The 56,607-nt window shown below is 71.5% G+C and carries 48 protein-coding genes and 2 pseudogenes (1 of these 50 only partly in view); 20 read left to right on the top strand and 30 right to left on the bottom strand.

Annotated features, from left to right (window positions below; genetic code table 11):
* A partial coding sequence (locus BMZ47_RS18685) for a transposase (RefSeq protein WP_139220976.1) occupies window positions 1–308 on the top strand: 308 nt, incomplete at its 5' end.
* A gap of 83 nt (window positions 309–391) precedes the next feature.
* On the opposite strand, the gene bchI is transcribed toward BMZ47_RS18685, so the two are convergent.
* From bchI to bchF, 15 genes are all read right to left on the bottom strand, one after another.
* The gene (gene bchI / locus BMZ47_RS18690) at window positions 392–1,408 is read right to left on the bottom strand and encodes a magnesium chelatase ATPase subunit I (protein WP_091863753.1); all 1,017 of its coding nucleotides are present in this window, start codon (window positions 1,406–1,408) and stop codon (window positions 392–394) included.
* 107 nt (window positions 1,409–1,515) lie between these two features.
* Window positions 1,516–2,733 carry a 5-aminolevulinate synthase gene (gene hemA, locus BMZ47_RS18695; protein ID WP_091863754.1) on the bottom strand — a complete coding sequence of 406 codons (1,218 nt, stop codon included), beginning with the start codon at window positions 2,731–2,733 and terminating at the stop codon, window positions 1,516–1,518.
* 110 nt (window positions 2,734–2,843) lie between these two features.
* Window positions 2,844–3,638 (bottom strand): putative photosynthetic complex assembly protein PuhE, encoded by a 795-nt coding sequence (gene puhE, locus BMZ47_RS18700; protein WP_091863755.1) that lies wholly within the window; start codon window positions 3,636–3,638, stop codon window positions 2,844–2,846.
* Window position 3,639: 1 nt separating this feature from the next.
* On the bottom strand, window positions 3,640–4,728 hold the full coding sequence (gene acsF, locus BMZ47_RS18705; protein WP_091863756.1) for a magnesium-protoporphyrin IX monomethyl ester (oxidative) cyclase: 1,089 nt from the start codon (window positions 4,726–4,728) through the stop codon (window positions 3,640–3,642).
* Window positions 4,725–5,021 carry an O2-dependent cyclase accessory protein gene (locus BMZ47_RS18710; protein WP_007560910.1) on the bottom strand — a complete coding sequence of 99 codons (297 nt, stop codon included), beginning with the start codon at window positions 5,019–5,021 and terminating at the stop codon, window positions 4,725–4,727. Before BMZ47_RS18710 ends, acsF begins: the two co-directional genes overlap by 4 nt.
* Entirely contained in the window at window positions 5,021–5,497 is a 477-nt protein-coding gene (gene puhC, locus BMZ47_RS18715) for a photosynthetic complex assembly protein PuhC (protein WP_007560913.1), read from the bottom strand. Before puhC ends, BMZ47_RS18710 begins: the two co-directional genes overlap by 1 nt.
* 11 nt (window positions 5,498–5,508) lie before the next feature.
* Complete coding sequence (gene puhB / locus BMZ47_RS18720; RefSeq protein ID WP_007560914.1) at window positions 5,509–6,165, bottom strand: photosynthetic complex putative assembly protein PuhB; 657 nt, start codon at window positions 6,163–6,165, stop codon at window positions 5,509–5,511.
* Window positions 6,162–6,941, bottom strand: coding sequence for a photosynthetic reaction center subunit H (puhA, locus tag BMZ47_RS18725; protein WP_091863757.1), 780 nt, complete (start codon window positions 6,939–6,941; stop codon window positions 6,162–6,164). Before puhA ends, puhB begins: the two co-directional genes overlap by 4 nt.
* A gap of 18 nt (window positions 6,942–6,959) precedes the next feature.
* Complete coding sequence (locus BMZ47_RS18730) at window positions 6,960–8,387, bottom strand: BCD family MFS transporter (RefSeq protein WP_091863758.1); 1,428 nt, start codon at window positions 8,385–8,387, stop codon at window positions 6,960–6,962.
* A complete protein-coding gene (gene bchM / locus BMZ47_RS18735) occupies window positions 8,384–9,238 on the bottom strand; it encodes a magnesium protoporphyrin IX methyltransferase (protein ID WP_091863759.1) in 855 nt (284 codons plus the stop codon). Before bchM ends, BMZ47_RS18730 begins: the two co-directional genes overlap by 4 nt.
* Window positions 9,238–10,131, bottom strand: a complete 894-nt coding sequence (gene bchL, locus BMZ47_RS18740; protein WP_091863760.1) for a ferredoxin:protochlorophyllide reductase (ATP-dependent) iron-sulfur ATP-binding protein — start codon at window positions 10,129–10,131, stop codon at window positions 9,238–9,240. The genes bchM and bchL overlap by 1 nt, the downstream gene beginning before the upstream one ends.
* Window positions 10,128–13,874, bottom strand: coding sequence for a magnesium chelatase subunit H (locus BMZ47_RS18745; protein WP_244536862.1), 3,747 nt, complete (start codon window positions 13,872–13,874; stop codon window positions 10,128–10,130). Before BMZ47_RS18745 ends, bchL begins: the two co-directional genes overlap by 4 nt.
* A complete protein-coding gene (bchB, locus tag BMZ47_RS18750; protein ID WP_091863761.1) occupies window positions 13,864–15,453 on the bottom strand; it encodes a ferredoxin:protochlorophyllide reductase (ATP-dependent) subunit B in 1,590 nt (529 codons plus the stop codon). The genes BMZ47_RS18745 and bchB overlap by 11 nt, the downstream gene beginning before the upstream one ends.
* 4 nt (window positions 15,454–15,457) lie before the next feature.
* Complete coding sequence (locus BMZ47_RS18755; RefSeq protein ID WP_425285074.1) at window positions 15,458–16,735, bottom strand: ferredoxin:protochlorophyllide reductase (ATP-dependent) subunit N; 1,278 nt, start codon at window positions 16,733–16,735, stop codon at window positions 15,458–15,460.
* The gene (bchF, locus tag BMZ47_RS18760) at window positions 16,732–17,238 is read right to left on the bottom strand and encodes a 2-vinyl bacteriochlorophyllide hydratase (protein WP_091863762.1); all 507 of its coding nucleotides are present in this window, start codon (window positions 17,236–17,238) and stop codon (window positions 16,732–16,734) included. Before bchF ends, BMZ47_RS18755 begins: the two co-directional genes overlap by 4 nt.
* A gap of 324 nt (window positions 17,239–17,562) precedes the next feature.
* On the opposite strand from bchF, the gene BMZ47_RS18765 reads away from it, so the two are divergent.
* From BMZ47_RS18765 to BMZ47_RS18800, 8 genes are all read left to right on the top strand, one after another.
* The gene (locus BMZ47_RS18765) at window positions 17,563–18,474 is read left to right on the top strand and encodes a cobalamin B12-binding domain-containing protein (RefSeq protein WP_091863763.1); all 912 of its coding nucleotides are present in this window, start codon (window positions 17,563–17,565) and stop codon (window positions 18,472–18,474) included.
* A 30-nt stretch (window positions 18,475–18,504) separates the two neighbouring features.
* Window positions 18,505–19,950 carry a transcriptional regulator PpsR gene (gene ppsR / locus BMZ47_RS18770; RefSeq protein WP_091863764.1) on the top strand — a complete coding sequence of 482 codons (1,446 nt, stop codon included), beginning with the start codon at window positions 18,505–18,507 and terminating at the stop codon, window positions 19,948–19,950.
* A 609-nt stretch (window positions 19,951–20,559) separates the two neighbouring features.
* Window positions 20,560–21,444, top strand: coding sequence for a chlorophyll synthase ChlG (gene chlG, locus BMZ47_RS18775; protein ID WP_091863765.1), 885 nt, complete (start codon window positions 20,560–20,562; stop codon window positions 21,442–21,444).
* Window positions 21,445–21,737: 293 nt separating this feature from the next.
* Entirely contained in the window at window positions 21,738–22,976 is a 1,239-nt protein-coding gene (locus BMZ47_RS18780) for a BCD family MFS transporter (RefSeq protein ID WP_425285075.1), read from the top strand.
* Window positions 22,977–22,980: 4 nt separating this feature from the next.
* Window positions 22,981–24,195: a geranylgeranyl diphosphate reductase gene (locus BMZ47_RS18785; RefSeq protein ID WP_091863766.1), complete on the top strand. Its 1,215-nt coding sequence runs from the start codon at window positions 22,981–22,983 to the stop codon at window positions 24,193–24,195.
* Window positions 24,192–24,692 carry a TspO/MBR family protein gene (locus BMZ47_RS18790; RefSeq protein ID WP_091863767.1) on the top strand — a complete coding sequence of 167 codons (501 nt, stop codon included), beginning with the start codon at window positions 24,192–24,194 and terminating at the stop codon, window positions 24,690–24,692. Before BMZ47_RS18785 ends, BMZ47_RS18790 begins: the two co-directional genes overlap by 4 nt.
* Window positions 24,692–25,039, top strand: coding sequence for a hypothetical protein (locus BMZ47_RS18795; protein ID WP_007560945.1), 348 nt, complete (start codon window positions 24,692–24,694; stop codon window positions 25,037–25,039). The genes BMZ47_RS18790 and BMZ47_RS18795 overlap by 1 nt, the downstream gene beginning before the upstream one ends.
* Window positions 25,040–25,061: 22 nt before the next feature.
* A complete protein-coding gene (locus BMZ47_RS18800) occupies window positions 25,062–26,648 on the top strand; it encodes a c-type cytochrome (RefSeq protein ID WP_091863768.1) in 1,587 nt (528 codons plus the stop codon).
* 185 nt (window positions 26,649–26,833) lie between these two features.
* Here BMZ47_RS18800 and BMZ47_RS18805 read toward each other — a convergent pair.
* Window positions 26,834–27,130, bottom strand: a pseudogene (locus BMZ47_RS18805) (GIY-YIG nuclease family protein).
* A 316-nt stretch (window positions 27,131–27,446) separates the two neighbouring features.
* On the opposite strand from BMZ47_RS18805, the gene BMZ47_RS18810 reads away from it, so the two are divergent.
* Window positions 27,447–27,620 carry a YqaE/Pmp3 family membrane protein gene (locus BMZ47_RS18810; protein ID WP_091863769.1) on the top strand — a complete coding sequence of 58 codons (174 nt, stop codon included), beginning with the start codon at window positions 27,447–27,449 and terminating at the stop codon, window positions 27,618–27,620.
* A 9-nt stretch (window positions 27,621–27,629) separates the two neighbouring features.
* Here BMZ47_RS18810 and BMZ47_RS18815 read toward each other — a convergent pair whose 3' ends face one another.
* The 3 genes from BMZ47_RS18815 to BMZ47_RS18825 all read right to left on the bottom strand — a co-directional run bounded on the left by BMZ47_RS18815 (window position 27,630) and on the right by BMZ47_RS18825 (window position 31,954).
* Window positions 27,630–28,784, bottom strand: a complete 1,155-nt coding sequence (locus tag BMZ47_RS18815) for a sensor histidine kinase (RefSeq protein ID WP_091863770.1) — start codon at window positions 28,782–28,784, stop codon at window positions 27,630–27,632.
* 61 nt (window positions 28,785–28,845) lie between these two features.
* Window positions 28,846–30,318, bottom strand: coding sequence for a L,D-transpeptidase family protein (locus tag BMZ47_RS18820; RefSeq protein WP_091863771.1), 1,473 nt, complete (start codon window positions 30,316–30,318; stop codon window positions 28,846–28,848).
* A 460-nt stretch (window positions 30,319–30,778) separates the two neighbouring features.
* Window positions 30,779–31,954, bottom strand: coding sequence for an MFS transporter (locus tag BMZ47_RS18825; RefSeq protein WP_091863772.1), 1,176 nt, complete (start codon window positions 31,952–31,954; stop codon window positions 30,779–30,781).
* 96 nt (window positions 31,955–32,050) lie between these two features.
* Between BMZ47_RS18825 and BMZ47_RS18830 the strand changes: the two genes are divergently transcribed.
* A complete protein-coding gene (locus BMZ47_RS18830; protein ID WP_091863773.1) occupies window positions 32,051–32,953 on the top strand; it encodes a LysR family transcriptional regulator in 903 nt (300 codons plus the stop codon).
* On the opposite strand, the gene BMZ47_RS18835 is transcribed toward BMZ47_RS18830, so the two are convergent.
* Window positions 32,841–34,439, bottom strand: coding sequence for an MFS transporter (locus BMZ47_RS18835; RefSeq protein WP_091863774.1), 1,599 nt, complete (start codon window positions 34,437–34,439; stop codon window positions 32,841–32,843). The two genes, BMZ47_RS18830 and BMZ47_RS18835, sit on opposite strands and share 113 nt — an antisense overlap.
* 107 nt (window positions 34,440–34,546) lie before the next feature.
* On the opposite strand from BMZ47_RS18835, the gene BMZ47_RS18840 reads away from it, so the two are divergent.
* Window positions 34,547–35,485 (top strand): LysR family transcriptional regulator, encoded by a 939-nt coding sequence (locus BMZ47_RS18840; RefSeq protein WP_091863775.1) that lies wholly within the window; start codon window positions 34,547–34,549, stop codon window positions 35,483–35,485.
* Window positions 35,486–35,633: 148 nt separating this feature from the next.
* Here the strand turns inward: BMZ47_RS18840 and BMZ47_RS18845 are convergent, their stop codons facing one another.
* The 4 genes and pseudogenes from BMZ47_RS18845 to BMZ47_RS28120 all read right to left on the bottom strand — a co-directional run bounded on the left by BMZ47_RS18845 (window position 35,634) and on the right by BMZ47_RS28120 (window position 40,008).
* Window positions 35,634–36,365, bottom strand: a complete 732-nt coding sequence (locus tag BMZ47_RS18845) for a DUF1796 family putative cysteine peptidase (protein WP_091863776.1) — start codon at window positions 36,363–36,365, stop codon at window positions 35,634–35,636.
* 115 nt (window positions 36,366–36,480) lie between these two features.
* On the bottom strand, window positions 36,481–37,443 hold the full coding sequence (locus BMZ47_RS18850; RefSeq protein ID WP_007560969.1) for an acetyl-CoA carboxylase carboxyltransferase subunit alpha: 963 nt from the start codon (window positions 37,441–37,443) through the stop codon (window positions 36,481–36,483).
* Window positions 37,444–37,824: 381 nt separating this feature from the next.
* Window positions 37,825–39,032: pseudogene (locus BMZ47_RS18855) on the bottom strand (DUF2252 family protein).
* A 562-nt stretch (window positions 39,033–39,594) separates the two neighbouring features.
* Entirely contained in the window at window positions 39,595–40,008 is a 414-nt protein-coding gene (locus tag BMZ47_RS28120; RefSeq protein ID WP_139221020.1) for a hypothetical protein, read from the bottom strand.
* On the opposite strand from BMZ47_RS28120, the gene BMZ47_RS18860 reads away from it, so the two are divergent.
* Entirely contained in the window at window positions 40,007–47,173 is a 7,167-nt protein-coding gene (locus BMZ47_RS18860) for an autotransporter-associated beta strand repeat-containing protein (RefSeq protein WP_139221021.1), read from the top strand. The genes BMZ47_RS28120 and BMZ47_RS18860 overlap by 2 nt on opposite strands.
* A gap of 6 nt (window positions 47,174–47,179) precedes the next feature.
* On the opposite strand, the gene BMZ47_RS18865 is transcribed toward BMZ47_RS18860, so the two are convergent.
* Together BMZ47_RS18865 and BMZ47_RS18870 are read right to left on the bottom strand one after the other, a co-directional pair.
* Complete coding sequence (locus BMZ47_RS18865) at window positions 47,180–48,553, bottom strand: PleD family two-component system response regulator (protein ID WP_091863778.1); 1,374 nt, start codon at window positions 48,551–48,553, stop codon at window positions 47,180–47,182.
* A gap of 79 nt (window positions 48,554–48,632) precedes the next feature.
* Window positions 48,633–49,004: a response regulator gene (locus BMZ47_RS18870; RefSeq protein ID WP_007560977.1), complete on the bottom strand. Its 372-nt coding sequence runs from the start codon at window positions 49,002–49,004 to the stop codon at window positions 48,633–48,635.
* 80 nt (window positions 49,005–49,084) lie between these two features.
* Between BMZ47_RS18870 and BMZ47_RS18875 the strand changes: the two genes are divergently transcribed.
* Entirely contained in the window at window positions 49,085–49,381 is a 297-nt protein-coding gene (locus BMZ47_RS18875; RefSeq protein ID WP_091863855.1) for a DUF3572 domain-containing protein, read from the top strand.
* A 190-nt stretch (window positions 49,382–49,571) separates the two neighbouring features.
* Here BMZ47_RS18875 and BMZ47_RS18880 read toward each other — a convergent pair whose 3' ends face one another.
* Both BMZ47_RS18880 and BMZ47_RS18885 read right to left on the bottom strand, forming a co-directional pair.
* Complete coding sequence (locus BMZ47_RS18880; RefSeq protein ID WP_091863779.1) at window positions 49,572–50,495, bottom strand: cell envelope integrity EipB family protein; 924 nt, start codon at window positions 50,493–50,495, stop codon at window positions 49,572–49,574.
* 192 nt (window positions 50,496–50,687) lie between these two features.
* Window positions 50,688–52,532, bottom strand: a complete 1,845-nt coding sequence (locus BMZ47_RS18885) for an ABC transporter ATP-binding protein (protein WP_091863780.1) — start codon at window positions 52,530–52,532, stop codon at window positions 50,688–50,690.
* Between the two features lie 125 nt (window positions 52,533–52,657).
* On the opposite strand from BMZ47_RS18885, the gene BMZ47_RS18890 reads away from it, so the two are divergent.
* The 3 genes from BMZ47_RS18890 to BMZ47_RS18900 all read left to right on the top strand — a co-directional run bounded on the left by BMZ47_RS18890 (window position 52,658) and on the right by BMZ47_RS18900 (window position 53,879).
* Entirely contained in the window at window positions 52,658–53,179 is a 522-nt protein-coding gene (locus BMZ47_RS18890) for a ComEA family DNA-binding protein (RefSeq protein ID WP_091863781.1), read from the top strand.
* Window positions 53,180–53,264: 85 nt separating this feature from the next.
* A complete protein-coding gene (locus BMZ47_RS18895; RefSeq protein WP_091863782.1) occupies window positions 53,265–53,459 on the top strand; it encodes a type II toxin-antitoxin system HicA family toxin in 195 nt (64 codons plus the stop codon).
* Between the two features lie 12 nt (window positions 53,460–53,471).
* Complete coding sequence (locus tag BMZ47_RS18900; protein ID WP_244536863.1) at window positions 53,472–53,879, top strand: type II toxin-antitoxin system HicB family antitoxin; 408 nt, start codon at window positions 53,472–53,474, stop codon at window positions 53,877–53,879.
* Window positions 53,880–53,902: 23 nt separating this feature from the next.
* Here BMZ47_RS18900 and trpB read toward each other — a convergent pair whose 3' ends face one another.
* Window positions 53,903–55,144: a tryptophan synthase subunit beta gene (gene trpB, locus BMZ47_RS18905; protein ID WP_091863784.1), complete on the bottom strand. Its 1,242-nt coding sequence runs from the start codon at window positions 55,142–55,144 to the stop codon at window positions 53,903–53,905.
* A gap of 240 nt (window positions 55,145–55,384) precedes the next feature.
* Between trpB and BMZ47_RS18910 the strand changes: the two genes are divergently transcribed.
* Window positions 55,385–55,606, top strand: coding sequence for a peptide-methionine (S)-S-oxide reductase (locus BMZ47_RS18910; protein ID WP_244536864.1), 222 nt, complete (start codon window positions 55,385–55,387; stop codon window positions 55,604–55,606).
* Here the strand turns inward: BMZ47_RS18910 and BMZ47_RS18915 are convergent.
* On the bottom strand, window positions 55,603–55,950 hold the full coding sequence (locus BMZ47_RS18915) for a hypothetical protein (protein WP_244536865.1): 348 nt from the start codon (window positions 55,948–55,950) through the stop codon (window positions 55,603–55,605). The two genes, BMZ47_RS18910 and BMZ47_RS18915, sit on opposite strands and share 4 nt — an antisense overlap.
* Window positions 55,951–56,119: 169 nt before the next feature.
* Between BMZ47_RS18915 and BMZ47_RS18920 the strand changes: the two genes are divergently transcribed.
* Both BMZ47_RS18920 and BMZ47_RS18925 read left to right on the top strand, forming a co-directional pair.
* A complete protein-coding gene (locus BMZ47_RS18920) occupies window positions 56,120–56,425 on the top strand; it encodes a PepSY domain-containing protein (protein ID WP_091863785.1) in 306 nt (101 codons plus the stop codon).
* A gap of 15 nt (window positions 56,426–56,440) precedes the next feature.
* Window positions 56,441–56,607: the 5' portion of a response regulator transcription factor gene (locus BMZ47_RS18925; protein ID WP_091863786.1), read on the top strand. 496 nt of this gene lie beyond the right edge of the window; 167 of the gene's 663 nt are visible here — the first part of the coding sequence; it begins with the start codon at window positions 56,441–56,443; its stop codon lies off the right edge, out of view.

Consider the following 56,607-nt stretch of genomic DNA (forward strand, 5'->3'; position numbering starts at 1 on the left):
CCGAGATCGGCACCCTGTCCAACAAGGCCGTGGCCAAGCTCGCCGGGCTGGCGCCCATCGCCAACGACAGCGGCCGGCGCGCCGGCAAGCGCCCGGTGCGCGGCGGCCGCGCGGGCGTGCGCGGCGTCCTGTTCGTCGTCGCCGAGATCGTGCGCCGGTACGAGCCTGACTTCGCCGACCTCCACCATCGGTTGAGCCAGGCCGGAAAGCCCAAAAAGCTCATCCGCGTCGCGCTCGCCCGCAAGCTGCTCGTGCGCCTCAACGCAAAGGCCCGCGATATCCGACGCGACCTCGCAATCGCCCCTTGACCCGACAGACAGTCGCTCTCCCCCCCTGCTGCGCAGGGTACCCTCCCCCGCAGAGGGGGGAGGGAGCGGTTGCGCACGTCCCGTCACGAAAACACCTCCGCCAGCGCCCGCTCGACCCGGGCGGTCGAGCCGGACTCATCGAGCGGGTTGCGGCGCAGGCGGTGGCGCAGGGCGGCCGGGGCGACCCGGCGGATATGGTCGTCGGTGACCGACTCGGCGCCGTCGAGGGCTGCCAGCGCCCGTGCGGTGCGCATCAGGGTCAGCTCGCCGCGCAGGCCGTCGGTGCCGAGCGCCAGGCAGAGCTGCGCCGCGCGCTCCAGCGCCGAATCCGGCACCGCCAGATGCGGCAGGCGTTCCCGGGCCAGCAGGATCTTCTTTCGGATCCCCGCCTCGTCGCCCGCCCGGGCGGCGCAGAACCCTTCGGGATCGCGCTCATAGGCATCGCGGGCGCGCACCACCGCGATCCGAGTGGCGATGTCCTGCGGGGTCGCGACCTCGCAGGCCAGCCCGAACCGGTCCAACAACTGCGGGCGCAGCTCGCCCTCCTCCGGGTTGCCGGAGCCGACCAGGACGAACTTTGCGGGGTGCCGCAAGCTGAGGCCCTCGCGCTCGACGGTGTTCACCCCGGAGGCCGCGACATCGAGCAGGAGATCCACGAGGTGGTCCTCGAGCAGGTTCACCTCATCGATATACAGGAAGCCGCGATTGGCCCGGGCGAGCAGCCCCGGCTCGAACGCCTTCACGCCGGCGCCCAGCGCCCGCTCCAGGTCCAGCGTTCCGACCACCCGGTCCTCGGTGGCCCCGAGCGGCAGGTCCACCACCGGCACCGGCTTCTTTTCGGACTTTCTCCGCGCGCCCGGCAGGCTCGCGCAGTGCGGGCAGCTCTCCGCCGGGCTGTCGGGGTCGCAATTGTACGGGCAGCCGACCACCGCGCGCATCGGCGGCAGCAGGGCGGCCAGCGCCCGGATCGCCGTGGATTTCCCCGTGCCGCGGTCGCCGAAGACCAGCACGCCGCCGATGGACGGATCTACCGCGGCGATCAGCAGCGCCTGGCGCATCTCGTCCTGCGCGACGATGGCCGAGAAGGGGAAGGTTGGCACGCACTGACCCGATGCTGGGAGGAGGCATCCGATCCACCCTCCTCATCCTGAGGCTCGCTACTACGCGGGCACCTCAGGATGCGGGAGCGGGTGGGAGAAGGGAACCCCTACTCCGCCGCCTTCTGCCGGAGCCCGATCCGCGCCCAGATCGTGGAGAGCGCCCCGACCAGATGGGCGATGTCGGCATCCGTGTGCAGCGGCGACGGGGTGATCCGCAGGCGCTCGGTGCCGCGGGCCACGGTGGGATAGTTGATCGGCTGCACGTAGATGCCGAACTCGTCGAGCAGGGTGTCGGAGATCGCCTTGCACAGCACCGGATCGCAGACCATCACCGGCACGATGTGGCTGTCGTTGGGCAGGACCGGGATGTCGGCGGCCTCCAGGGCGGTCCGGACCTTGGCGCAGCGCTCCTGATGGCGCGCCCGCTCGGTGCCGCTGGCCTTCAGGTGGCGGATCGAGGCCGCGGCGCCCGCCGCCACCGCGGGGGGCAGCGAGGTGGTGAAGATGAAGCCGGAGGCGAAGCTGCGCACGAAGTCGCACAGCTTCTCCGAGGCGGTGATGTAGCCGCCGTGCACGCCGATCGCCTTACCCAGCGTCCCCTCGATCACGTCGAGGCGGTGGGCGACGCCGTCGCGCTGCGAGATGCCGCCGCCGCGGGCGCCGTAGAGGCCGACCGCGTGGACCTCGTCGAGATAGGTGAGCGCCCCATGGGCCTCGGCCACGTCGCAGATTTCTTCGATGGGGGCGATGTCGCCGTCCATCGAGTACACGGATTCGAACGCGACGAGCTTCGGCCGGGCCGGATCGACCAGAGCGAGCTTCCGGTTCAGATCCTCCGGGTCGTTGTGACGGAAGATGTGGCGCTCGGCCCGGGAGAACCGGATGCCCTCGATCATCGAGGCGTGGTTCTCGGAATCGGAGAAGACCGCGCAGTTCGGCAGGCGCGAGGCCAGGGTCCCGAGCGCCGCCCAGTTCGACACGTAGCCGGAGGTGAACAGCAGGGCCGCCTCCTTGCCGTGGAGGTCGGCGAGCTCCTGCTCCAGCAGCACGTGGTAGTGGTTGGTGCCGGAGATGTTGCGGGTGCCCCCGGCCCCGGCGCCGCAGCGGTCGATCGCCTCGTGCATCGCACCCGTCACCGCGGGGTGCTGGCCCATGCCGAGATAATCGTTGGAGCACCAGACCGTGACCGGGCGCGTGCCCGCCGGGTGGTGGTGCGTGGCGTGCGGGAAGTTGCCGGCGTGGCGCTCGAGGTCGGTGAAGACCCGGTAGCGGCCCTCGCGGTGGAGTCCGGCGATCTCGGCTCCGAAGAAGGTCTCGTAGTCCATGTCGCCTCTCCCCGATTGATTCGCGGGTTGCCCCCGCCTGTGAGGTCGGGTTTCGCACGAGACCAGTTCCAAATTGGTGCGCGCGCGAAATCCTTTCGTGATGGCCGGGTCTACCCGTTATCCCCCGGCCGCGCCGCCCGGTCCGGCGCCCGGGCCGGCAGGCTCCAGCGCCACAGCTCGGCCGAGGGCAGCGGCAGCATCAGGAACCAGTGTTCGAGCGTCGCCAGAGCCATCAGGGTCGCCAGGACGGTGAAGCCGACCAGCTCGTGCGCCAGCAGGTCCGGGCCGAGGGCCGCCCGCCCGAGCAGGCCCGCCGCGACGGTCCCGAGGCTCACCGAGACCGGGAACAGCAGGTTCATCGGCTTGCGGGACAGATAGCAGGCCAGGTAGCCGAGATGGTCCGGCAGGAACTCGGCGTGCAGGTTGCGCACCCCGAGGAACAGGTTGAGCCGCGCCGACAGGTTCATCACCACGAGCGCGCCGTAGGTCCAGAGGGCGATGGTGTTGGCCCCGCCCCAGACCAGGGCCAGGATCGCCAGGCCGCCGATCACGATGGCGAATTCGTGCCAGAGACTGGTGGCGAGCGCCGCCAGGAACCGGTCGAGCCCGCGCAGGCCCGGCGCGCAGGCGGCCGGTTTCGGGCCCGACAGGAAGCCCATGTAGTAGCTCATCTCCTGCCAGCCCCAGACCGCCAGGGCCGCCGTGAACGCCGTGTAGGCCCCCGCCGCGCTGGTATCCTGCGCGCTCAAGCGGATCGCCACCAGGGCGCCGGCGAGCAGCAGGGTCGCGCCGGCCATGCTCCACGGATGCGTGCGCCGCGGGGCGTGGTCGAGCAGCAGGATCAGCCCGGTGGAGAACCACCAGAGCACCAGGGCGTAGGCGACCGGTACGGCGTAGGTCGCCATCCTACCAGACCGGCTGGAGGCGGATATCGGCCGGCAGGGCGTTCGCCTTGACCGGCAGGAGGTAGAGCCGGACGAAGGTGGCGGCCGCGCGCAGCACCTGGGCGCCGTGCTTGAGCTTGCCCAGGACGCCGCCCCGGGCCCGGGCCTCGGCGATCGCCCGGGAGCAGGCGAGCAGCCTGTCGAGCCCGGCCCGGAACTTCGGGTTGTCGAGGTCGAGTTCCAGCGGGAAGGTCTGCCGCGAGATTTCCGAGGTGATGCGGAACACCTTGTAATCGTAGTCGGTGGGATCGACCCCGAGCGCCGCGTGGAAGGCCGGGCGGTGATGGTCGCGCACATACATCGTGGCGAAGACCGCCAGCAGGAAGAACCGGATCCAGTAGCGGTTCACGCCGCTCGTCAGCTTCGGGTTGGCGCGCATCAGCAGCGCGAAGGCCTCGCCGTGGCGGAACTCGTCGTTGCACCACAGCTCGAACCACTTGAAGATCGGGTGGATGCGCCGCTCCGGGTGCTTCTCCAGCTCGCGGAAGATGGTGATGTAGCGGGCGTAGCCGATCTTCTCCGAAAGGTACGTCGCGTAGAAGATGAATTTCGGCCGGAAGAACGTGTATTTCTTGGACTTGGTGAGGAAGCCGAGATCCACCCCGATGCCGAAATCCTTCAGCGTGTCGTTGATGAAGCCGGCATGGCGCGCCTCGTCGCGGCTCATGAACCCGAACAGCTCCTTGATGTCCTTGTTCTTCGCGCGCTTGCGCATCTCGGCATAGAGCACGCAGCCGGAGAACTCGGCGGTGATCGACGACACCAGGAAATCCAGGAACTCCTTCCGCAGCTCGGGCTCCATCTGCGACAGGTCGCAGTCGAAATCGGCGTTGCGGGTGAAGTGGCGCTTGTTCGGGTCGGCGCGCAGCTCGGCGATGAGCAGGTCCCAGTCCCGGCGCACCGGCTCGACGTCGGTGCGGTCGAGCTCGTCGAAATCGGTGGTGTAGAAGCGCGGGCTCAGGAACGTCGTTTCCTGGGCGGCCTTGGTCGATTCGTTGACCGGCGTTTTCGGGACCGGCTGGCCGGAGAGCGGCGGGACAGGAGCGTTCACAGCTTCCTCCTCTCGGAAAAACTGACCTCGTAGAGCTCGGTCAGTTCGAGATGGGCGACGAGCTTCGTCCAGGCCCGCTCCAGCAGGCCGGCCCGGGTGACGGTGGCGGTGCGGCGGACGGTGAGCCGCTCGCCGTAGGGCACGGAGGTCGGGGCGTCGTGGACCTGAACCGCGTCGCCGGGCTCGATCTCGAAGCCGGAATCCAGGGTGACGTGCGCGTGCAGGCTCTCGGGCGTCTGCTCGATCTCGATCGTGCAGGGCACGGTGACGGTGCGGCGTGCGAACAGGCCCATCAGCGCGTCTCCGGGCCGGCGGCGGCGAGCAGCCGGGCGAAGGCGCCGGCATTGGTCGGGCCGAAGGCTTCGAGCGGCACCCGGCGGCCGGTGGCGTCGTCGGCGAGCGACAGGCGGCCGTCATCGTAGCGGGTCAAGCTGAACGGCTGTTCCGGCCCGAGGCCGTCGCGCTGGCGGGCCTGGGCGAGGCCCCGCAGGGTCCCGCGCAGGAAACCGTCCTCGCCGGGGCGGATCCAGGCGACGATCTGCCGGTCGGCGGCGTTGCGCAGGGCGATCGAGCCGTCGACCTGGTCCTCGGCGCGGAATTCGAGCCGCGTGACCGGCTTGGCCGCCGGCAGGGCGATCATGCCGATGCCCTCGCTGCGCCCGATCAGGACGGCCAGCATGGCGAAGCCCATCAGCGCCCCGGCGCCGATCATCAGCAGGGCCGGTGCCGGTCCTGCGGCTCGGCCGACGCTCTCCGCCCGCTCGCCCATCGCGCCTCTCCCTATTCGGCCGCGACGAGGCGGCCGGGATTTTCTTGGACCGCCCGCGGACGCGGGACGATCACCGGCCGCACCGTCTGCGACGCCGCGGCATGGGCCTCGACCGCCCGCGCCAGGAGCGCCGCCACCGCGTCCGCATCCGGGACGGAACGCAGCATGGGCTCAGTCCGGGCGATGCGCCAGGGCCGGGCATGCGGCCAGAGCTGAAGGTAGGCGATGCGCAGGCCCGGCCGCAACCGGAGCGGCAGATCCCCGCTCCCATCCGTGAAGGCACGCAACGCCGCACCCTCCACCTGCGCGAAGGGGACGTTGTGGGTCACCGGCAGGGCGATGCCGGTATGCAGCACCACCCGGCGGTCGGTGATCGTGTAGACCGTGGTCCGGTGGCTGAGCCACGCGAACAGCCAGAGCAGCGCGAGCCCGACCGCGCCGACCGCCAGGGTCGGGCCGACCGTGGCGAGCGCCGAGACGGGCGAGCCGGCCGTGAGCCCGAAGGCCAGGGCGCAGGCGGCGAACCAGGCCGCGACCAGGCGGGCGTGATAGACCCGGACCAGCAGCCCCCCGGTGGTCGGGGCCCCCTGCCACAGGATCCGCTCGTTCGCCGGCAGCGGGCCGGGCAACCCGCGCAGGGTGCCCTCGGGGAGGAAATCGCCGCTCATAGCAGGGGCTCCGCCCGGGCCGGGGTGGCGTAGAGCGTGCCGGCGCCGAAATAGGCCATGATCCGCTCCTCCTCCAGGAAGGTGATGCTGTCGGGATCCCGGGTCGCCGGGATGTCGGCGAACTGGGCGGCGAGCAGGGCCTCGGATTTCACCGTCTTGGTGAAGCCGCCGGCCCGGCAGAACGTGGTCGGCATCAGCCGGCGGCCACCTGTGGGCAATTCGACCTCGTAGTAGCGGATCAGCGATTCGCCGCGGTCGACCCAGACGTCGCTGACCACACCCGCCACCGCGTTATCGGTGCCGAACACGGTCATGCCGATCGGGTTCGGGCCGTCCTCATGGATGACGAAGGCCGTGGCGACCCGCAGGGGCACGATCCGGTACTCCTCGTCCCAGGTCTTGTCGTGGACGTCGTGGCGGACCACCCAGGAGCCCGGGCCGACGCCGGCCTGGAGGGAGGCCTCGGTCCGCTCGTAGGGCGCGCCGGGCCAGGGCTCGACCTTGCGGGCCGGGATCCCGGTCTCGATGTCGTCCCGGCCCTGCATCGCCTGCGGCGCGTAGGTGGTCTCGCCGCCCGGCAGGTGGAACGCCTTGGAGCGCGGGATCAGGACCGGGTCCGGCGCCTTGCGGCGGCCGACGATCTCGTTCTCCAGCGGATAGCCCTCGCGCCGGTCCTCGCGGCGCAGCCAGAAGACCAGCCCGGCGAAGAAGATGAAGAAGGCGTAGAGCACGACCTGGGCGACGTCGACGTAACCCGTAATGGCGCCGGTTGGCATGGTTGTCCTCCCCGAGTCTCAGGCCGTCCGTTCGGCAAGGGTGCCGCCGAGGCGATCGCGAATCGCCGCGCGCGCATCCTCCCGAACCAGCGGGCCCAGGGCGATCAGGGCCGCGAACAGGAGGGCGATCTCGATGTGGTAGACGATCAGGTAGCCGATCGCGGGCTCGTTCATGCCCTCGCCGAGGACCCCCGACTGGGCGATGGCGCCGCCGAGGTCGCGCACGATGCCGCTCGCGGCGATGGAGATGCCCGCGGCACTCGCCTGGACGGCGCCCCAGGCGCCGAGCGCCAGCCCGGTATCCTCGGGCCCGGCCCGGTTCATCGAGGCGGTGAGCGTGCCGTGGGCGAACAGCCCGCCGCCGAGCCCGATCAGGCTGACGCCGGCCGCGAACAGGTCGGCGGAGGCGAGCGGCGCCGCGAAGACCACCGCCGAGAAGGCCAGGATGCCGATGCCGACGCCGACGGCCGAGACCCGGAACGGGTCGCCGCCGCGGCCGAGCCAGCGGGCGGCGATCAGCAGGCCGAGCCCGCCGCCGGCGGCGAGCAGAGCGGTCAGGGCCGTGGTCGCCCCAACCGAGAGATGCAGGATCTGGCCGCCATAGGGTTCGAGCAGGATGTCCTGCATCGAGAACCCCGCGGTGCCGAGCCCGATCGCCACGAGGCGCCGGCGCGCGGCGCCCTGCCCGGCATAGTCGCGCCAGGAGGAGCGGAAGTCCCGCGCCGGCGCGGCCTGAGCCCGGTTCGGATCACGGGGCTCCTGCTTCCACAGGGCGACCCCGTTCAGCACGATGGTGACCAGCGCCGCGCCCTGGATCACCTGGATCAGCCGAACGGGCGAGAAGTGGGCCAGGAACAGCCCGAACAGCAGGGCGCTCGCCATCATGCCGAACAGGAGGGCGACGCAGAGCAGCGCCACCACCTTCGGGCGGGCATGCGCCGGGGCGAGATCGGTGGCCAGCGCCAGGCCGACGGTCTGGGTGGTGTGCAGACCGGCCCCGACCAGCAGGAACGCCAGCGCCGCGGCCAAATCCCCGACCCAGAGCGGGCCGGTGGTGTCGCCCGACAGGATCAGCAGGGCGAACGGCATGATCGCCAGGCCGCCGAACTGGAGCAGGGTGCCGAACCAGATATACGGCACCCGCCGCCAGCCCAGCACCGAGCGGTGCGTGTCCGACCGGAACCCGACCAGGGCCCGCAGCGGCGCGAAGATCAGCGGCAGGGCCAGCATCACGGCGACGATCCAGGACGGGACGCCGAGCTCGACGATCATCACCCGGTTGAGCGTGCCGATTAGCAGCACCGCCGCCATGCCGACGGTCACCTGGAACAGGGCCAGCCGCAGCAGCCGCCCCATCGGCAGCTCGACGGTGGCGGCATCCGCAAACGGCAGGATCGCCGGGCCGAGGCGCATGAGGGCGTTTGTCAGGGCGCGGCCGGATCTCATGCGGGGGTCCCCCCCGTCCCATCCTTCCCCCTCATCCTGAGGTGCGGCGCAGCCGCCTCGAAGGAGGGCTCCAGGGATCGCGCGGCCGGCTGGAGGGCTCCTTCGAGGCCTCCGCTGCGCTCCGGCACCTCAGGATGCGGGCTTTGTTGTGAGGCGCGCGTCAGCGCGATCGCGTTCGACAGGTAGAAGCCGCTGTTGACCCGATGGCTCTGCGCCCAGGTGAATCCGGCGAGCGCCGGCTCCGAGGACATCCGCCGGCGCAAGCCGCCCTCGGTCACCGGCACGATGGCCGGCGAGCGGTCGCCGCGGGGGAAAAACTTTCCGGCAGCGTGCATCACAGTAAGCAGGGCCGTGCGCGGCGCCACGGTGAACAGCACCGAGCCGTCGGTGCGGGCGCCCAGCACCGCGAGCGCCCGGACGATGTCGGCGGCGCGATAGTGGATCAGCGAATCCATCGCGACCACGTGGTCGAACCGGCCGAGGCCCGGGTCGAGCATGTCGCCGACGCGGAATGCGATCCGGCCGGGTCCGGGGATCGCCGGCAGCCGGTCCCGGGCGAGGCCGACCAGGGTCGGCGAGACGTCGATGGCGACCACCTCGGCGCCGCGCCGGGCGGCCTCGACGCTGAGCGCCCCGGTGCCGCAGCCGGCATCGAGCAGGCGCAGGCCCGCCATGTCGGCGGGCAGCCAGGAGAGCAGCGTCGCGCGCATCGCGTCGCGGCCGGCCCGCACGGTGGCGCGGATCCGGCTCACCGGCGCGTCGGAGGTCAGGCGCGACCAGGCCTCGACCGCGGTGCGGTCGAAATAGGTGGTCAGTTCACCCCTGCGGGTGTCGTAGCTCGCGCCCGCCATCAATCGAATCCCAAAAATTCGAACAGGTCGCGGTCCTTCATCGGCACGGCCTCGCAGGGCTCCTCGCCGGCCCAGAGCGTCTCGGCGAGCCGCATGTACTCGGCCGTCACCGCGTCGAGCTCGGGAGACGATTCCATCTCGAACAGGGTCGACTTCTTGAGCCGCGAGCGGCGGACCACGTCGAGGTCGGGGAAGTGGGCGAGGCGCTTCAGGCCGACCGCGTCGTTGAACCGATCGATCTCGTCGGTCTTGGCCGAGCGGTTGGCGATGACGCCGCCGAGCCGCACCGGGTAGTTCTTCGCCTTGGCGTGGATCGCCGCCACGATCCGGTTCATCGCGAAGATCGAATCGAAGTCGTTGGCGGTGACGATCAGCGCCCTGTCGGCGTGCTGGAGGGGCGAGGCGAAGCCGCCGCAGACCACGTCCCCCAGCACATCGAACACGACGACGTCGGTATCCTCCAGGAGGTGGTGCTCCTTGAGGAGCTTCACGGTCTGGCCGACCACGTAGCCGCCGCAGCCGGTGCCCGCGGGCGGGCCGCCGGCCTCGACGCACATCACGCCGTTATAGCCCTCGACCACGAAATCCTCGACGCGCAGCTCCTCCGAATGGAAGTTCACCGCCTCGAGGGCGTCGATCACCGTCGGGGCGAGGCGCTTGGTCAGCGTGAAGGTCGAGTCGTGCTTGGGGTCGCAGCCGATCTGCAGCACCCGCTTGCCGAGCTTCGAGAACGCCACCGACAGGTTCGACGAGGTGGTGGACTTGCCGATGCCGCCCTTGCCGTAGACCGCGAACACCTTCGCGGTCTCGATCTTCAGGTCCGGGTCGAGGGCGACCTGGACGCTGCCGTCTTCCTTCCGGGCGATGACCGGATTGCGGATGGCGATGTTCATGCGGCGACTCCTGTGGTGACGCCTTCGAGACGATCTTCCAGTTCCTCCTCGGCCCGGTCGAGGGCGTCCCGCATCGCTGCGTCGGGGGTCCAGAAGCCGCGCTTGTGGGCCTCGATCAGCCGTTGGGCGACCTTGGCGGAGGCGGTGGGGTTGAGGGCGGCCATGCGCTCGCGCATGGCGGGGTCGAGCACGTAGGTCTCGGTGATGCGCTCGTAGATCCAGGGCTGGACCGCGTTGGCGGTGGCCGACCAGCCGACCGTGTTGGTCAGGTGCGACTCGATCTGGCGCACGCCCTCGTAGCCGTGGCTGAGCAGCCCCTCGTACCATTTCGGGTTGAGCATGCGGGTGCGCGTCTCCAGCGCCACCTGCTCTTCGAGGGAGCGCACGCGCCCCTCCCCGCGGGTCTGGTCGCTGATGTAGATCGGCACCGCCTCGCCGCGGGCGCGGGCCACCGCCCGGCCCATGCCGCCGAGTCCGTCGAAGTAATGGTCCACCGAGGTGACGCCGACCTCGACGGAATCGAGGTTCTGGTAGGCCATGTCGACGGAGGCCAGCACCGCCTTCATCAGGTCGCGCTGCGGCGCCGGGCGGCCGTTCCGGCCATACGCGAAACTCTTGCGGCGCGAGAAGGTCTCGCACAGCTCGGCATCGTCGTCCCAGCTCCCCGAATCGACGAGGTGGTTGACGTTGGCCCCGTAGGCGCCCTCGGCGTTGGAGAAGACCCGCAACGCCGCCGTCTCCAGGTCGCAGCCCTGCTCGGCCTGGATCGCCAAAGCGTGCTTGCGCACGAAATTCTTTTCGAGGGGCTCGTCGGCGGTGGCGGCGAGGAAGGACGCTTCCGCCAAGAGCTTGGTCTGGAGCGGGAGCAGGTCCCGAAAGATGCCCGAGAGGGTGACCACCGCGTCGATCCGCGGGCGGCCGAGCGTTTCGAGCGGGATCAGCACCGCACCGCTGAGCCGGCCGTAGCCGTCGAAGCGCGGGGCCGCGCCGATCAGGGCGAGCGCCTGGGCGATCGGGCCGCCCTCGCTCTTGAGGTTGTCGGTGCCCCACAGGACCAGGGCGACGCTCTCGGGGCAGGGTTTTCCGTCCGCGGCGAAGCGCTCGAGGATGCGCTCGACCTGGCGGGCGCCGTCGGCCACCGCAAAGGCCGAGGGCAGGCGGTACGGATCGAAGCCGTGGATGTTGCGCCCGGTCGGCAGGATCGCCGGGTTGCGCAGGAGATCACCGCCGGCCACCGGCGGGATGAAGCGGCCGTCGAGCGCCCGCAGGAGCGCCGGGATCTCGTGGTCGCGCGCCAGGAGGGCGTCGGTCTTGGCCAGCCCCGCGAAGGCGGCGCGGGTCTCGGTATCCGCCGGCAGCCCGGAGGCCGAAAAGGCCGCCTCGGCGCCCTGCCCCGCGACGAGCGCCGCGATGCCGGCGCGATCGGGCTTGAGCCCGTGCGAGGCTTCCGCGAGGGCGAGCAGCAGGTCGATCCGCTCCGCCTCCGGCACGCCTTCGCCGACCACGTGCAGCCCGTGCGGGATCAGGGTCTGCTCCAGCTCCTGCACGGCGGACCAGAGGCTCGCGACCCGGGCGCCGAGGTCGCCGGTCCAGGCCGGCTCGGCGGGGACGAGATCGACGGCGGCGCCCTGCTCCTGGATCAGCCGGGCGAGGGTCTCGCGCTCGGCCGTCGCTTCGAGGTCGAGCCCGCGCCAGCGCTCCATCGAGCTCTTCAGGTCGAGCAGCCCGCGATAGAGCCCGGCGGTGGCCAGGCTCGGGGTCAGGTAGCTCACCAGCGTCGCGGCCGAGCGGCGCTTGGCCAGCGTCCCCTCGGACGGGTTGTTGGCCGCGTAGAGATAGATGTTGGGCAGCGCCCCGATCATGCGCTCCGGCCAGCAGGCCTCGGACAGGCCGGTCTGCTTGCCGGGCATGAACTCGAGCGCCCCGTGGGTGCCGAAATGCAGCACGGCGTCGGCGGCGAAATCCTCGCGCAGGTAGCGGTAGAAGGCCGAGAAGGCGTGGGTCGGCGCGAAGCCGCGCTCGAACAGCAGGCGCATCGGGTCGCCCTCGTAGCCGAAGGCCGGCTGCACCCCGACGAAGGCGTTTCCGAATTGCGCGCCGAGCACGAACAGGTCGGCGCCGTTGGTCTGGTGGCGGCCGGGCGCCGGACCCCACTGGGTCTCGATCTCGGCGAGGTATCGTTCGCGCCGGACATGGTCCTCGGCCCGGATGCGGGCATGGACGTTGGCCTGGGTCCCGTAGCGCTTGGCGTTGCCGTCCAGGATTTTTTCGCGCAGGGCGTCCACGCTCTCCGGGACCTCGACGGCGTAGCCGTCCGCCGCCAGGCCCTTCAGGGTGTTGAGCAGCGAGGCGTAGACCGACAGGAACGCGGCGGTGCCGGTGGCGCCGGCATTCGGCGGGAAGTTGAACAGCACCACGGCGATCTTGCGCGCGGCCTTGGGCGTCCGGCGCAGGGACACGAGGCTCTCGACCCGCTCGGCCAGCCGCGCGACCCGCTCGGGATGGGCGCGCATGTCCCGGGCGTTGTCGCTGCCGGATGCCGCGGAGCGGCCGCCGAACACCATCGGGGCGGTGGCGCCGTCGAGCTCGGGGATCGCGACCATCATGGTCGCCTCGACCGGCGACAGGCCGCGCTCGCCCGCCTCCCATTGCTCGATCGTCTGGAATTCCAGCGCCTGGGCGGCGAGGTAGGGCACGTCGAGCTGCGCCAGCATCGCCTCGGCCGCCGCGGCGTCGTTGTAGGCCGGGCCGCCGACCAGCGAGAAGCCGGTGAGCGAGACCAGGGCGTCGATCCGGGCGCGTCCGTCGCGCATGAAGAAGGCGTCCACGGCCGGGCGGTTGTCGAGGCCGCTGGCGAAGGCCGGCACCACGTCGAGACCCTTGGCCTCGAGGGCGGCGATCACCCCGTCGTAATGGGCGGTGTTGCCGGCCAGCACGTAGCTGCGCATCAGCAGCAGCCCGACCCGGCCGCGCGCCTCCGCCGCGCGCGGCAGGCGGGACGGGTCCTGGCCGATCCGGCCGGCCATGCGCGGGTGGTAGAGGCCGGTCTCGGGATAGTCGAGCGGGGCCGGCGCGGCCGGGCCGTCGCGCCACACGGCGCGCGCGCCGGCGGCGTAGCGATGCACCAGGAAACGGACCAGGGCGGCGACGTTCTCGTCCGAGCCGGCCAGCCAGTATTGCAGCGTCAGGAAGTAGGCGCGCACGTCCTGCGCCGAGCCCGGGATGAAGCGCAGGATCTTCGGCAGCTTGCGCACCAGCGCCATCTGGCGGCCGGCATTGCCCTGCTGGCCGGGCTTGCCGCGCAGCTTCTTCAGGAAGTCCAGGGCGCTGCGCTTGGTGCCGCTCATGTCGAAGCGGCCGAGCTTGGTCGTCTTCACCACCTCGCCCGCCGAGAGGCAGCCGACCATCGCGTCGCAGGCGTCGCGCCGGGCCGCGAGGGTCGGCAGGATCGCCCGGACATGCTCGTCCATGAACAGCATGGCCGAGAGTACGATGTCGGCCTGGGCGATGTCGCTGCGGCAGGCGTCGAGGGCCGCGGGATCGGTGTCCCACTCCGCCGCGGCGTGGAAGCCGAGCACCACGCCGGGCATCTCGGACCGCAGGCGCAGGCGCGCCCGCTCGACCGCGCTCGCGAGGTGGTTGTCGAGGGTGACGATGACGACGCGGATCGGCGGCCGGCGCTGCGAGGCGTCCGCCTTCGACGAGCCGGCCTCCAGGCCGGCGGGGAGCGCTCTAGCGGCCATAATGCGCCTTGGCGTCGTAGAGGGTTTCGAGGGTGATGAGCGGCAGCCGCCGCTCACGGGCGAACTTCTCCGTGTTGCTGCGCGCTTTGCCGCGCACGAAGAACGGGATCTTCTTCAGTTCCCGCTCGGCCTCGGGGGCCCAGGGGGCATCCGTGATCGTGACCGCTTCCTCCAGGAGGATCGGCGCGACTGCCGGGCTTGGGGTCGCCGGGGGTACGGGCGCCGCGACCGGCGGGGCCTCGAACGGCGTGCCGCCGAGATGCGACGGGCCGACGCCGTCGTGGAATTCGGGATCCTCCCGGAACATGCCGAGCAGGTGTTCCTCGAGGCCCATCATCAGCGGATGGACCAGGGTGTCGAACAGGACGTTGGCGCCCTCGAAGCCCATCTGCGGGGCGTAGCGGGCCGGGAAATCCTGGACGTGGATTGGGGCGGAGATCACCGCGCAGGGGATGCCGAGCCGCTTGGCGACGTGGCGCTCCATCTGGGTGCCGAGGACGAGTTCCGGGGCGGCGGCGCGGATCGCGGCCTCGACGTCGAGGTAATCGTCGGTGATCAGGGCCTCGATGCCGTGCTCGGCCGCCTCGGCCCGGACCTCGCGGGCGAATTCGCGGCCGTAGGTCCCGAGGCCCACGACGGTGAAGCCCAGTTCCCGGGCGGCCATCCGGGCGATGCCGATCGCGTGGGTCGCGTCGCCGAACACGAAGACGCGCTTGCCCGTCAGGTAGGTCGAATCGACCGAGCGCGAGTACCAGGGCAGGCGCGAGCCGGGGCCGTCGAGGAGTGGCGCCGGATCGATGCCGGCCAGAGCCGCGACCTCCGCCACGAAGCGGTTCGTGGCGCCGACCCCGAGGGGCACTTCCTTGGTGAAGGGCTGCCCGAAGCTCTTCTTGAGATATTCGGCGGCGCTGCGGGCGGTTTCCGGGTAGAGCACGACGTTGAAGTCGGCATCCTTGAGTCGGCCGAGATCGGCCGGGCCGGCGCCGAGCGGCGCCACCACGTTGACGGCGATCCCGAGCGTGTCGAGCAGCCGGCGGATCTCGATCAGGTCGTCGCGGTGGCGGAAGCCGAGCGCGGTCGGGCCCAGGATGTTGCAGAGCGGGCGCTGCCGCGACTCATCCGGGCTTCGGGGCGAGGCCGGTCCCGCGAGGGCCCGGACCAACCGATAGAAGGTCTCGGACGCGCCCCAGTTCTCCTTCTTCTGGTAGGCCGGCAGCTCCAGCGGAATCACCGGGATCGGCAGATCGAGCGCCTTGGCGAGCCCCCCGGGATCGTCCTGGATCAGCTCGGCGGTGCAGGAGGCGCCGACGATCATCGCCTGCGGCTGGAAGCGCGCGTAGGCGGCGGCGACCGAGGTCTTGAACAGCTCGGCGGTGTCGCGGCCGAGATCCTGCGCCCGGAAGGTCGTGTAGGTGACGGGCGGGCGGGCATCCCGCCGCTCGATCATCGTGAACAGCAGGTCGGCGTAGGTGTCGCCCTGCGGCGCGTGCAGCACGTAGTGCAGCCCGTGCATCGCGGTGGCGACGCGCATCGCGCCGATATGCGGGGGGCCTTCGTAGGTCCAGAGGGTGAGCTGCATCGCCCTACACCTCCAGCAGCGCGCGCCGCCGGAGCGGGCGTGCGAACAATTCGGCGAGGTCGCCGGCCTGCTCGTAGCCCTGGACCGGGGTGAACAGCAGCTCGATCGACCACTTGGTCGAGAGGCCCTCGGCCTCCAGCGGGTTGGCGAGGCCGAGGCCGCAGATCGTCAGGTCCGGCCGCTCCGCCCGGCAGCGATCCATCTGGTCGTCGAGGCTCTGGCCCTCAGTCACCCGGGTGCCCGCCGGCAGCATCTCGATCTCGGCCGCCAGATGCGCCCGGTGCAGGTAGGGCGTCCCGACCTCGACCAGCGCCACGCCGAGCTCGCGGGCGAGGAACCGCGCGAGCGGCACTTCGAGCTGCGAATCGGGGAAGAAGAACACCCGCTTGCCGCCGAGCTTGTCGCGATGCGGCGCGAGCGCGGTCTCGGCCCGGGCGCGCCCGGCCGCGGTCGCCGCCGCGAAGGTCGCGTCATCGATCCCGAAGGCCTCGGCAGCCGCGCGCAGCCAGCCGGTGGTGCCTTCGGCGCCGAGCGGAAACGGCGCGGCGAGCCGGCGCGCGCCGCGCTCGTCCAGCGCCCGGGCGGTGTCGGCCAGGAACGGCTGGGCCAGCAGGTATCGGGTATTGCGCCCGACCGCCGGCATCGCGCCGGCCCGGCGGGCCGGGAGGAACCGGACGTCGGCGATCCCCATCGCGGACAAGATCCGGAGAAACTGGTCCTCGACCACGTCGGCCAGCGCGCCGACGATCAGCAGCGACGGCGCTTCCTCGGCGGGCGCCCGCGGCAGTTCCGGCACCAGGGCGGCCAGGCAGGCATCCTCGCCCTGCGTGAAGGTCGTCTCGATGCCGGAGCCCGAATAGTTCAGCACCCGCACCGGCGCGAGGCGCCCCGACAGGCGCTGGGCCGCCCGGGACAGATCGAGCTTGATCACCTCGGACGGGCAGGAGCCCACGAGGAACAGGAGCTTGATGTCCGGCCGCCGCTCGATCAGCCGGGTGACGACCCGGTCGAGTTCCTCGTTGGCGTCCGCGATCCCGGCCAGGTCGCGCTCGTCGATGATCGCGGTGGCGAAGCGCGGCTCGGCGAAGATCATCACCCCGGCGGCCGACTGGATCAGGTGGGCGCAGGTGCGCGAGCCGACCACCAGGAAGAAGGCGTCCTGGATCTTCCGGTGCAGCCAGACGATGCCGGTGAGCCCGCAGAACACCGCGCGCTGGCCGTGCTCCTGATGAAGGTCGATGCCGCCGCACGCGGCCACCGGGGGCGGGACGGGCGCGTTCACGACAGGGCCTCCGCGAGTTGCGGCTGGCCTGTGCCGGCGCCTTCCAGGCGGGCGGACCGGAGCTTCAGCAGGAACTGCCCGGCATTGACCAGGTAGGTCGCGTAGGCCGCCAGCGCGAGGATCAGCAGGGCCTGAGCGCCGAGGGCGCCGGTGGCGAGGGCGGCGAGGTAAGCGGTGTGGAGGGCCAGCACCAGCATGCTGACCATGTCCTCCCAGTAGAAGGCCGGGGCGAACAGCCAGCGGCCGAACACCGCCTTCTCCCAGATCGAGCCGGTGACCATGATCGCGTAGAGCGCCAGGGTCTTCACGACCACGGATGCTTCGGCGGCGAGCTGGCCCTGTCCCGTGGCGAGCGCCCGCAGCACCAGGGCGAGACTCACCAGGAAGATCGCGAATTGCACCGGGGCCAGCACGCCCTGCACCAGGGTCCAGGGCGAGGCGTCGCGCCGCAGGCGCTCGGCGGCCGTGTAGAGCGGTCGTGCTGGACGGTCCCCGGGACCCATGCATCCGCTCCCCTGCTCTCGGCGTCGTCCTGGGACGTCGTCGTTGGCAGAGGCTAGGGCCGCATCCCCAAAAGTGTCAAGTGCACTTGACGCTTCTTTGAGATGACATGCGGTTTGACATATTTTCTTTGTTCCAAGTCATTGCCAAGATCGGCGGCTCGGGTATCGTTCCGAACGCTGGTTGGGGCTTTCGTAGCTTGGCTGGTTTGATCCGAGGATCGACGACGACGAAGACGTGAGAAGACAGGCGGACAACGCCGTGCTCGACGCGCATGCGGAACCGCCGGTCCATCCGGGCCGGGGCCGCTTCTGGGAGGGATGCCGATGGGAGACTGGAGGCATTTCGGTGAGCGTCTGGATCCTGGGCCGGTCGCCGGCGGCTGCGGCACGATGAGCGACGGGCGGTCGTCCTTCGCGGACGGCCCGCGGGTGCGCCACCAATCCATCCCGCGCCCCGCCGCGGACGACAAGGCGGTGCCGGACGCGCTGGCCCGCCTGGTCGAGGCGGAGATCCTGCCCCGGCTGATGCTGGCCCACCGGCCCGCCGGCCGCCGCGCCCAGGCCGACCGGGCTCCGAGCCCGGACGAGATCGCGGCCTTCAGCGCCCTCTTGCTCACCCCCGGGCCGATCGACCTCGACAGCCAGGTCTCCGCCCTGCGCGAGGGCGGGCTGCCCCTGCCGCGCCTGCTCCTCGACCTGCTCGCCCCGGCGGCGCGCCACCTCGGCGAGCTCTGGGAGGACGATGTCTGCGACTTCCTCGCCGTGACCGAGGCGCTGGGCCGGCTGCAGGCGGTGAGCCGGCGCCTCTGCGCGCAGCTCGAGGACGAGTCGGTGCCGGCCAACGGCCGCAGCGTGCTGCTGCTGCCCTGCCCCGGCGAGACCCATCATTTCGGCCTGTCGATCGTCGCGAGCTTCTTCCGCGAGGCCGGCTGGGACGTGACCACCGCGGTCCCCGGGCCTGGGGTCGATCCCCTGAACCTGCTGCGCACCGAGTGGTTCGACGTGGTCGGGCTGTCGCTGTCCTGCGACGTGTTCCTGCCCGCCCTGACCGTTACCGTGGCGGATGTCCGGCAAGCCTCCAGCAATCCCCAGGTCCGGGTGATCGTCGGCGGTCCGTATTTCGCCCGCTACGGCGGCGAGGCGGGCATCGTCGGCGCCGATGCCTGTGCACCGGACGGGTGCCTGGCGCCGGCCACGGCCGAAGCGTTGCTGGACAGACGCGCCCTGGCCTGCTGAAAGGGTCCAAACTACAACCATCACATTACGGTGACCGTGACGCCCCAGCCTCACCCCACCCCGCAGCCGCCCCCTGCGGCGCTGCTCCAGGTGGCCGGCCACCTCGATGGAGAGGCGGTCGGACGTCTGGTCGCGGCCTCGGCCGACCTGTCCCTCGTGGTCGATGCCGACGGGGTGATCCGGGACGCCACCGCGGCGGCCGATCTGGAAGCGGAGAACATCCCCGGCTGGCTGGGCCGGCGCTGGATCGACACCGTGACGGTCGAGAGCCGGCCCAAGGTGGACGCGCTGCTGCGCGACGCCCAGACCGGCGGCATCACCCGCTGGCGGCAGATCAACCACCCCTCCCCCAGCGGCATCGACCTGCCGATCCGCTACGCCTCGCTCCGCTCCGTGGAGGGCGGGCCGATCCTCATCCTCGGCCGCGACATGCGCGCGGTGGCCGCGCTCCAGCGCCGGCTTACCGATGCCCAGCAGGCCCTGGAGCGCGACTACGACCGCCTGCGCGCCTCAGAGGCCCGCTACCGGCTGCTGTTCCAGATCTCCGGCGAGCCGGTTCTGGTCGTCGATGCCGGCACCCGCCGGGTCGTCGAGGCGAACCCCGCCGCCGCGCGCCTGCTCGGCCGCCCGGCCAAACGGCTCGCCGGCCAGGACGCCGTGGACCTGTTCGAGGCCGGCAGCGCCCGCTCGCTGGAGGCCCAATTCGCCGCCTTGCGGGCGACCGGCCAGGCCGGGGAGGTGCGCGCGACCCTTCCGCACGGGCGCGGCGAGGTGACGGTCTCGGTCTCGCTGTTCCGCGGCGAGGGCGGCCCGAGCGCGCTGATGCGGCTGGTGGCCGATCCGGCCGCCGCCGAGGCGAGCCCCGACCAGGAGGCCCCGACCCGGGCGGTGATCGAGGCGATGCCCGAGGGCTTCGTGGTCACCGATTCCACCCGCCGGGTGCTGATGGCCAACGCCGCCTTCCTGGAACTGGCGCAGCTCGCCACTGAGGGCCAGGCCCGGGGCCGGCCCCTCGACCAGTGGCTCGGCCGCGAGGATACCGAGGCCCAGGCCCTGTTCGCCAGCCTGCTCGATCACGGCTCGGTCCGCCGCTTCGCCACGGTGATCCGGGGGACTTATGGCGGCGTCGAGGATGTCGAGGTCGCGGCCGTCTCGGTGCCGGGCTCCCGGCCGTGCCTCGGCTTCGCGATCCGCTCCGCGCCCCGGCGGATCCCCGAGGGCCGGCTCGCCGGCAGCCGCGACGTGCCGCGCTCGGTGGAGCAGATGGCCGAGCTGGTCGGCCGGGTCTCGATGAAGACCCTGGTCCGCGAGACCACGGACCTGATCGAGAAGCTCTGTATCGAGGCGGCCCTGCGGATCACCCGGGACAACCGCGCCTCCGCGGCCGAGATGCTCGGCCTCAGCCGCCAGGGCCTCTACGCCAAGATGCGCCGCTACGGCGTCGGCGACCTCGACGCCCCCGGCGAAGACGATTGATTCCTGTTGCGGTTCAGGATGCGGGGTCTTCGGCCTGGCTTGGGCCGTGGCGACGATGGGATGGGCGGGATCGCCAGCCCATCCCCTCATCCTTGGGCGCCCGAGCCGTAGCGTAGGCCTCGAAGCAGTCGTCCAGGGATCGCGCGGCCGGCTGGAGGGCTCCTGTGCAGCGGCTGCGCAGCCTATCGGGATGCGGGCGCGATAGGGACGCCCGGGTGGGCCGCTGCAAATCCCACGGTCATTGCGAGCGTAGCGCAGCAACCCAGGGCGACGGGCGGCGCCCGATCGGGGCAGAGCCCGTGGGCCGGATGCCGTCGGCGCATCCGCACCGATCCGGCGCAGACGCGGCCGTGAGGGCGGGATCGCCCGTGCGACTCGTCGAAGAGTTGCTGCGGCAACCCCGGGCAGACTCTTCGAAGGCTAAGTTTAAGAACTTCTACCCTTCGACGAATCGACCATCCCTTGACACGATCGTGTCCGGCCAAAGCCGGTATTGGATTTTGTATTCGTCGGCATGCTGGGGCGCTTTGTTCGCCAAGCCGGATCGACATTTTGCCGCGAAGTGTAAATCCAGCTTGACACGCCCGGTCGCCCCGGTAGCGTGCGGGGATGGCTACCACGCCCGCCCCGAGCGCCGTCGTCGAGCTTCTCAAGCCGATCACTTGGTTCGCGCCGATGTGGGCGTTCGCCTGCGGGGTGATCTCGTCCGGGCAGCCGGCCCACGGGCAATGGCCGGTGATCGCCGCGGGCGTCCTGCTCGCCGGGCCGCTGGTCTGCGCCACCAGCCAGGCGGCCAACGACTGGTTCGACCGGCATGTCGACGCGATCAACGAGCCGGGCCGGCCGATTCCGTCCGGGCGGATCCCGGGGCGCTGGGGCCTCTACCTGGCCCTCGGCTGGACGCTGCTGTCCCTTCTGGTCGCTGCCGCGCTCGGGCCGTGGATCCTGGGAGCCGCCCTGTTCGGGCTGGTGCTCGCCTGGATCTATTCCGCCCCGCCGTTGCGTCTGAAGAAAAACGGGTGGTGGGGGAATGCCGCGGTCGGGCTCTGCTACGAGGGCCTGCCCTGGTTCACCGGCGCCGCCGTGATGGCCGCCGCCCTGCCCGACCGGCGGGTGCTGCTCGTCGCCCTGCTCTATTCCATCGGCGCCCACGGGATCATGACGCTGAACGACTTCAAATCCGTGGAGGGGGACCGGCGGATGGGGCTCCTGTCCCTGCCGGTCCAGATGGGCACCGACCGGGCCGCCCGCTTCGCCTGCTTGGTCATGGCCGTGCCGCAGGTCGTGGTGATCGGCCTGCTGCTCGCCTGGGAGCGCCAGGGCCACGCCGCCCTGGTGGCGGCCCTGCTCGCCGGCCAGGTCGCCCTGATGGCCCGGTTCCTGAAGAGCCCGCGCGAGCGGGCGGCCTGGTATAACGGCACCGGCACGACCCTCTACGTGCTCGGCATGCTGGTCGCCGCCTTCGCGCTGCGGCCGCTGGTGGTAGGGGCGTGATGCGCGAGCCCGGTTCGAGCACGGATAGCGTCGCGGCCTTCCCTCCCCCCTCTGCGGGGGAGGGTACCCTGCGCAGCATCGGGGGAGAGGGGCAGCGCGATGCTGCAAGATCGCACGCCCGTCGCGACCCTTCCAGCAACGTCGCTCCCCTCTCCCGACCCGGCCTGACGGCCGGCCCACCCTCCCCCGCAGAGGGGGGAGGGATAACCGCGGCGGATGCCGCTGGCCTGGGCTGGCCCCAGATCGTCCGCCTCGGCCTGGTCCAGACCGCTTTGGGCAGTGTCGTCGTGCTGATGACCGCCACCCTCAACCGGGTGATGGTGGTGGAGCTGGCCCTCCCCGCCCTGGTGCCGGGGTTCCTGGTCGCCCTGCACTACGCCGCGCAGGTGCTGCGCCCGCGCTGGGGCTACGGCTCGGACCGGAGCGGGACGCGCACGCCCTGGATCGTCGGCGGCATGGCCGCCCTCTGCCTCGGCGGGTTCGGGGCGGCCTGCGGCACGGCGCTCGCCGCCACCGATCTCGCGCTCGGCCTCGCGCTGGCGGCCCTGTCATTCCTGTGCGTCGGGATCGGCGCCGGGGCAGCCGGGACCTCCCTGCTGGTGCTGCTCTCGGGGGGCGTCGCACCGGCCCGGCGGGGGGCGGCCGCCACCATCGTCTGGGTGATGATGATCCTGGGCTTCGCCCTGACGGCGCCGCTCGCCGGCCACTTCCTCGATCCGTTCTCGGGCCTGCGCCTCGTCGCGGTCTCCGGCTCGGTCTCGGCCATCGCCTTCACGGTGGCGGTGCTGGCGCTGGCCGGCGTCGAGCGGCGCCTGCCGGTGCGGGCGCCGGAGCCCGAGGCGGCCAAAAAACCGTTCTTCACGGTGCTGGGCCATGTGCTCGCCGATCCCGTGGCCCGGACCTTCACGATCTTCGTCTTCGTCTCGATGCTGGCCTACAGCGCCCAGGAGCTGATCCTGGAGCCCTATGCCGGCCTGACCTTCGCCATGAGTCCCGGGGCCACCACCAAGCTCGCCGGGCTGCAGCATGGCGGGGTGCTCGCCGGGATGCTGCTGGTCGCCGGCGTGACGCTCGCCGCCCGCGGCACCCCCCTCGCCTCCCTCCGGCTCTGGATCGCGCTCGGCTGTGCCGGCTCGGCCGCCGCCCTGTTCGCCTTGGCCGCCGGCGGCGACCTCCTGCCCCTGCGGCCGGTGGTGTTCGCGCTGGGGGTCGCCAACGGCGCCTACGCGGTCGCCGCCATCGGCTCGATGATGGCGCTCGCCGGCCGCGGCGACGCACGGGAGCGGGGCACCCGCATGGGTGTCTGGGGCGCGGCCCAGGGCATCGCCTTCGGGGCCGGCGGCTTCCTGGGCGCCGCCGCCGTGGATGCGGTGCGGCTCATCACGGCCGAGCCGGTCCAGGCCTACGCCGCCGTCTTCGCCGCGGAGGGAATCCTGTTCCTCGTCGCGGTGGTGCTGGCCCTGCGGCTCGAGCCCGTCCGGGCCCCGGGCCGCGGTTCCGTCCCGCTCAGTCCCATCCTCGGCGCGAGGTGACGCGATGGCTCGGTTGCATGGTGATGCGTCCTACGACGTCGTCGTGGTCGGCGGCGGGCCCGCGGGGGCCACGGCAGCGACCGAGCTGGCCCGGGCCGGGCATGCGGTGCTGCTCCTCGACAAGCCCGGCCGGATCAAGCCCTGCGGCGGCGCGATCCCGCCCCGGCTGATCCGCGACTTCGCGATTCCCGATTCCCTGCTGGTCGCCAAGATCCGCTCCGCCCGGATGGTGGCGCCGAGCGGCAAGGCCGTGGACATGCCGGTGGGCGAGGGCTTCGTCGGCATGGTCGACCGCCAGCATTTCGACCCGTGGCTGCGCGCCCGGGCTCAGCAGGCCGGCGCCGACCTGCGCGAGGCGGCCTTCGACAAGATCACCCGGCCGGATGACAGCCTGCCGCTGGTCCATTTCACCACCGGCAAGGGCGAGGCGCAGGCCCGCCACGTGGTCCGGGCGCGGCTGGTGATCGGCGCCGACGGGGCCTGCTCGCCGGTGGGCCGGGCCGAGGTGCCGGGCCACGACCGGATGAAACAGGTCTTCGCCTATCACGAGATCGTCCGGGTGCCGGCCGCGGACGCGCCCGGCGGCGACGCCGTCGATGGCGCCCGCTGCGACGTCTACTATCAGGGCCGGCACTCGCCGGATTTCTACAGCTGGATCTTCCCGCACGGGGAGACGGCGAGCATCGGCACCGGCAGCGCCAAGAAGGGCTTCTCGCTGCGCTCCTCGATCCGGGCGCTCCGCGTCGCCACCGGCCTCGACGGTGCCGAGACGATCCGCCGGGAGGGCGCGCCCCTGCCGCTCAAGCCGCTCAAGCGCTGGGACAACGGCCGCGACGTGCTGCTGGCGGGCGATGCCGCCGGCGTCGTCGCCCCGGCCTCCGGCGAGGGCATCTACTACGCGATGCTGGGCGGCCAGCTCTCCGCGGAGGCGGCCAAGAGCTTCCTGACCACCGGCGATGTCCGGGCGCTCGCTCTGGCCCGCCGCCGCTTCATGAAGCTGCACGGCCGCGTGTTCTGGATCCTCGGGATGATGCAGTGGGTCTGGTACCGCAGCGACGGCCTGCGCGAGCGGTTCGTGTCGATCTGCCGGGACAAGGACGTCCAGCAGCTCACCTGGGACAGCTACATGAACAAGGAGCTGGTCCGCGCGAAGCCCGCCGCCCACGCGCGGATCTTCTTCAAGGACCTCGCCCACCTGTTCCGCTGGGTCTCCCCGTGAGCTTTTTGGGCTCCGAGGGCTGGGGGCCGCCCGCGGTCGCGGCCGTGGCGGCGATCCTGGTGGCCGTGGCCGGCGGGGTCGCGACCCGGACGGATGCCTGGTACCGGCGCCTGCGCGTCCCGGCCTGGAAGCCGCCGGACTGGGCCTTCGGGCCGGTCTGGACCGTAATCTTCCTGCTCACCACCATCGCGGCCGTGATGGCCTGGAACGGCGATCCCGATCCCATCGCCCGGCTGCTGCTGGTTGCCGCCTACGCGGTGAACGGCGTGCTTAACATCGCCTGGAGCGTGCTGTTCTTCCGGTTCCGCCGGCCCGACTGGGCGCTCGCCGAGGTTGCCGCCCTGTGGCTGTCGATCGCCGTGCTGGTGCTGGTCACCGGCCGGGTCTCCGCCGCGGCGGGGCTGATGAACCTGCCCTACCTCGCCTGGGTCAGCGTCGCCGCCTGCCTGAACCTGCGGATCGTGCGCCTCAACGCGCCGTTCCGGGGGCTCGCCTGATGGACGCCCTGTTCGCCTCGGGCCGGATCGTCGACGCGATCCTGGCGCTGGTCGCCGCCGAGGCGCTGCTGCTGGCCTGGCTGGCGCGGCGCCGGGGCGTGGCCCTGCCGGCGCTGCTGGCCAACCTCGTCTCCGGGGCGGCCCTGATGCTGGCCCTGCGCGCCGCCCTCACCGGAGCCGGCTGGCCCGTGGTCGCAGGCTGGATGCTGGCGGGCCTCCTGGCCCACCTCACCGATCTCGGATTTCGGTTCCGGGCGGGCGCCACGGCGCATCGCCGCACCCCGTTGCAGCCAGGAACAACGCCGCAAAGCGCCGCGTTCTCGGCCAGCACCCTGGAAAACCTATAAAGACGGCTCGGGAGCGGTCGCCATGCAGCGCACGAATGCCCTCTCCTCCGGCCGCGCCGCGGCCCCGATCCTGGCGGGCCTGCTGCTCGCGTTCCCGGCCCTGGCGCAGGACAGTTCCGACCCGGTGGAGCGCGGCAAGTACCTCGTGACCATGGGCGATTGCGCCGCCTGCCACACCGCCCCGGGCGGCAAGTTCCTGGCCGGCAACTACGCGCTCAACATGCCGTTCGGGGTGATCATGACCCCCAACCTCACCCCCGACAAGGAGACCGGGCTCGGCAACTGGAGCTACGAGGATTTTGATCAGGCGTTCCGGCACGGCTACAGCAAGAATGTCGGCTACCTGTACCCGGCCTTCCCGTTCGGCTGGTTCACGAAGGTGACCGACGAGGACACCAAGGCGATCTGGGCCTATCTCCAGTCGGTTCCGGCGGTGAACGAGAAGCGGCAGGAGAGCCAGATCCCGTTCCCGTTCAGCGTCCGCACCGCGCTCGTGACCTGGCGGACGGCCTTCTTCACCGACGAGCGGTTCAAGCCCGATCCGAATGCCAGCGCCGAGGTGAACCGCGGCGCCTATCTCGTGGAGGGGCTCGGCCACTGCGCCATGTGCCACAACGAGAACAAGCTCGTCGGCAATTCGAGCTTCGCCGGCCGGTTCGGCGGCGGCGTGATCGACGGCTGGTACGCCCCCAACATCACCCCGGACGGCCACCAGGGCATCGGCGCCTGGACCGACGAGCAGGTGGTGACCTACCTCAAGACCGGCACCGCCCCGGGCGACCGCCCCGGCGTCGCCGCCGGCCCGATGCGCCAGACCATCATGGAATCCCTCTCCAAGGTGAAGGAGGAGGATTTGAAGGCGATGGTCGCCTACCTGCGCACGGTCCCGGCCAAGCAGACCTACAAGCCCAAGGATCTCGCCGCCTTCGACACCGCCGACGCGCCGGGCGCCTCGACCTACCTGACCTACTGCTCCTCCTGCCACCAGCCCAACGGCAAGGGCATCGAGGGCGCGGTGCCGGCTCTGGCCGGCAACACCTCGGTGATGTCGGACGGGCCCGAGACGGTGCTGCGGGTGATCTATGGCGGGCTGGCCGCCCAGAGCGGCTACGCCCCGATGGTCGCGATCGGCCAGCAGATGACCGATGTCGAGGTCAAGAACGTCACCGACTACATCCGCAATTCCTGGGGCAACAAGGCGCCCCCGGTGACCGGCAGCAAGGCCTCCGAGGCCCGGGCCGCCACCAAGACCATGCTGGCCGGCACCGCCCCCTGCGCCGAGATCGAGCAGGACACGCTGAAGGCCGCCTTCGACAAGGTCGGCGTCGCGGCGACCCTCACCGGCCTGAAGCAGCAGGATTTCGTGCCGACCCTGGTCCGCCTTGTGCCGCAGATCAAGGCGGCCGACACGGGTGCCAACGACGACGACTTGGTCAACGCCCTGACCACCGCCTTCTGCAAGGTCGGCCGCGACGATCCGCAATACGCCAACCCGAGCTGGCCCGCGGTGATCGGCTCCTTCGCCAACGTCGCCTACAGCCAGGTGAAGAACCCGGAGAAGCAGGCGGCGAACGTCCCCACCGCGACCACGCCGCCGGCGAAGAACTGATCGGTGTGAGGATCAACTCGGTCATCCCGGGGCCGCGCAGCGGAGCCCGGGATCCAGAGCCGCCGAGTGATCCGAATCCGTCGGAACGCGGCGGCTGAGAGTCCTACAACCGCGGCGGTTCTGGATTCCGGGCTCGCCTGCGGCGCCCCGGAATGACGGGGAGGATTCGACAAGCGCCGTCGGCGTCAGCCGGTCCAACCGGCGAGCGTACCGTACAGGTCCGACCAATCCGGATTCATCTCCTCGATGAGCCGGATCTTCCAATCCCGGCGCCACTTTTTCAGCGCCTTCTCGCGCTCGATCGCCTCGATGATGCGGTCGTAGGATTCGTACTAGACGAGCCGCGTCACGCCGTAGGTCGCGGTGAAGCTGGGGCTGTGCCGGCTCCGATGCTCGTGGACCCGGCGGGCCAGGTTGTTGGTGACGCCGATATACAGCGTGCCGTGCAGGCGGCTTGCGAGCATGTAGACATGGTAGGCCATGCGCGGCCGGATTCCGATGACGGGTCGATCAGACGAGATCGCCCATTTTCTCGCAAGCCTGAATGACACCCACCCCGTCATTCCGGGGCGCTGCAGGCGAGCCCGGAATCCAGAAACTCCGCGATTGCAGGATCGAGCAGCCGCGCGCCGAACTCTTTCGGACGCCGCGGCGGATCTGGATTCCGGGCTCCGCTGCGCGGCCCCGGAATGACGAAGAGGGTGTGGCACGAGCCGCACGGCACCCCTCCCCCGGGAACGGACAAGGCCGAGCTTCGTTTGAGCCGGAATCCCTCAGGCTCTGAGCCCCGGAGTGCCCGTGTCCAGCCTCGTTCGTATCCTGCTCGCGATCTTCATCCCGCCGGTGGCGGTGCTCGTCACCACCGGGTTCGGCATCCAGTTCCTGCTGAACATCCTGCTCTGGGTGCTGGGCTGGCTGCCCGGCACGGTCCACGCCCTCTGGCTGATGAACCGCGAGCGGCCGCTGCTCTGACGGGCCGCCTCAAGTGGCGGGCGGCAGATCCGGGAAAGTGATCGTCACGCGCACGCCGGCGTCGCCGCGGATGTCGAGCGTGCCGTCGATCTGCTGAACCAGGGACCGGATCAGGCTGAAACCCAGCGACCCCTCGCGCGGGCCAGCCATCCCGACCCCGTCGTCCCGGATCGCCAGCGCGACCCGGCCCGGCCGGTCCCGGCGGAGCCCGACCGCGATCGTGCCGGAGCGGCCGGACGGGAAGGCGTACTTGATCGCGTTGGTGATGAGCTCGGTGAGCGCCAACCCGAGCGGGATCGCCGTGTCGGCGCTGATCGCGATCCCCGGCTCCACGGTCGCGTCCAGGCGGATGCGGTCGTCGCCGTCGGCCATCGCGGTGAGCGCGGTGCACAGGTCGGTGACGTAGCGGCCGGCATCGACCTGCTGGACATGGTCCGACCGGCTCAGCAGATCATGCGCCCGCGCCATGGCGTTGAGCCGCTCCTGGGTCTCGTCGAACAGGGCCGTCACGGCCGGATCGGGGTGGCGTCGTCCCTGGAGGCGCAGCAGGGCCCCGGCGATCGACAGGCTGTTCTTGGCCCGGTGGTTCACCTCGACCAGCAGCATCTCGCGCTCGGCCGCGAGCTTCGTCAGCCGGTCGTTGGCCGCCTCCAGCGTGCGGGTCCGCTCGGCGACGCGCTCCTCCAGCTCGGCGGCCAGCGCCTTCAGCCGCGTCTCGGCGTCGAAGCGCCGGGTGATGTCGAGGTACGAGAGAAAATGGTTGGTGACGCTGCCCTGCCCGTCATCCAGCGGGCTCGCGAACAGCATCGCCCGGTAGCGCGTGCCGTCCTTGCGGTACTGCTCGATCTCCAGGGTCGCGCTGCGGCTCTCGCGGATCGCCGCCTCGTAATCCCGGATCGCCGCGGGGTCGGTCCCGGGCCCGTTCATGAAATGCGGGTCCTGCCCGAGCAATTCCTCGGGATCGTAGCCCGACAGCTCCACCATGGCCTGGTTGGCGAAGATGATCGGGTTGCCCGGCAGGGCCGCATCCGTGACCATCATCGGCATGCGGGTGAGCCGCACCGCGTCGACGAAGATCCCCCCGTGCTCGCGGATCGCCTCGACGTGACGCTCCGCGAGCCGCCGCGCATCCGTCTCGTCGAGGCCCGGCTGGAAGTCGTTCATGGGTGACCGTAGGCCGGGAGCGCGCCCCTGCCAAATCCCGGTCGCCGGCCCCGGCAGCCGATCAGGGCTTGGCCTTGGCCTCCGGCTCGCCCTTGCGCAGGGCGAGCTTTGCGTCGGCCTTGGTCTCGGCCTTCGCCTCGACCTTGGCGGTCTTCACCGGGTGCGGCTTGGCCGCCGCTTTCGGGGCGACCGCCCCAGCGGCCTGCGCCGGCTTGGCCGCGTCCGGCACCACGGCGGCATCCACCGCCGGGGTGGCGGGGGCGGGCTTCTCCTTGTCGAACAGCGAGCCGAGCAGCTTCTGGTAGCTGGCCGGATCGCCGTCGGCATCGGCGACCGCGATCCGGGCCGGCTTCTCGGAGACCGACGCGGTGGTTTCGACCCGGTCGGGCTCGGCCCGGTTGGCCATGAGCGTCGCGACCGCGGGCTTCTGGCCCCGGACGGGCTTGGCGGCGGCCTTGGACGGCGCCGGCTCGGCGGCCGCCATCATGGTCGGTTGGCCCTTCGGTCCGATCTCGATCTCCTGCGGCCCGGCTGCCAGGGTCTCGGGCCGGCTGACATCGCCGAGATTGTGCCGGCCGAACTCCTTGGCGTCGTAGGGCAGCACCGTCTCGGTGCCGCCGAGGCTCGCGAAGGCGCTGGCATTGTTCTGTGGGCGGAACACCGGGTTCTGGCCGCCATCTTGGTAGACGACCCGCACCGCCGGGGTGCCCTTGGCCACGAGCTCGGCGACCTCGCGCTCGTCGCGCTCGCGCTTCTCGGCCACGACCGGGTCGACCTTCGGCTTGCACGAGCCGGCCGCCGCGTCCGAGCCGCCGAACACGTATTTGGTGCCACACTGGCCGACCTTCGGCTCCTCACGCAGGGCCTCGAAATAATCCGAGCCCTCCTTGAGGTTCTGCCAGAACGGCATGTTCGGGTCGTTGCGGAACTTGGCCATGTTCTGGGCCGTCATCCGGAACGGGTAGGACTGGAACTGGAAGCTGCGCTGCCCGCCGATGAACGCCTCGCGCGCCACCGCGTAGATCTCCGCGATGGTGGCGTCGGTCATGGCGAAGCACCCCGCCGACGAGCAGGTGCCGTGGACCATCAGGTACTTGCCGGTGCGGCCGTTGGCGCGGTCGACGGCATTCGGGAAGCCGGTGTCGAACGAGAGGTAGTACGAGGAATTCGGGTTCATCAGCCCCGGGGTGATCGTGTAGAACCCCTCCGGCGCCTGCCGGTCGCCCTCGCGGACCTTCGGGCCCAGCTGGCCGGACCAGCGGCAGATCGGGTAGGTCTTCAGCAGGGCGTAGCGCCCGTCGCTGCCGCGCTTCCAGACCTCCATCTCCGCTTCCTTCTTGTAGGCGCGGATCAGGATCGGGTCGGATTGCTGCATGCCCTTGGTCTGCATCAGGGCCAGCGTCTGGGGCGCGATCGGCGCGATGCTGCGCGCGGTCGGGCCGCTGATCCCGGAGCCGTCCTGGCAGCCGGCCAGAGCAAGGGCCAGCAGGGAAGCGGCCGCCAGCAGTCGCGCAGTCGCGAGACGCGCCGTCATGGGGAACCTCGTCGTCTTCGTGCCCCCGACGGCCTTTTGATAGCCGACATCGGGGGCCACTCCCCAACCCAATAGGCTCGTTAAGCTTGCACCTTTGTTACCGCAAGCGCCCGGGTGCAACACTGCACCGGAGTCTCCGGTGGACGGCGATGCTGCCGGGCCTGCGGGAGAAGGCCTTTTGGGCCGGATCTGCGGCGACGAAAATTCTTTCCCCACGGCTTCGTAGGCTGCTCAGACGCACATCCCTCATCATCGTCGGCGCGATCGTAGCTCTGTTGCGCACCATGCACTGACGGACCGGGTTTCCAAAGGGCTCAGCCCTTTGGCGGGGTCTTGGGGCGGAGCCCCGATGGCATCGAGCTACGCTCGACCCAGGGCTCTGCCCTGGACCCGCAAAAGGTCCCGGACCTTTTGAATCCGGGACCTCCAAGGGTGGCTGCAGGCCCCTGATCCGAAGAGATCATCCGCAGCTCGCCGCCGCGGTGGCGCGTACCCGTCCGTCCCGGCGCAGCCACAGCAGGAAGGCGAGGCCCAGCGCCGCCAGGGCGGCGCCCGCGAGGGGCACGGTCGTGTAGCCGAGCCCGGCATCGATCACGCCGCCGCCCACGGCCGCCCCGATCGCGTTGCCGAGGTTGAACGCGCCGATATTCATCGCCGAGGCGAGGTTGGGCGCTCCGCCGGCCTTCTCCATCACCCGCATCTGCAGGGGCGGCACCAGGGCGAAGCTCGCCACGCCCCAGAGCAGGATCAGCAGCGCCGCGCCGCCCTCCAGGCGCATGCCCCAGGCGAACAGGGCCAACACCACGACCAGCCCCACCAGCGACCCGATGATCGTGCCGTCCACCGAGCGGTCGGCCAGCTTTCCGCCGAGCCAGTTGCCGATTGTCAGGCCGACCCCGAACAGCATCAGCATCGCGGTGATGAACGGCGTCGTCGCGCCGGTCTCGGTCCGCAGGATCGGCACGATGTAGGTGAACACCGTGAACATCGCGCTGGCGCCGACCACCGTGAGTGCCAGGGCGGCGAGCACCGGGCCGCGCCCGAGCACGCGCAACTCGGCCCGCATATCGTCCCGGGCCTCGACCTTCAGCTCCGGCAGCGCGAGGCGCAGGGCCAGCATGGCGACCACGCCGACGCCCGCGATGCCCCAGAACGCCGCCCGCCAGCCGAGCACCTCGCCGATCCAGGCGGCGAGCGGCACGCCCCCGATCGTCGCCACCGTCAGCCCCGAGAACATCGACGCCACCGCGGCGGCCCGGTGCTCCGGCGGCACGATCCCGGCCGCCACCACCGAGCCGATGCCGAAGAAGGCGCCGTGGTTCAGCGCGGTGACCAGCCGGGCGACGACCAGCATGGCGTAGCTGTCGGCGACGGCCGCGAGCAGGTTGCCGAGGGTGAAGATCGCCATCAGCCCGACCAGCAGCCGGCGCCGGGGCACCCGCGCGGCGGCCAGCGTCATCACCGGCGCCCCGACCTGGACGCCGAGCGCGTAGGCGCTGACCACGAGACCGGCCGCGGGAATCGAGGTCTTCAGATCGCCGGCGATGAGCGGCAGCATGCCCATCGGGGTGAATTCCGTGACGCCGATGCCGAAGGCGCCGATCGCCAGGGCCAACAGGGGAGGATTGATCGCCATGAGGGGGCTCCAATTGTTCCGGACCCGCACGTGGCGAATTCGGCGCGCGGGGAGTAGTCCGTCGGCGGGACCGAGATCTGTGCGGGGGTGTCACGAATGCTGCGCGACAAGGCCGATCGCGCCGGGGACATGGCCGTGTTCGTGGCGGTGGCGGAGGCTGGCAGCCTGTCCGGGGCGGCGCGCCGGCTCGGGCTCACACCCTCGGCGGTGAGCCGGGTCGTCGCCCGGATCGAGGCACGGCTCGGCGTGCAGCTCCTGGTCCGGACCACCCGGACCCTGCGCCTCACCGCCGAAGGCGAGACCTACGGGCGTGCGGCGCGGCGCATCCTGGCCGATCTCGACGAGACCGAGACAGCTTTGTCCGACCGGGGCTGCCCGCGCGGGCGGGTCCGGGTCAGCGCCGCCACCGCCCATGGCCGGCTGGTGATCGTGCCGCTGCTCGGGGCGTTCGTGAGCCGCCATCCCGGCATCGTGGTCGAGATCGACCTGAGCGACGAGATCGCCGACGTGCTCGGCGGCCGGGCCGATATCGGCATCCGGTTCGGCCCCCTGGCCGACAGCCCGCTCACCGCCCGGCGGCTGGGCGAGACCGGCCGGACCGTGGTGGCCGCCCCCGCCTATCTCGCCCGGGCCGGGACCCCGCGCCGGCCCGCCGACCTCGCCGACCACAATTGTCTGGACTTCACCTTCCGCCGGAGCGAGCCCGGCTGGCCGTTCCGCGAAGCGGGGCGCGACGTCATCCTGCCGGTGCGCGGTACGATCGCGGCCAATAACGGCGAGACCCTGGTGCAGCTGGCGCTCGGCGGCGTCGGCATCACCCGGGTCGGGACCTTCCACGTCGCCGACGACCTCGCCGCCGGCCGGCTGGTGCCGCTCCTGGAGCCGTTCAATCCCCAGGACCGCGAGGCGATCCACGCGGTGTTCGTGGGCGGACCGGCCATGCCGGCCCGGGTGCGGGTGCTGGTGGATTTTCTGGCGGAGCGGATGCGCGGGGGGTGAGCGGCGCCGCGAGCAGCGCGAGCACCGCCAAGGCGCAGGCGATTGTGAGGGCGGCCAGGGTCCAGGACAGGGTGGTGAAGGCCGCCTGGTAGGCCTGGGTCAGGGTGGCGTCGTCGAGGCCGGGCAGCAGCGCCCGGGCGGCGTCCGGATCCCCCACCGCCAGGCGCTGGCCCGCCTGTGCGCGGGACGCGTCGGGCAGGCCCGGGATCCGGCGCAGCTCCGCCGCGATGCGGCCGGCGAGCGCCGCGCTGACCAGGGCGAGCGCCACGCCCTCCCCGGCGACCCGGACCGTTCCGAAGATGCCCGCCGCCATGCCGGCGCGCTCCCGGGGCACGACGGCGACCGACAAGCCGTCCATCAGGCCCCAGGGCAGGCCGCTGCCCAGGCCGATGAGCAGCATCGGCGCCAGAACCGCGCGGCTGCCGATCGCGATGAAGCCGAGCCAGACCAGGCCGATTGCCGCCACCAGCAGGCCGAGCCCCGAGAGCAGGCCGGGCGGGACGCGCCGGGCCAGGGCGGCGGCCGCCATCGGGACGACCAGCATCGGCGCCGAGAGCGCCAGCATCAGGAACCCGGCCTCCATCTCGCTCCGGCCCTCGATGCCGATGAAGCGCAGGGGCAGGAGCACCAGCAGCACCACGAAGCCCGCGCAGGTCGCGACCGGCAGCATCTGCACGCCGACGAAGCGCCGGTAGCGGAACAGGCGGAGGTCGAGCATCGGCCGGGCGGCGCGGGTCTCGATGATCACGAAGGCTGCGAGGAGCAGCGCGGCGGCCGCGAGCAGTCCGCGCAGCGCCGGGTTGTCCCAGCCGCGGCCCGGCGCCTCGATCACCGCCACCGTCAGGGCGGTGAGCATCGCGGTGAAGCTCACCGTCCCCGGCCAGTCGAGGCTGCGGGCTTGCGGGTCGCGGGTCTCGCGCATCCGCGGCGGCCCGAGCACCAGCGCGGCCGCGCCCACCAGCGCGCCGACCCAAAAGATCGCGCGCCAGCCGGCGCCGGCGATCAGGACGCCGGTGACGATCGGGCCGAAGGCCAGGCCGACGCCGAAGGTGGTCCCGAGCAGGCTGAAGGCCCGGGTGCGGGCATGGCCGTCGAATTCCTGGGCGAGCGCCGCGGTGCCGCCCGCGAGAGCGGCGGCGGCGCCGATTCCCTGCCCGGCCCGGAGCAGGTCGACCACCCAGAGCGCGGGGGCGAATCCCAGGGCCAGGGAAAACCCGGTGACGGTCGCCACGCCCGCCGTGAAGACCAGCCTGCGGCCGTAGCGGTCGGCCAGGGTCCCGGCCGCCATCAGCAGGCTGCCGAAGGTCAGCATGAAGCCGTTGGTGATCCAGGTCAGCGCCTCCGGCGAGCCGCCGAGTTCGCGCCCGATGGACGGCGTCGCCACCGCGCCGGCGGAAAAGCTGAGCGGCAGGATCAGGGCGGCGAGGCAGATCGCGGCCAGGACCAGCGGGTCGCCCGTCGGGGCGGGTTGCGGGGTGTCGGGCATGGACGGGCTCCGGTCGGGACGGGCCGGGACCCTCGCTCGCGGAACCGGCGCCGTTAATCCCGCGCCTGGTCCTTTCATTCCGGATCAGGGCGCTCTAATCGCCCGGCATGAACAGCCTCGGCGACATCGCGGCCTTCGTGCGCAGCGCGGAGCGGTTGAGCTTCGTCGAGGCCGGGCGCGACCTGCGCCTGTCGGCCTCGGCGGTGGGCAAGGCCGTGGCGCGGCTCGAGGCGGAACTCGGGGTACGCCTGTTCCACCGGACCACCCGGCGGGTCTCGCTCACCGAGGAGGGCGCCCTGCTGCAGGCCCGCTGCCGGGCGATCCTCGACGACCTGCGCGAGGCCGAGGCGCTGGTCACGCAGAGCCGGCTGGCGCCGCGCGGCATCCTGCGGATCAGCCTGCCGATCGTCGGCTACCGCTTCCTGCTGCCGGTGCTGCCGGAGTTCCGGGCGCTCTATCCCGAGATCGAGCTCGAGCTCGATTTCAACGATCGCCAGGTCGACCTGGTGGAATCCGGCATGGATGCCGCGATCCGCAGCGGCAGCCTGGTCGATTCGCGCCTTATGGCCCGGCGCCTCGGCCCGTTCCGGTTCGTGCTCTGCGCCGCGCCGGCCTATCTCGACCGAGCCGGCACGCCCCGGCACCCGGCCGAGCTCGCGGGCCACGCCGCCCTGCGCTTCCGCTTCCCAACATCCGGCAAGCTGCAGGACTGGACCCTCGCCGAGCCGCCGCCCGCGGGCCTGCGCACCGCGCTCACCTGCAACAACATGGAGGCCCTGCGCGCCGCCGCGATCGGCGGCCTGGGCATCGGCTGCATGCCGGATTTCCTGGCGGAGTCGGCCCTGCGCGCTGGCAGCCTGATCCGGATCCTCGACCCGTACCTCACCGATCCCGGCCAGTTCTCGATCCTGTGGCCGTCCGGGCGGCACATGTCGGCCCGGCTGCGCGCCTTCGTGGATTTCGTGAGCGCGCGGTTGTTTCAGGCCGAAGAGGCTGGACCCGGTGGCTGCCGCGCCGAAACATTCCCACCCACCCCCTCATCCTGAGGTGCGAACGCAGTGAGCCTCGAAGGCGGGCTCCGGGGATCGCGCCGCTTGGCTGGAGGGCGCCTTCGAGGGCTTCGCTTCGCGACGCCGCCTCAGGATGAGGGGGAGATCTGGCATACAGGGAGCCCGGCCCCGGGGCGATCGCGCCCTACGCGAACAAAACCGGCCGCCGTGCCGCCTCGGTGCGGATGATCTCCACGAGCTGCGCGTCCTCGGCCGGGTCGGCGAGGCGCAGGCCGACTGGGGTCGAGCGGGTCTGGATCGTCAGCCAGCGCAAGGTCGGCCGGAGGTCCGCGGCCTCCACCACCGCCACCCCGGGATGCTCCGGCTGGAGCTGCAGGAAGGTCAGGTGGTTGCGGCTCGCCCGGCGGCCGAGGAGGTCGTCGATCGCTTCGATCGTCTCCCGGGGCGTGTGCAGATGGGTCATCATCCACAACCGGTTCTCGGTGCCGGGCGTGTCCAGGGCCACGCGCAGGCGGCGCACGCCCTCGGTCAGGAAGGCGTAATCCGCCGCGTTCGCCGCCGGGTCATGGTGGTTGAACACGCATTCGAGCCCGTGCCGCTCCCGGTAGAGCCGGTGCCGGCCGCGCCAGATGTCGGGGCCGCGCCGCTCCGCTTCCGGGATGCTCTCGAGCTGGTCCCGGTCGGTGAGCGCGGCGAAATCGTCGTCCAGGCAGTCCCGGACCATGCCGGGCATGGAGAAAATCCAGTCCAGCGGGCCGGACCAATGGCGCAGGTCCAGGGTCTTGAGCACGTGCGCCATCTGGCAGTTGCAGCCGAGCGAGACGTGGTTGTGCCCGCCCGGCTCGCGCGCGTCGCGCCGCCCGAGGAGCCGCCCGAGGGCGCCGAGCAGGCCGCCCGTCGCGCCGGGGGAACTCATACGGTTCGCCCTGGCGGCTGACGCCTCCAGGACGGTCCGCCGCACCTGCGGCGACGCGCATTCGCGCTTGCCGACGGCCGAACGCCTCGAACGTCAAAGGTTTCGGCCGTCGGACTCACAGGGTCCGGCCGATGGCGAGGAATTTCTCGGCGCGGCGGTCGCGGATCTCCACCGGGGTCAGGCCCTCGAACTGGGCGAGCGACTCGGCGATGGCGTCGCCCGCGCCGCGGATCGCCGCCTCGCGGTCGCGATGCGCGCCGCCGGTGGCCTCCGGGATGATGCCGTCGATGACGCCGAGCCGCAGCAGGTCCTGGGCGGTGATCTTCATGGCGGTGGCGGCCTCGTGAGCCCGGCCCTGGTCGCGCCACAGGATCGAGGCGGCGCCCTCCGGCGAGATCACCCCGTAGATCGCGTGCTCGAGCATCAGCACCCGGTTGGCGGTGGCGAGCGCGATGGCGCCGCCCGAGCCGCCCTCCCCGATCACCACGGCGACGTTGGGCACGCCCAGCGCCAGGCACGCCTCGGTGGAGCGGGCGATGGCCTCGGCCTGGCCGCGCTCCTCGGCCTCGATGCCCGGATAGGCGCCGGCCGTGTCCACAAAGGCGATCACCGGCAGGCCGAACCGGTCGGCAGTCTCCATCAGCCGGACCGCTTTGCGGTAGCCCTCGGGCCGGGCCATCCCGAAATTGTGGCGCAGCCGCGCCTCGGTGGTGGCGCCCTTCTCCTGGCCGAGCACCAGGACCGGGCGCCCGCGGAAGCGGCCGAAGCCGCCCAGGATCGCCTCGTCCTCGCCGAAGCTGCGGTCGCCGGCGAGCGGCGTGAACTCGGTGATCAGCCCGGCGCAGTAATCCACGAAATGCGGGCGCTGCGGGTGGCGGGCCACCTGGGTCTTCTGCCAGGGCGTGAGGCTCGCGTAGATCTCGGCCAGGGCCTGGCCGGCCTTGGCCTCCAGCCGGCCGACCTCTTCGGAGATCGAGACGGCGCCGTCGCGCTCGCCGACCGCCCGCAATTCCTCGAGCTTGGCCTCCAGCTCGGCAACCGGCTTCTCGAAGTCGAGGTAGGTGCGCGTCACCGCCATCGTGTCACAGGTCTTCCCGGGTTCGCCGCTCCGGAAGCGGCGGGCGCGAGGTGTTGGCGATGGCGGGTGTGGTGTCAACCGGCGCCGGGTTCGAGCAGCTTTGCACGCGCCTCCCGGGGCGGGATTTTTCGGCGGCGCGGTTGTGGTGGCGGGAGGTTCGTCAGGTCGAGGCGCGCACGGTCTCGTGAGGTGCGCGGGTCGTCTCCGCACGGGCTCATGCAGCGCGCGACAGGCCCCCTCTCCCGCACGGGAGAGGGGACCCGCGCCTCTTCCCGAAATGGTTAAACCCGCCCGCTCGCGATGGGCGACCTGCGACCAGCACCATCCGTCATAGCGACCGGCCAGCGTTCAACGCGGCCAGCCCACCCAATCCCAAAAAAATCAGGCCGCCAGCTCTTCCCGGGCGATGCGGCGGCAATGCTCCAAGTAGCCGCGCTGGTGCGCGCCCATCAGGTCGGTCACCGCGGACCAGAGCCAGCCGGGGGTGTCGGGGCCCTGGCCGGGGGCGCGCACGGTGTCGCTCCAGGCCTGGCGGTCGGATGCCGACATCTGGCGGCCGTGGGCGCGGCCCAGGATGGCGGCGAGATGGCCGGAGACCCGCACCGCCTCCCCCCGGGAGAATTTTGCTCGGCGTCGATCTTGAGATCCTGCGGCATCAGCTCGCGAACCGTGACCGGGGTGCCCTGGAAATGCGTGGCGACCATCCGGTCGCCGAGATTCGGCGACAGGGCGCGGGCGCCGGCCACGACCCGGGCGGCCGGGTCGCCGGGCATGTCGGCCCTCGGGGCGGCCGGGGCGAGGAACGGTACCGCCTCCTTGACGTCGAGGAGGGCGAGATGCGGGCGGTCGCCGCCCACGATCTCCATCAGGCCGGCGTAGCGCAGGCGGCCGAGCGAGCTGCACCCCTTGATCCAGTAGGCGGCATCGAGCAGCCGGATCCCCGCCCCGGCCTCGGCGCCGCCGAGCGCCAGGACCAGCCGGTGCACCTCCGGGTCGCGGCTCAGCGCCTCGAACGCCTCCTGCTCGGCGGCGTCGAGGTCGAAGAACCGGTCGCCGCGCGGCAGGCGGGCATCCTTGCCCTTGAGCCGCTCCCGGGACAGGTGGCGCCAGCGTCGGCCGAGCGCCCGGCGGCGCGTGGTGGCGACGATCTCGGATTCGGCGACGCCCCGCTCGGCCAGTTCGGGATCGAGGATCCCGTCGGCGTAGCCCACCGCCATGGCATCCATCATTCGGGCGGTGACGATGCCCGGCAGGGTCGCGTTGAGCGCGGCGGTGACGAGCGACAGGGCCAGCCGGACGAGGTCGAAGGCCGGGTTCGACACCAGGGTCTGGTCGAGGTCGCGGATCTGGATGTCGATCCGCCCGTCGGGGCCGGCGACGGCGCCGAGATTGCCGAGATGCGCGTCGCCGCAGATCCAGACCGGCGGCCCCTCCGGCAGGGTGCCGGCCGGCATGGCGGCAATGAGGTCGTAGAACTGCGCGGTGCTGCCCCGGACATAGGCGTGCGGCGAGGAAGCGATCTTGCACAGGCGGCGCTGTTCCAGCTCGCTCGCCTCGCGCCCGGACCGGGCCGGCACCTGCATATCCATCCGCGTCGTCCGATCCTCTGCTGCACCCGATCCGAACCGGGTCGGATCGATGTTGGGTGCGAGGTTAGATTTTCATCCTTAAGCGCGGGTGAGCATTTTGCCGCATCTCGCGGGCGGGGCGTTTCCGCCGGGGGCGCCGCTCCCTGTGGGATCCGGGAGCGCCCTCCGCCGCGACAGACCGATCTGCGTGCGGCGCGGGACGGTCGCGGTTGAGGGCCGTGATCGTCGCGATGCGTCGGGGCGGATCATCCCCGGCCCGTGCCGGGTCGGCGGCCGACAGGGCTATGGTGGCATTATTCCGGCTAAGATGATCGATAATGTAAAAACAATGCGTCTGATATATTTCCCAGAGTATGCGGGATAAAAAATCTCAAATCAAAGACATTCATATTCGTATTGCAAATGTAGGCCTGAAATTTTGTCTTGAATGTGTCGCATGTTGCGCTTAGGTCGCGGCGGAAACAGGAATCTGTCGCGTGAAGCACCGTAATGTCCGCGTCGGCATCGCCGCGTTGGCCGTATTTTCCGTCGAGCTCCGTGCGGTTCCGGTCGGCGCGAGCGATTATACGGTGCCGGCGGATTCGACGAGCAAGTCGGCGATAACGGTGTCTGGACGTGATACCGTGACCGTCGGCGCCGGCGGCGCGCTCTCCGTTAAAGATGAGGCGGCGATAGACTGGAACGGTGCGTCCACGGATGTGAAGATCACCAATTCCGGCACAATCAAGTCAAAGGGGGGCCGGGCGATCGACGCCTCGGGCGACGCCAACAACCGCAGCTTGACTCTGGAGAACAAGAAGGACGCGATCGTCAAATCCGACAGCGATGCGTTCCGCATCAATGTCAACCCGACCGGCGGCACCGTAAGGGTGAACAACGCGGGAACCATCCGGTCGACGACGAAGCGGGCGCTGGATTTCGAGGCAGCCGCCAGCGGCAGCGCCACGATCACGATCACCAACACCGCCACCGGCATGATCAAGTCCGACGGCGACGACGCGATCCGGCCCGGCCAGGGGGCGACGATCAACAATTCCGGCACGATCCGGACGGATGGTCTGGCCGCCGACAAGGCGGACGGCATCGATTTCAAGGGTGCCACCTTCGGGACGGTGAACAACACCGACAGCGGCACGATCTCCGGCGCGCGCCACGGCGTCACCCTGGGCGGCAACAACGGCGCCGGCTCCGTGACGGTGACCAACGCGGCGGGTGCTACCATCACCGGCCGCAGCGGCTCGGGCGTCGGTTCGGATGCCGGTGGTACGGTCACGAATTACGGTACGATCGAGGGGGCCTATTCCGGCTCGGGCGACGGTGACGGCGACGGCGTCGATATCGACTACGCCGGCACGATCACCAATTACGGCACGATCAAGGGCACCGGCGCCGGCGGCTACGACAAGGGCGGCCGGGCCAATAACAGCGAAGGCATCTCGCTCGGCGGCGGCACCATCACCAATTCCGGCACGATCTCCGGCGCCAAGTACGGCATCGTGGTCAACAACGACTCGAATCCCGACAACAGCCGCAGCGGCGTCGCCGCGACCACGATCACCAACGAGGTCGGCGGCACGATCGAGGGCAAAGACGGCTACGCGATCCGGCTGGAGAATAAGCTCGGCACCGCGGCCGACAACGACACGATCGTCAACAAGGGCACGATCATCGGCAACGGCACGATCCCGGATCCGACCGCGGTGGTGACCCTTCAGAGCGGCAGCGTGGACGGCGGCTCGGTCGGGACGCTGGACGGGGTGCGCTACACAGGCACCGGCTCGGCCCGCTTCATCCGCGGCGACGGTGCCGCAATCCAGATGGGCGAGGGTGACGACGTCCTGACCAATTACGGCACGATCACCGGCAACACCCGCCGGGCGATCAGCCTGGAGGGTGGCAACGACACGCTCAACCTCTTCACCGGCTCGACCATCACCGGCCGGATCGACGGCGGCGCCGGCGCCGACACCCTCAACCTCGGCAAGGCCGTCACGGGGACCGGCGCCGGCACGCTGGCGAACGTGATCCATTTCGAGGTGCTGAACGTCAAGGGCGGCACCTGGAAGCTTTTGGACGATCAAGCCTACGCGAACGGCGCGACGATCGCAGCCGGGGCGACGCTCCAGGTCGGCGACGGCGCCACCGCGGGATCGCTGGCGGCCGATGTCGCCAATGCCGGGGCGCTGATCTTCAACCGGACCGACACGTCGAGCTATGCCGGGGCGATCTCCGGGAGCGGCAGCCTGACCAAGGCGGGCACCGGAACCCTGACCCTAACGGGCGCCAGCACCTATACGGGCGCCACCACGATCTCGGAGGGCACGCTCACGATCCAGAGCGCCACGGCGCTGGGCGCGGCGGACGGCACGGCGGCCACCGGCACCACGGTCGCCTCCGGCGCGACCCTGGCGCTGAAGGGCGGCATTGCGGTGGGCAACGAGGCGCTGTCGCTCACCGGATATGGCCTGAACGCCTGCGGTGCCCTGTGCAACGTCTCCGGGATCAACAGTTATGCCGGGACGATCACCCTGACCGGCACCACGAGGATCGGCGCGGATGCCGGCAGGCTCACCCTGTCGGGCCCGATCGCGGGCGCTCCTGGGGCCGGCGTCGAGCTGGACCTGGGCGGTGCGGGTGACGGCATCGTCGCGGGCGACATCGGGAATGTCGGCACCGTCATCAAGGTCGGAGCCGGCACCTGGACGCTGACCGGAAAGAGCAGCCTCAGTGACCTCCTGTACGCATTCGGCGGAGCCCTGCGGCTGGAGGGGGGCGGCACGGTCGCGAGCGACAGGGGCATCGTCGGCGGCGACACCGCCACGACGGCTTCCGCGACGGTGACGGGCTCTGGCTCGACGTGGACGAATCGGAGCACGCTCGTCGTCGGTGACATCAACGGCACCGGCATCCTCACCGTGGCGGCGGGTGGCGCCGTGTCGATCGGGACGAACGGTGCCGGTACGATGACGCTGGCGAAAGGCAGCCGCTCGACCGGTATGCTCAATATCGGCGCCGCCGCGGGCGAGACGGCGGTCGCCGCCGGCACGGTGACGGCGGGCGAGGTGGCGTTCGGCGCCGGCACCGGCACGATCACGTTCAACCATACCGGCAACCCGGATGGCTCGGCCGTCACCTTCGCACCGAAGATCACCGGCGTCGGCAGCCTCAACCACCTCGCCGGCACCACGATCCTGTCAGGCGCCAGCACCTATTCCGGCACCACCACGATCGCGGGCGGCACGCTCCGCGTAGCCAACGCCACGGCGCTCGGCGCGGCGGACGGCACGGCCGCCAACGGCACGACGGTCGCCTCGGGCGCGACCCTGGCGCTGCAGGGCGGGATCGCGGTGGGCAACGAAGCCCTGTCGCTCGCCGGCACGGGCGTGGGCGATGGCGGCGCCCTGCGCAACGTGTCGGGCGACAACAGCTATGCCGGGGCGATCACGCTAACGGACAACAGCCGCATCGCCGCGGATGCCGACAGGTTGACCCTCTCGGGCAGCCTCGCCGCTTCCGGCGGCGGCTGGGTGCTGACACTGGGCGGTGTCGGCGACGGGCGTATCACCGGCACCATCGGCAACACGATTGGTTCGCTCCTCAAGGACGGGACGGGCACCTGGACCGTGACGGGACAGGCCACGCTCGCGAACGAGGTGCAGTCGAGCGGCGGCACGCTGACCATCGCCGAGGGCGGACGCCTGTCCAACAGCGACGGCTTCGTCGGTCACGATACCGGCTCGTCCGGGACGATGACGGTGACTGGGACGGGCTCGACCTGGACCAATAGAGCCGGCCTCGTAGTCGGCTTCGGCGGCACGGGCACGCTCGCCATCCAGGGCGGCGGCCAAGTGTCGAACAGGAACGGCACCATCGGCTACTTCGCCACGTCGTCCGGGACGGTGACGGTGACTGGGACGGGCTCGACCTGGACCAATAAGAACAGCCTCTCTGTCGGCCACGGCGGCACGGGCACGCTCGCTGTCCAGGCCGGTGGCCAAGTGTCGGACACCTCTGGCGTCCTCGGCAACTTCACCGGCTCATCCGGGACGGCGACGGTGTCGGGGACGGGCTCGGCCTGGACTAACAGCAGCAACCTCTATGTCGGCAACAGCGGCACAGGCACGCTCGCCATCCAGGGCGGGGGCCGGGTATCGGCCAATCACAGCGTCCTCGCCGCCGATCCCCACTCATTCGGGACGGCGACAGTGTCGGGGACAGGCTCGACCTGGACCAACAGCGGTGACCTCTATGTCGGCGCCGTCGGCACGGGCACGCTCGTCGTCCAGGCGGGCGGTCAGGTGTCGAACGGGTACGGCTATCTCGGCTACTTCTCAGGCTCATCCGGGGCGGCGACGGTGGCGGGGGCGGGCTCGACCTGGACCAACACCGGCGTTCTCTCTGTCGGCCACGGCGGCACGGGCACGCTCACGGTGGCGGATGGCGGCCTCGTATCGGCCGGCGCCAATGGCACGGGCACCGTGTCGGTTGCCTCCCTGAGCGGCTCGACCGGCACGCTCGCCATCGGCGCGGTCGCGGGCCGGAAGGCGGTCGCCGCCGGCACTGTGCAGGCGAGCAAGGTGGCGTTCGGCGCCGGCACCGGCACGATCACGTTCAATCATACCGGCAACCCGGACGGAACGGCCGTCGCCTTCGTGCCGACGATCACCGGAACCGGCACGGTCAGCCATCTCGCTGGCACCACGATCTTGACCGGTGCCAACAGCTATACCGGCGCCACCACGGTCTCGGGCGGCAGGCTCAGCGCCGCCAATGCCACGGCGCTCGGCGCCTCTGCCGCCAAGGTCACGGCCGGCGGCACGCTCGACGTCAACGGTGTCACGATCGCCAACGTCCTGATCCTGGCCGGCTCCGGTGCGGGCGGCGCGGGGGCGCTCACCGGCACCGGCGCCGCCGGGGTCTCGGGCGCGATCACGCTGGCCGCCGATGCCGCCCTCGGCGGAAGCGGCACGCTGACGCTGTCCGGCGGCATCGGCGATGGCGGCCACGGCTATGGCCTGACCAAGCTCGGCACCGGCACCGCGATCCTGACCGGCACCAGCACCTATACCGGCGCCACGACCCTCCAGGACGGCACCCTGCGGGCCGGGGCGGCCGGGGCGTTCGCGCCGGTCTCGGCGGTGACGGTGGCCTCCGGCGCGACCCTCGATCTGGCGGGATTTAACCAGGGCATCGGCTCGCTGGCGGGCACCGGCCGCGTCAGCCTCGGCGCAGGCACGCTGACGGCCGGGGCCGACAACAGCTCCACCGCCTTCTCGGGCACGATCACGGGCAGCGGCGGCCTGGCCAAGGCCGGGACCGGAACCCTGACCCTCTCGGGCCTCAACACCTATACCGGTCCCACCACGATCGCGGGCGGCACCCTGGCCTTGACCGGGGCCGGCTCGGTGGCGGCCTCCAGCGGCGTCGCCCTGGCCGGCGGGGCGACCTTCGACATCGGCGGCCTGACCGCCGGCACCGCGATCGCCAGCCTGACCGACACCGCCCCCGGCCAGGCCGGCACCGTGGCGCTCGGCGCCAACACCCTCACCCTCACCCGCGCGGCGGGCAGCTACGGGGGCGCCATCCTGGGCACCGGCGGCCTGACCCTGGCCGGCGGCACCCAGATTCTCGCGGGCCACGCCCGCCATACCGGCGCCACCACCCTGGAGAGCGGCACCCTGCGGGCCGGGGCGGCCAGGGCGTTCGCGCCGGCCTCGGCGGTGACGGTGGCCTCCGGCGCGACCCTCGACCTGGCGGGATTTGACCAGGGCATCGGCTCGCTGGCGGGCGCCGGCCGCGTCAGCCTCGGCGCGGGCACGCTGACGGCCGGGGCCGACAACAGCTCCACCGCCTTCTCGGGCACGATCGCGGGCAGCGGCGGCCTGGCCAAGGCCGGAACCGGAACCCTGACCCTCTCGGGCAGCAACAGCTACAGCGGCGGCACCGCGCTCCTCGGCGGGACGCTGGCGGTCGCCGCCGACGCCAGTCTCGGCGCGTCGGCGGGCGGCCTGCGCTTCGATGGCGGCACCCTGGTGACGACCGCCAGCCTCGCCATGGCCCGGCCGGTGACGCTGGCCGGCGACGCCCGCCTGCGCCCCGCCTCGGGGACGAGCCTGACCCTGAACGGGTCGGTCACCGGGCCGGGCGGCCTCGTCCAGGACGGGGAAGGCACCACGATCCTCGCCGGCCGCAACACCTATGCGGGCGCCACCACGGTGGCGGGCGGGACGCTGCAGATCGACGGGGTGCTGAGCGCCTCGGAGGTGACGGTCCGGCACGGGGGCACGCTGGCGGGTTCAAGCAAGATCGGCGACCCGCTGATCGAGGCCGGTGGCCGGTTGGCGCCGGGCAGCGCCGCGGCGATCGGCACGCTGTCGATCCACGGGCCGCTGACCTTCGCGGCGGGCTCGTTCTACACGGTCAAGCTGACGCCCGCCGCCAACGACCGCACCGACGTGACCGGTCCGGTGGCGCTCCAGGGCGGGACCGTCCAGGTTTTGGCCGGCGCCGGGACTTACACGCCAGCGCTGCGCTACACGCTGCTGACCGCCACGGACGGGGTGACGGGCCGGTTCTCCGCGCTGCAGACGACCAGCAACCTCGCCTTCCTGACGCCCTCCTTGAACTACGATGCGCACAGCGTGTCGCTGGGCTTCGCGCAGACGGCGCCGATAACCAGCGTGGTCACAACGCCGAACCAGACCGGGCCGGCGGCGGCGCTGAACGGCGTCGGGCCGACCGTGACCTCGACCGCCCAGCCCTCGGCGACGGCCCAGAGCGCCTCGACCGCCCAGCCCTCGGCGACTGCCCAGAGCGCCTCGACCGCCCAGCCCTCGGCGACGGCCCAGAGCGCCTCGGCCAGCCCAGCCGCGCCGACGGTGACGCAGGCGAGCACGGTGCATACCAGCGTGGCGGTCGACGGGACCACCACCACGACGATCAGCAACAGCGGCGGCACCACTGTGGTCGTCGCCTCCCCGGCCGCCCAGGTGGCAACCGCGGTGCTGAACCAGACCGCCCCGGGCGCGGCCCAGGCCCTCACCGCGATCTCCGGCGAGGCCCATGCCGCCGATATCGGCGTCGTGGCGCAGAGTGCCGCGATCGTCGAGGCGACGCTGCTCGATCACCTGCGTTTCGGCATGGCGCCCCTCGGTGAGGCGGCGGGCCTGTGGTCGGAGACGGGCCTCGCCGGCCGGATCCCCGCCGGCACCACCGTCCCGGCGGCCTACGCGGCCGCTCTGCCCGGCGAGCCGGCGATCGGCCTCGTTCCGGTCGCGCCGGCGCGGGCGAACTACGCGCTCTGGGGCCAGGCCCTGGGGGCGTTCGGCAGCACGCGCGGCAACGGCAACGCCGCCCGCCTGACCCGGGATATGGGCGGGTTCGTGCTGGGGGCCGAGACCGGGTTCGGCGCGCTGAGCCTGCCGGGCCTGACCGATCTGCGGGTAGGCGTGGCGGCGGGCTACAGCGTCGCCGGGTTCGACATTCCGGCACGGCGGTCGAGCGGCCAGGTGGAGAGCGCGTTCGGGGCGATCTATGGAAGGGCGTCCCTGGGCGCAGTGGAGCTACGGGGCGGTGCCGTCTACGGCAGCGAGGCGTTCGACACCCGGCGCCAGGTGCAGTTCCCCGGCTTCTCGCAGGCGGTGACCGGGAAGGCGGGCGGCGACACGCTGCAGGCCTTCGGCGAGGCGGGGTACCGGATCGCCTACGGTCCGGGGGTGCTGGAGCCCTTCGTGGGCGGCACGACGCTGCATGTCCGGCGCGACGGGTTCGCGGAGCGCGGCGGTGCGGCGGCGCTGCGGGTCTCCGGGCACCATGACGCCGTGCAGACGGCGACCGCGGGCGTCCAGGGTGAGATCGGTCTGGCGGATCTTCTGGGCCTGGACGTCCCGGTTCTGGCGCGCGGCCTCGTGGGCTACAGGCGGGCGTTCGGGGACGTGGTGCCGCGGGCGCTGGTGGCGTTCGCGGGCGGCCGGGCGTTCCAGACCGCGGGGGTGCCGCTGGCGCGGGACGCGGTCGTGGCTTCGGCGGGGATCGAGGCGCGGGTTGCGACGGGTCTGACGCTGGGGCTCGCCTATACCGGTCAGGTGGGCGAACGCGCCCAGGACCATGCCATGCGGGGCAGCCTGAACCTGCGCTGGTAAACCCCCTCAGGCTGCCTGCTGCTCGACCCGGTTCCGCCCCGCGGCCTTGGCCCGGTAGAGGGCGATGTCGGCGCGCTTGAGCATGTCGCCCGGGCCGCCATCCTCCGGGTGGCGGATCGCGACGCCGATCGAGACCGTCACGGGGATCGTGCGGGTCGCGCGCTGCACCGAGAACGGCAGCGCCTCGACCTTCTCGCGGATGCGCTCGGCGATGGCCCGGGCCTCGGCCAGGCCCGCCTCCGGCAGGATCACCACGATCTCCTCGCCACCGTAGCGGGCGACGATGTCCACCGGCCGCGTGTCCTGGCGGACCCGCTCGGCGAAGGTGCGCAGCACCTCGTCGCCGGCCTCGTGGCCGTAGCTGTCGTTGATCGCCTTGAACCGGTCGATGTCGAGGATCAGGGCGGCGAGGCCCACGCGCCGGGCGGCCTCGTCGGCGAACAGCGCGCCGAGATGGTTGTCGAGGTAGCGCCGATTGTGCAGGCCGGTGAGCGCGTCGGTGACGGCGAGCTGGAGGGAGGCCTGCATGGCGCCCCGCAGGGCGTCCGTGAAGCGCTTGCGCTTCACCTGGGTGCGGACCCGGGCCATCAGCTCGTTGCGGTCGACCGGGCGCATCAGGAAATCGTGGACGCCGAAATCGAGACCGCGCACCACGCGGGCGCGGTCGTGCTCCTCGGCCACCATGATCAGCGGCATCGCCCGGGTGGCGTCCTGCGAGCGAAGCTGGCTGCACAGGCGCAGGCCGTCGAACCCGGCGAGGTCGAGGCTCACCAGGGCGAGGTCGAACCCGCCCTCGGTGGCCAGGCGCAAAGCCGCCTGCGGATCGGGCTCGATCGTCACCGCGTGATGCTGGCGCAGGGCACCGGCCATGCGCTCGGCCGAGCCGGGCCGGTCCTCGATCAGCAGGATCCTGGCGTCGAGGCCGGTCTCGGCGGTGGCCAGCGCCAGGGGGTCGCCGATGCCGAAGTCGCGCGAGGCCAGCGCCCGCTGGCGCAGCTCGTCGGTGACCGCTTTGAGGCGCACGAGGCTGCGCACCCGGCTGAACAGGGCGGTGTCGTCCACCGGCTTGGTGAGAAAATCGTCGGCGCCAGCATCGAGGCCGCGCAGGCGGTCGGAGGGCTGGTCCAGCGCCGTGACCATCACCACCGGGATGTGGGCGGTGACGGGGTTGTTCTTCAGGTAGCGGCAGACCTCGAACCCGTCCATGCCGGGCATCATCACGTCGAGCAGGACGAGGTCGCACAGGCCCTTCTCGCAGATCGCGATCGCGTCCGGCCCGTTCATGGCGGCGATCGTGTCGAAATATTCGAGCCCGAGCTTCGTCTCGAGAAGCTTCACGTTCGGGAACAGGTCGTCGACGATCAGGACGCGGGCCGACATGGTTCCTCGCTGACGCGCGGTTGCGCGGTTCCGCCCGGGGCGGTCGGCCGTTCGCCGTTATCGGCGCGCCGCTCCGGCGTCACCGAGGCTCAAGATACGCGCGAACCGTTGCCAAAAACTTCGCGACGGAGATCGGCTTCGACAGATAGGCCTCGCAGCCGCCCTCGCGGATCCGCTCCTCGTCGCCCTTCATGGCGAAGGCCGTGATGGCGATGACCGGAATGCTCTTGAGGTCGTCGTCCTCCTTGAGCCATTTGGTCACCTCGAGGCCGGAGACCTCGGGGAGCTGGATGTCCATGAGGATCAGGTCGGGGTGGTGCGCGCGGGCCAGCTCGATCGCCTCGATGCCGTGGGCGGTCTTCAGGGTCGCGTAGCCGTTCGCCTCCAAGAGGTCGTTGAACAGCTTCATGTTCAGTTCGTTGTCCTCGACGATCAGCACCGTCTTTTTCATGATCCGATGTCCCGGTGCGCGCCGATCATGATTAGCGGGCCGTGAAGCCCCTTGATGACCTTTGTAGCGATCACATGTTGATGAATGGCAAACCTCTTCAAGGGGCCGAATCTGCGGAACGGCTCGCCCTCGACGTTCTGCTGTGGATCGTGGCGGAGGATGACCGCCTCCTGCCCTTCCTGGCGGCGAGCGGCCTGAGCCCCGAGACCCTGCGGGAAAGCGCCCAGCAACCGGCCTTCCTGGCGGGCGTCCTCGACCATGTGATGGGGGACGAGGGCGTGCTGATGGCCTGCGCCGGGGCGCTGGAGATCAAGCCCGAACGGATCGCCTCGGCTTGGCGCATCCTGTCGCCGCAGCCGGAGGATGACTGGGCCTGAGGCGGCGGTTTGCCGCGTCTCAGGTTGAGCCGCGGACGTCTCGTCACCCATCTTGTCTTTCCGGGGCCGCATAGCGGAGCCCGGAATCCAGAACCTCGGACGGTCCTCGGTTTTGCACCGTCGGCGGATCTGGATTCCGGGCTCGCCTACGGCGCCCCGGAATGACGGGATGGTTCTGCAGGCTTCAGCTTCACGGCGTGCAGCCCTTCTCGCCCTCCTTGGCGGAGGCTTTTCCCGCCTGGGTGTCGATGTCGAGGGCGGTCATGTCGCCCAGGATGGCGAATTCGCCGTAATCGAGCTTGAGGGCGCCGCTGACGCCGTTCTCGTAGAGGTCGAAGCCGAGGGTGTAGATCGGCGTCCGCTCGCCCACCCCCGGCGTGTAGTAGCTCAGCCGCACCGGCCAGTGCGGCATGCCGGCGAGCGGGCCGTCGCGCAGGGGCTTGTCGCGGGCGGTATCCGCGGCCGGGCCGGCTCCGGCATGGCCAATCACCGCGAAGGTGTCGTAGATCTTCTTGCCGTCGTCGGAGCCGTCGAACACCTTGGCCGAGAGGGTCGACTGGCCGGCGCGGGCCGCCGCGATCAGGTGGCGCATGTGCTCGCTCGGGAACAGGACCGGCCCCTCCACGGTGAACGGCTTGGCCGCGCCCTTGAGCTTCACCGTGACCGATTCCCCCTGCCCCTGCTCCGAGGCGGTGCCGTCCACCGGGGCGGCCGGCTGGTTGTTGGTGAGCGTCGTGGTCTTGAACCGGAACTCGCGGCCCTTGCCGCCCTCGAAGGTGGTGCTGCGCATGTCCGACAGGCGCGGACCGGTCTCGCCCGAGGAGAGCTCGGTCACCTGCCGGGTCAGCATGGTGTAGCCGCGGCAGGCATCGCCCCGGAAATCGATGACGATGCGGCCGCGGGCGCTCTCCACCGAGCGGGTGCCGCCGCCCTCGGCCAGCGACAGGTCGTAGACCGCCCGGTGGTTGGCCAGAACGATCTCCTTGGCTTCCTGGCCAGGTGCGGGGGCCTCGGTCTTGGCCTCGGGGGCCGGCGGCTCGGATACAGCCGGCGCGGCGTGTGCCCCCCAGGCGGAGACGAGCAGGCCGGCCGTCAGGAGATGCGAGAGGCGCATGGATAATCCCGGTTCAAGGTCCGCCAGATAGCAGGCGACGCGAAAGGGGCAATCCTCGGGCATCGGGGCGGCCCGCGATATGGGGTTCCCAAAAGGCTGAGCCCTTTGGCGGGGCACCGGGGCGGAGGCCCGATGGACCAGGGCGCCGCCCTGGACCCGCGAAAGCTCCCGGACCTTTCGAAACCGTGACGCTCACCGGTAGCCTTGCGCCTGCAGGGTGAACAGCTCGGCGTAGCGGCCGCCCTGCCCCATCAGGGCGGCGTGGCTGCCCTCCTCGAGCAGCCGGCCGCCCTCCAGGACCAGGATCCGGTCGGCCATGCGCACCGTCGAGAAGCGGTGCGAGATCAGCACCGTCGTGCGGCCCGCCGACAGCTCCCGGAACCGGGCGAACACGTCGTGCTCGGCCTGCGCGTCGAGCGCCGCGGTCGGCTCGTCGAGGATCAGGATCTCGGCCTCGCGCATATAGGCTCGGGACAGGGCGACCTTCTGCCACTCGCCCCCGGACAAGTCGACGCCGCCGGCGAAGCGCTTGCCCAGCGGCTGGGCGTAGCCCTCCGGCAGGCGCTCGATCACCGGGGCGGCGAGCCCCCGGGCGGCAGCCGCCGCGATCCGATCCCGGTCGTCGGCGGCCGCGATCCGGCCGACCGCGACGTTCTCGCCGGCGGTGAGGTCGAACCGGACGAAATCCTGGAAGATCGCCGCGACCCGGGCCCGGAGGTCGTCGAGGTCGTAGGCGGCGAGCGGCCGCCCGTCGAGGAGCACCCGGCCCTCGTGCGGGTCGTAGAGCCGAGTCATCAGCTTGACGATCGTGGTCTTGCCGGCGCCGTTGCCGCCGACGAGCGCCACGGTCTCCCCGGCCCGCACCGCGAAGGACAGGCCGCGCAGGGCCCAGGTCTCGGTTCCGGGATAGCGGTAGCCGACATCCTCGAACACCAGCCCCGCGCGGATCGGGCTCGGCACCGGCACGGGCTGCGCGGGCGAGCGGATCTCCGGCCGGATCGCGAAGAACGAGAAGAAATCGTCGAGATACTGCGCCTGCCCGCTGATCTGGGTGAGCCCCAGCAGCAGCCCCTCGATGCCGCCGCGCAGGCGCTGGAACGCGCCGGCCAGGAAGGCGAGGTCGCCGATCGAGAAGGCGCCGGCCACGGTCCGCCAGACGATCACCGCGTAGGCCGCGTAATAGGCCAGGGTGCCAAGGCTCGCGAAGGCGAAACCCCAGCGCGCCCGGGCGGTGGCGAGCGCCCGGTTCTCGGCGAGCAGGTTCTGCGCCAGCGCCCCGTAGAGCGCGGTGATGTAGCCCGAGAGGCCGAAGAGCTTGACCTCCTTGGCGGTCTCGACGCTGGCGCCGAGGTAGCGCAGGTAATCGATCCGCCGCCGCTCCGGGCTGCGGATCCAGGCCAGGCGATAGCCGGCCTTGGTGAAGTGCCACTCGTTGAGGAGCGCCGGCACCAGGGCGGCGGCGATCAGCACTACGAGCCAGGGCGTGAAGGCCGCCACCCCGGCGGTGAGCGAGGCCAGCGTCACCAGGGCCTGGAACTGCCCGAAGACGGTGCCGATCAGCCCGGTGCGGCCGCTGACCTGCCGGCGCGCCCGCTCCAGCCGGTCCTGCTGGGCGCTGTCCTCGAACTGGGCGAGGTCCAGGGAGGCGGCATGGGTCATCAGCCGCAGGGAGGCGGCGTTGGCGTAGAGGTCGCCGATCAGGGTCTCGGTCAGGCTCGCGAGCCGGCCGGTGAGGTCGGAGAGCAGGGCCAGCCCGAGCTCGGCCGCCACCAGCCAGACGAGCCGGGCCCGGCCGGGATCGGCGAGCCAGTCCGAAAGCCCCGCCGCCGGCGCCGGGCGGGCATGCTCGGCCACGATGCCGTCGAGGATCAGCTTGGCGAGGTAGAGCGACAGGATCGGCAGGCAGGCCGTCACGAGGCGCAAGCCCAGGCTCGCCGCGAGCAGGCGCGGGCTCGCCGCGGCGATCTCGCGGAACAGGGCCGGCAGGTAGCGCAGCGCCCCCAGGCGCTCGCCGAGGCGGGGGATCCGAACGCTCACCGGCGGCCGACCCGGGTGGATTGCCTGTCGACGGCCGGGCTCGGGTGGCCTTCGTCCGATTGGCCGACGGGTAGAGAGCGCATTATCTGAGGCCTGAAGAGTGTAATTTCATCGTCGAGTGACGCGTGCTGAGCGGCCCTGCAATCCTGCGTATTTCAGTCTTACTGATCTTGGCCGGCATCCTGGCGGCGCTGGTGCAGTTCCTGCTGCCGAACCCGCCGCCCGCGCCGATCCCGGCCCCCGTGGCCGAGGCGCCGGCCGAGACCGTCCCGGCGGCGGAGCCGAGCGCGCGCCCGCGGACCCCGGAGCCCGCCCCCAGGCCCGCCGCGCCGCCCCCGGAGCCGGTGCCCGCGCGTCCCGCCCAGATGCCGTCCGACGCCCTCGCCTTCCCGAACGAGCCCGTGCCGGTCCAGCAAGGCCAGGCCGAGATCGACCGGGCCGAGGAGTCCGCCGGCCCCCGGGCCCTGGCCCTCCTCGACCTCAACACCGCCTCGGCCGCCGACCTCAACAAGCTCCGGGGCGGCGGCGCGATCGGCCGGGCGATCATCGCCAAGCGCCCCTACGCCTCCGTGGACCAGCTCCTGTCGAAGCGCGTCCTCAGCCGGGCGGTCTACGACAAGATCAAGGATCAGGTGACGGTGCGGTGATCGTTCCAGGGCTGGCTTACCTGCAAACCCGCTGGCTATTCCAGCCGCGATGCGCCAATAAATACACATCGCGGCGGGACCTGCTATGCCCAGGGTCGAGACGGATCGCAGATCCATTGTGGATCGGTTGACGGCCGAGGGCTGGGCCCGCGAAGGCGGTACGAAGCATGAAAAGTTCTCGCACCCGAGCCGACCCGGCATCAAAATCATGGTGCCCCGACACCGGGTGCTGACGCCCGGCGTTGCCCGCAGCATCGCGAGCGCCGCGGGCTGGATCTGAGGAGGGATGCAGATGTCCCGCTACACCGTACTGATCGATGGCGAGGCCGGCGCCTACGGGGTCGCGATTCCCGATTGCCCCGGCTGCACCGCGATGGGCGCGACCATCGATGAGGCTATGGTCAACGCGACGGCGGCCCTCAGTGAGTGGATGAGCGATCGGATCGCCGCCGGTTTGGCGCCGCCGGTACCCCGGGCGCCGGAGGTTCTGAGGGCCGACCCGACCCTGGCCGAGGCCCTGACCGAGGCCACGCTCGGCGTCGTTCCGTTGCTGCTCGATTCCGGCCGGCCCGTGCGCGTCAACGTCTCGCTGGATGCCGCGGTGCTGGCGCAGATCGATACCGCCGCCCGGGCGCGGGGCCTCACCCGCTCGGCCTTCCTGGTTTCCGCGGCGCGGGACAAGATCCAGGCCGAGGGCTGAGGGGCCCCGCGGAGCCTTGCCGCTCAGAGCTTCGTCCCAAAAATCTCCGCCACCTGCGGGATGTCCTTGTCGCCCCGGCCCGACATGTTGAGCACCATCAGGTGATCGGCCGGGCGCTGGGGGGCGATGTCCAGCACCTTGGACAGGGCGTGGGCCGGCTCCAGGGCCGGGATGATGCCCTCCAGCATCGAGCAGAGCTTGAACGCCTCCAGGGTCTCGGAATCGGTGGCCGAGAGATACTTCACGCGGCCCATCTCGTGCAGCCAGGCGTGCTCGGGGCCGATGCCGGGATAGTCGAGGCCGGCCGAGATCGAGTGCGCGTCGGAGATCTGCCCGTCCGCGTCCATCAGCAGGTAGGTGCGGTTGCCGTGCAGCACCCCGGGCTTGCCGCCGGTGAGCGAGGCGGCGTGCAGGCCGGAGCCCACGCCGTGGCCGGCGGCCTCGACCCCGAAGATCTCGACCTCGCGGTCGTCCAGGAACGGGTGGAACAGCCCCATGGCGTTGGAGCCGCCGCCGATGCAGGCGATCAGCGAATCCGGCAGGCGGCCCTCCTGCGCGATCATCTGCTCCCGGGTCTCGCGCCCGATCACCGACTGGAAGTCGCGGACCATGGCCGGGTACGGGTGCGGGCCGGCCACGGTGCCGATGCAGTAGAACGTGTCGGCGACGTTGGTGACCCAGTCGCGCAGGGCCTCGTTCATCGCGTCCTTGAGGGTCTTGGTGCCGGATTCCACCGGGATCACCTCGGCGCCGAGCATCTTCATCCGGAAGACGTTGGGCGCCTGCCGGGCGACGTCGACCGCGCCCATATAGACCACGCATTTCAGGCCGAACCGGGCGCACAGCGTCGCGGTGGCGACGCCGTGCTGGCCGGCGCCGGTCTCGGCGATGATCCGCGGCTTGCCCATGCGGCGGGCCAGCAGGATCTGGCCGAGCACGTTGTTCACCTTGTGGGAGCCGGTATGGTTCAGCTCCTCGCGCTTGAAATAGACCTTGGCGCCCTGCCCGGCCGGCGCCTGGGCGCGCAGGTACTCGGTGAGGCGCTCGGCGTAGTAGAGCGGGCTCGGCCGGCCGATATAGTGGGTGCCGTAGCTCGCCATGTCGGCCGCGAAGGCCGGATCGGCCTTGGCCGCCTCGTAGGCCGCCTCCAGCTCGAGGATCAGCGGCATCAGCGTCTCGGCGACGAACCGGCCGCCGAAGATGCCGAAGCGGCCGCGCTCGTCGGGGCCGGTGCGGAAGGAATTCGGTTCGGGGGCGATGGTCACGGGGCAAGTCCTTCCGGACGCGAAGAGCGATCTGTTGCCGGGTGCCTAGACCCATGCGGGCGCCGCCGCAATGCGTCCTGGGGACCCGTTACCCCGGCACCCCGGAGAACGAACTCGCGGTCAGGTCTTGTGGATCGCCCAGCAGGACAATCATGGCTCACCGCGCCACGCTTCGCCCACTGCTCGCCGCCGCCATCGGGCTCGGCCAAGCTCCTTCCGCGTCTGCCGGCAGTTGCGAAAGTGGCGCCGGCAGCCCGCGTGGCCGTGGTCGCGGGCGGCTGCTCCTGGGACGTGAAGGGTGTGCTCCAGCACGTCGGCGGGGTGACCGGCGCGGGCTCGGTCTATGCCGGGGGGACGGCTGTCGACGCGGATGACAAGACCGTCAGCCTCGGCGGCACCGACCATGCCGAGGCGGTGGCGGTCACCTCAGATCCGGCTTCGATCCGCCGCGGCCGGCCCTAGGCCCGATCGGCGGCCGCGCAGGCCGGCTCCGCGCGATCGCGCACCGCCAGGCCGCACGGATAGGGCCGGTCCTGGGCGTCCGAGCAGGTCTGGTCGGCATCGGGCGCCGCGAAGCCGTAGAGGCTGACGCGGTGTGGGCCGACCATCACGGTCCCGCCGTCGAGCACCCGGGCCGGGCCGCGCAGGGGCTCGGCCGCCCTGGCGGGGGCGTGCCAGGCGAGGCCGCTCACCAGGAACGCCGCCAGCAGCGGCAGGCGCGAGCGCCGGGTGGAGTCGTCGGGGCAGAGCACGATGCCGGCGAGACCGGCGGCACAGGCGAGGAGGGCGCCGAGGATCAGGGACATGGAGGCATCTCCGCAAGAGGACGGCCCGCCTTCTGACCGGATCCGGCCCCGCGACCCTGACGGCGCCTGTCAGCCTCCCGTCAGGCTGGGGGCGTCATGCCGTGCGGGCGCGGGATGATTTCGCGCGCTCGGACCCCACTTGCGCCGCCATGGTCGAGCTCGTCTCCGCATGATCCAGCCCCCGTCGCGCCGCGCCGCGCTCCTGCTGCTCGCCGGCGCGGCCTGGCCGGCGCGCGCCTCGGAGGATGCCGACCGCGCCCGCCGCGCCCTGGAGAAAGGCGAGATCCGCCCCCTCGACGAGGTCCTGCGGGCCGCCCGCGCGGCGGTGCCGGGGGACGTGGTGGCGGTCGATCTGAAGCGCAACGACGGGCAGTGGCTGTACAAGCTGCGCATCCTCGGCGCCGACGGGAAGCGCCGCTCCGTCAAGGTCGATGCCGGCTCGCTCAAGATCCTGGACGAGGACGACGATGATTGAGCCCGGGAGCCGGCCGTGCGCGTCCTAGTGGTCGAGGACGAGCCGCGCATCGCCGCGGACGTGAAAGCCGGGCTGGAACAGGCCGGCTACGTCGCCGACGTGGTCGCGGACGGCGAGGCCGCGTGGTTCCGCGCCGAGACCGAGCCCTACGACGCGATGGTGCTCGATCTCGGCCTGCCGCG

Source organism: Methylobacterium brachiatum (genome assembly GCF_900113845.1).
GTDB classification, from domain to species: domain Bacteria; phylum Pseudomonadota; class Alphaproteobacteria; order Rhizobiales; family Beijerinckiaceae; genus Methylobacterium; species Methylobacterium brachiatum.

What these genes read in the sequence shown, in the direction of transcription:
- bchM (WP_091863759.1), bottom strand. Translation starts at nt 9,238, where the DNA reads ATGGCGGGCGCGAGCTACGACACCCGCAGGGGTGAACTGACCACCTAT.
- BMZ47_RS18795 (WP_007560945.1), top strand. Translation starts at nt 24,692, where the DNA reads ATGGACGCCCTGTTCGCCTCGGGCCGGATCGTCGACGCGATCCTGGCG.
- BMZ47_RS18870 (WP_007560977.1), bottom strand. Translation starts at nt 49,004, where the DNA reads ATGAAAAAGACGGTGCTGATCGTCGAGGACAACGAACTGAACATGAAG.
- BMZ47_RS18820 (WP_091863771.1), bottom strand. Translation starts at nt 30,318, where the DNA reads ATGACGGCGCGTCTCGCGACTGCGCGACTGCTGGCGGCCGCTTCCCTG.
- BMZ47_RS18840 (WP_091863775.1), top strand. Translation starts at nt 34,547, where the DNA reads ATGAACAGCCTCGGCGACATCGCGGCCTTCGTGCGCAGCGCGGAGCGG.
- BMZ47_RS18815 (WP_091863770.1), bottom strand. Translation starts at nt 28,784, where the DNA reads ATGAACGACTTCCAGCCGGGCCTCGACGAGACGGATGCGCGGCGGCTC.
- hemA (WP_091863754.1), bottom strand. Translation starts at nt 2,733, where the DNA reads ATGGACTACGAGACCTTCTTCGGAGCCGAGATCGCCGGACTCCACCGC.
- bchF (WP_091863762.1), bottom strand. Translation starts at nt 17,238, where the DNA reads ATGGGTCCCGGGGACCGTCCAGCACGACCGCTCTACACGGCCGCCGAG.
- BMZ47_RS18850 (WP_007560969.1), bottom strand. Translation starts at nt 37,443, where the DNA reads ATGGCGGTGACGCGCACCTACCTCGACTTCGAGAAGCCGGTTGCCGAG.
- BMZ47_RS18875 (WP_091863855.1), top strand. Translation starts at nt 49,085, where the DNA reads ATGAATGGCAAACCTCTTCAAGGGGCCGAATCTGCGGAACGGCTCGCC.
- BMZ47_RS18915 (WP_244536865.1), bottom strand. Translation starts at nt 55,950, where the DNA reads ATGTCCCTGATCCTCGGCGCCCTCCTCGCCTGTGCCGCCGGTCTCGCC.
- BMZ47_RS18900 (WP_244536863.1), top strand. Translation starts at nt 53,472, where the DNA reads ATGTCCCGCTACACCGTACTGATCGATGGCGAGGCCGGCGCCTACGGG.
- BMZ47_RS18730 (WP_091863758.1), bottom strand. Translation starts at nt 8,387, where the DNA reads ATGAGATCCGGCCGCGCCCTGACAAACGCCCTCATGCGCCTCGGCCCG.
- BMZ47_RS18765 (WP_091863763.1), top strand. Translation starts at nt 17,563, where the DNA reads ATGGGAGACTGGAGGCATTTCGGTGAGCGTCTGGATCCTGGGCCGGTC.
- chlG (WP_091863765.1), top strand. Translation starts at nt 20,560, where the DNA reads ATGGCTACCACGCCCGCCCCGAGCGCCGTCGTCGAGCTTCTCAAGCCG.
- BMZ47_RS18845 (WP_091863776.1), bottom strand. Translation starts at nt 36,365, where the DNA reads ATGAGTTCCCCCGGCGCGACGGGCGGCCTGCTCGGCGCCCTCGGGCGG.
- BMZ47_RS18710 (WP_007560910.1), bottom strand. Translation starts at nt 5,021, where the DNA reads ATGGGCCTGTTCGCACGCCGCACCGTCACCGTGCCCTGCACGATCGAG.
- BMZ47_RS28120 (WP_139221020.1), bottom strand. Translation starts at nt 40,008, where the DNA reads ATGCCGGTGGCGGTGTTGGTGATCGTGATCGTGGCGCTGCCGCTGGCG.
- BMZ47_RS18745 (WP_244536862.1), bottom strand. Translation starts at nt 13,874, where the DNA reads ATGGCCGCTAGAGCGCTCCCCGCCGGCCTGGAGGCCGGCTCGTCGAAG.
- puhA (WP_091863757.1), bottom strand. Translation starts at nt 6,941, where the DNA reads ATGCCAACCGGCGCCATTACGGGTTACGTCGACGTCGCCCAGGTCGTG.
- BMZ47_RS18800 (WP_091863768.1), top strand. Translation starts at nt 25,062, where the DNA reads ATGCAGCGCACGAATGCCCTCTCCTCCGGCCGCGCCGCGGCCCCGATC.
- BMZ47_RS18895 (WP_091863782.1), top strand. Translation starts at nt 53,265, where the DNA reads ATGCCCAGGGTCGAGACGGATCGCAGATCCATTGTGGATCGGTTGACG.
- BMZ47_RS18860 (WP_139221021.1), top strand. Translation starts at nt 40,007, where the DNA reads ATGATCAAGTCCGACGGCGACGACGCGATCCGGCCCGGCCAGGGGGCG.
- BMZ47_RS18920 (WP_091863785.1), top strand. Translation starts at nt 56,120, where the DNA reads ATGATCCAGCCCCCGTCGCGCCGCGCCGCGCTCCTGCTGCTCGCCGGC.
- BMZ47_RS18780 (WP_425285075.1), top strand. Translation starts at nt 21,738, where the DNA reads ATGACCGCCACCCTCAACCGGGTGATGGTGGTGGAGCTGGCCCTCCCC.
- bchL (WP_091863760.1), bottom strand. Translation starts at nt 10,131, where the DNA reads ATGAACATCGCCATCCGCAATCCGGTCATCGCCCGGAAGGAAGACGGC.
- BMZ47_RS18825 (WP_091863772.1), bottom strand. Translation starts at nt 31,954, where the DNA reads ATGGCGATCAATCCTCCCCTGTTGGCCCTGGCGATCGGCGCCTTCGGC.
- puhB (WP_007560914.1), bottom strand. Translation starts at nt 6,165, where the DNA reads ATGAGCGGCGATTTCCTCCCCGAGGGCACCCTGCGCGGGTTGCCCGGC.
- BMZ47_RS18835 (WP_091863774.1), bottom strand. Translation starts at nt 34,439, where the DNA reads ATGCCCGACACCCCGCAACCCGCCCCGACGGGCGACCCGCTGGTCCTG.
- BMZ47_RS18830 (WP_091863773.1), top strand. Translation starts at nt 32,051, where the DNA reads ATGCTGCGCGACAAGGCCGATCGCGCCGGGGACATGGCCGTGTTCGTG.
- puhC (WP_007560913.1), bottom strand. Translation starts at nt 5,497, where the DNA reads ATGGGCGAGCGGGCGGAGAGCGTCGGCCGAGCCGCAGGACCGGCACCG.
- puhE (WP_091863755.1), bottom strand. Translation starts at nt 3,638, where the DNA reads ATGGCGACCTACGCCGTACCGGTCGCCTACGCCCTGGTGCTCTGGTGG.
- BMZ47_RS18785 (WP_091863766.1), top strand. Translation starts at nt 22,981, where the DNA reads ATGGCTCGGTTGCATGGTGATGCGTCCTACGACGTCGTCGTGGTCGGC.
- bchB (WP_091863761.1), bottom strand. Translation starts at nt 15,453, where the DNA reads ATGCAGCTCACCCTCTGGACCTACGAAGGCCCCCCGCATATCGGCGCG.
- BMZ47_RS18880 (WP_091863779.1), bottom strand. Translation starts at nt 50,495, where the DNA reads ATGCGCCTCTCGCATCTCCTGACGGCCGGCCTGCTCGTCTCCGCCTGG.
- BMZ47_RS18865 (WP_091863778.1), bottom strand. Translation starts at nt 48,553, where the DNA reads ATGTCGGCCCGCGTCCTGATCGTCGACGACCTGTTCCCGAACGTGAAG.